This window comes from Nesterenkonia sp. DZ6, from assembly GCF_022565835.1.
Taxonomy (GTDB): domain Bacteria; phylum Actinomycetota; class Actinomycetes; order Actinomycetales; family Micrococcaceae; genus Nesterenkonia.
The window spans coordinates 1-51,657 of the sequence record NZ_JAJOYW010000007.1 but is presented as its reverse complement, the minus strand read 5'-3'; the positions used below and the strand labels follow the sequence as shown (position 1 = coordinate 51,657).

The 51,657-nt window shown below is 67.5% G+C and carries 45 protein-coding genes, 1 tRNA gene and 2 pseudogenes; 28 read left to right on the top strand and 20 right to left on the bottom strand.

Annotated elements, in window-relative coordinates; translation table 11 throughout:
* Positions 1-230, top strand: a pseudogene (locus LTH93_RS13110) (DUF3618 domain-containing protein); the annotation flags it as partial.
* A 142-nt stretch (positions 231-372) separates the two neighbouring features.
* On the opposite strand, the gene LTH93_RS13105 reads toward LTH93_RS13110, so the two are convergent.
* A complete protein-coding gene (locus tag LTH93_RS13105) occupies positions 373-1,017 on the bottom strand; it encodes a VOC family protein (RefSeq protein WP_241466057.1) in 645 nt (214 codons plus the stop codon).
* Positions 1,018-1,154: 137 nt separating this feature from the next.
* On the opposite strand from LTH93_RS13105, the gene LTH93_RS13100 reads away from it, so the two are divergent.
* Entirely contained in the window at positions 1,155-2,000 is an 846-nt protein-coding gene (locus tag LTH93_RS13100) for an SURF1 family protein (protein WP_241471223.1), read from the top strand.
* 6 nt (positions 2,001-2,006) lie between these two features.
* The gene (locus tag LTH93_RS13095; protein ID WP_241471222.1) at positions 2,007-2,528 is read left to right on the top strand and encodes a DUF3817 domain-containing protein; all 522 of its coding nucleotides are present in this window, start codon (positions 2,007-2,009) and stop codon (positions 2,526-2,528) included.
* Positions 2,529-2,573: 45 nt separating this feature from the next.
* Here the strand turns inward: LTH93_RS13095 and LTH93_RS13090 are convergent, their stop codons facing one another.
* Positions 2,574-3,899, bottom strand: coding sequence for an MFS transporter (locus LTH93_RS13090; protein WP_241471221.1), 1,326 nt, complete (start codon positions 3,897-3,899; stop codon positions 2,574-2,576).
* A 274-nt stretch (positions 3,900-4,173) separates the two neighbouring features.
* On the opposite strand from LTH93_RS13090, the gene LTH93_RS13085 reads away from it, so the two are divergent.
* The 5 genes from LTH93_RS13085 to LTH93_RS13065 all read left to right on the top strand — a co-directional run bounded on the left by LTH93_RS13085 (position 4,174) and on the right by LTH93_RS13065 (position 8,903).
* Positions 4,174-4,806 carry an AmiS/UreI family transporter gene (locus LTH93_RS13085; protein ID WP_241471220.1) on the top strand — a complete coding sequence of 211 codons (633 nt, stop codon included), beginning with the start codon at positions 4,174-4,176 and terminating at the stop codon, positions 4,804-4,806.
* A gap of 52 nt (positions 4,807-4,858) precedes the next feature.
* Positions 4,859-5,143 (top strand): FmdB family zinc ribbon protein, encoded by a 285-nt coding sequence (locus tag LTH93_RS13080; RefSeq protein WP_255727631.1) that lies wholly within the window; start codon positions 4,859-4,861, stop codon positions 5,141-5,143.
* A 68-nt stretch (positions 5,144-5,211) separates the two neighbouring features.
* Positions 5,212-6,471, top strand: a complete 1,260-nt coding sequence (fmdA, locus tag LTH93_RS13075; protein WP_241466067.1) for a formamidase — start codon at positions 5,212-5,214, stop codon at positions 6,469-6,471.
* A 356-nt stretch (positions 6,472-6,827) separates the two neighbouring features.
* Entirely contained in the window at positions 6,828-8,378 is a 1,551-nt protein-coding gene (gene guaA, locus LTH93_RS13070) for a glutamine-hydrolyzing GMP synthase (RefSeq protein WP_241471224.1), read from the top strand.
* Positions 8,379-8,390: 12 nt separating this feature from the next.
* Positions 8,391-8,903 carry a DUF456 domain-containing protein gene (locus LTH93_RS13065; RefSeq protein ID WP_241471219.1) on the top strand — a complete coding sequence of 171 codons (513 nt, stop codon included), beginning with the start codon at positions 8,391-8,393 and terminating at the stop codon, positions 8,901-8,903.
* Between the two features lie 247 nt (positions 8,904-9,150).
* On the opposite strand, the gene LTH93_RS13060 is transcribed toward LTH93_RS13065, so the two are convergent.
* Complete coding sequence (locus LTH93_RS13060; protein ID WP_241471218.1) at positions 9,151-9,474, bottom strand: hypothetical protein; 324 nt, start codon at positions 9,472-9,474, stop codon at positions 9,151-9,153.
* Between the two features lies 1 nt (position 9,475).
* On the opposite strand from LTH93_RS13060, the gene LTH93_RS13055 reads away from it, so the two are divergent.
* The 3 genes from LTH93_RS13055 (at position 9,476) to cpaB (ending at position 14,685) form a co-directional block, all read left to right on the top strand.
* On the top strand, positions 9,476-13,255 hold the full coding sequence (locus tag LTH93_RS13055; protein WP_241471217.1) for a DUF4011 domain-containing protein: 3,780 nt from the start codon (positions 9,476-9,478) through the stop codon (positions 13,253-13,255).
* Between the two features lie 65 nt (positions 13,256-13,320).
* The gene (locus tag LTH93_RS13050; RefSeq protein ID WP_241466074.1) at positions 13,321-13,572 is read left to right on the top strand and encodes a hypothetical protein; all 252 of its coding nucleotides are present in this window, start codon (positions 13,321-13,323) and stop codon (positions 13,570-13,572) included.
* A 369-nt stretch (positions 13,573-13,941) separates the two neighbouring features.
* On the top strand, positions 13,942-14,685 hold the full coding sequence (gene cpaB / locus LTH93_RS13045; protein ID WP_241471216.1) for a Flp pilus assembly protein CpaB: 744 nt from the start codon (positions 13,942-13,944) through the stop codon (positions 14,683-14,685).
* Here the strand turns inward: cpaB and LTH93_RS13040 are convergent.
* From LTH93_RS13040 to LTH93_RS13025, 4 genes are all read right to left on the bottom strand, one after another.
* Positions 14,665-15,015: an FmdB family zinc ribbon protein gene (locus tag LTH93_RS13040; RefSeq protein WP_241466078.1), complete on the bottom strand. Its 351-nt coding sequence runs from the start codon at positions 15,013-15,015 to the stop codon at positions 14,665-14,667. The two genes, cpaB and LTH93_RS13040, sit on opposite strands and share 21 nt — an antisense overlap.
* A 73-nt stretch (positions 15,016-15,088) precedes the next feature.
* A complete protein-coding gene (locus LTH93_RS13035) occupies positions 15,089-15,790 on the bottom strand; it encodes a 5-formyltetrahydrofolate cyclo-ligase (protein ID WP_241471215.1) in 702 nt (233 codons plus the stop codon).
* Between the two features lie 5 nt (positions 15,791-15,795).
* Entirely contained in the window at positions 15,796-16,950 is a 1,155-nt protein-coding gene (locus LTH93_RS13030; RefSeq protein WP_241471214.1) for a hypothetical protein, read from the bottom strand.
* Positions 16,951-17,043: 93 nt separating this feature from the next.
* Complete coding sequence (locus LTH93_RS13025) at positions 17,044-18,717, bottom strand: dolichyl-phosphate-mannose--protein mannosyltransferase (RefSeq protein WP_241471213.1); 1,674 nt, start codon at positions 18,715-18,717, stop codon at positions 17,044-17,046.
* A gap of 52 nt (positions 18,718-18,769) precedes the next feature.
* On the opposite strand from LTH93_RS13025, the gene rsmI reads away from it, so the two are divergent.
* The 5 genes from rsmI (at position 18,770) to LTH93_RS13000 (ending at position 24,707) form a co-directional block, all read left to right on the top strand.
* The gene (gene rsmI, locus LTH93_RS13020) at positions 18,770-19,693 is read left to right on the top strand and encodes a 16S rRNA (cytidine(1402)-2'-O)-methyltransferase (RefSeq protein WP_241471212.1); all 924 of its coding nucleotides are present in this window, start codon (positions 18,770-18,772) and stop codon (positions 19,691-19,693) included.
* Positions 19,694-19,759: 66 nt separating this feature from the next.
* Positions 19,760-21,634, top strand: a complete 1,875-nt coding sequence (locus LTH93_RS13015; protein ID WP_241471211.1) for an AMP-dependent synthetase/ligase — start codon at positions 19,760-19,762, stop codon at positions 21,632-21,634.
* Between the two features lie 131 nt (positions 21,635-21,765).
* Positions 21,766-22,758, top strand: coding sequence for a TatD family hydrolase (locus tag LTH93_RS13010; protein WP_241466089.1), 993 nt, complete (start codon positions 21,766-21,768; stop codon positions 22,756-22,758).
* Positions 22,755-23,711, top strand: coding sequence for a 16S rRNA (adenine(1518)-N(6)/adenine(1519)-N(6))-dimethyltransferase RsmA (gene rsmA, locus LTH93_RS13005; protein WP_241471210.1), 957 nt, complete (start codon positions 22,755-22,757; stop codon positions 23,709-23,711). Before LTH93_RS13010 ends, rsmA begins: the two co-directional genes overlap by 4 nt.
* Positions 23,712-23,720: 9 nt before the next feature.
* Positions 23,721-24,707, top strand: coding sequence for a 4-(cytidine 5'-diphospho)-2-C-methyl-D-erythritol kinase (locus tag LTH93_RS13000; RefSeq protein ID WP_241471209.1), 987 nt, complete (start codon positions 23,721-23,723; stop codon positions 24,705-24,707).
* A 97-nt stretch (positions 24,708-24,804) separates the two neighbouring features.
* Here the strand turns inward: LTH93_RS13000 and LTH93_RS12995 are convergent, their stop codons facing one another.
* Positions 24,805-26,685, bottom strand: coding sequence for an ABC-F family ATP-binding cassette domain-containing protein (locus LTH93_RS12995; RefSeq protein WP_241471208.1), 1,881 nt, complete (start codon positions 26,683-26,685; stop codon positions 24,805-24,807).
* 128 nt (positions 26,686-26,813) lie between these two features.
* Between LTH93_RS12995 and LTH93_RS12990 the strand changes: the two genes are divergently transcribed.
* The 3 genes from LTH93_RS12990 (at position 26,814) to LTH93_RS12980 (ending at position 29,453) form a co-directional block, all read left to right on the top strand.
* Positions 26,814-26,885 (top strand) — tRNA-Gln (locus LTH93_RS12990).
* A gap of 69 nt (positions 26,886-26,954) precedes the next feature.
* Complete coding sequence (gene glmU / locus LTH93_RS12985) at positions 26,955-28,418, top strand: bifunctional UDP-N-acetylglucosamine diphosphorylase/glucosamine-1-phosphate N-acetyltransferase GlmU (protein ID WP_241471207.1); 1,464 nt, start codon at positions 26,955-26,957, stop codon at positions 28,416-28,418.
* 54 nt (positions 28,419-28,472) lie between these two features.
* Positions 28,473-29,453 (top strand): ribose-phosphate diphosphokinase, encoded by a 981-nt coding sequence (locus LTH93_RS12980; RefSeq protein ID WP_241466099.1) that lies wholly within the window; start codon positions 28,473-28,475, stop codon positions 29,451-29,453.
* Between the two features lie 110 nt (positions 29,454-29,563).
* On the opposite strand, the gene LTH93_RS12975 is transcribed toward LTH93_RS12980, so the two are convergent.
* From LTH93_RS12975 to LTH93_RS12945, 7 genes are all read right to left on the bottom strand, one after another.
* Positions 29,564-30,205: a TetR family transcriptional regulator gene (locus LTH93_RS12975; protein ID WP_241471206.1), complete on the bottom strand. Its 642-nt coding sequence runs from the start codon at positions 30,203-30,205 to the stop codon at positions 29,564-29,566.
* 62 nt (positions 30,206-30,267) lie between these two features.
* On the bottom strand, positions 30,268-31,239 hold the full coding sequence (locus LTH93_RS12970; RefSeq protein WP_241471205.1) for a phosphotriesterase family protein: 972 nt from the start codon (positions 31,237-31,239) through the stop codon (positions 30,268-30,270).
* Between the two features lie 10 nt (positions 31,240-31,249).
* On the bottom strand, positions 31,250-32,275 hold the full coding sequence (locus tag LTH93_RS12965) for a DctP family TRAP transporter solute-binding subunit (RefSeq protein ID WP_241471204.1): 1,026 nt from the start codon (positions 32,273-32,275) through the stop codon (positions 31,250-31,252).
* A 14-nt stretch (positions 32,276-32,289) separates the two neighbouring features.
* A complete protein-coding gene (locus LTH93_RS12960; RefSeq protein WP_241471203.1) occupies positions 32,290-33,195 on the bottom strand; it encodes a shikimate dehydrogenase in 906 nt (301 codons plus the stop codon).
* Positions 33,192-34,466, bottom strand: a complete 1,275-nt coding sequence (locus LTH93_RS12955; RefSeq protein ID WP_241471202.1) for a TRAP transporter large permease — start codon at positions 34,464-34,466, stop codon at positions 33,192-33,194. The genes LTH93_RS12960 and LTH93_RS12955 overlap by 4 nt, the downstream gene beginning before the upstream one ends.
* Positions 34,463-35,002 (bottom strand): TRAP transporter small permease, encoded by a 540-nt coding sequence (locus LTH93_RS12950; RefSeq protein ID WP_241471201.1) that lies wholly within the window; start codon positions 35,000-35,002, stop codon positions 34,463-34,465. The genes LTH93_RS12955 and LTH93_RS12950 overlap by 4 nt, the downstream gene beginning before the upstream one ends.
* A gap of 66 nt (positions 35,003-35,068) precedes the next feature.
* Positions 35,069-35,254 (bottom strand): hypothetical protein, encoded by a 186-nt coding sequence (locus tag LTH93_RS12945; protein ID WP_241471200.1) that lies wholly within the window; start codon positions 35,252-35,254, stop codon positions 35,069-35,071.
* Between LTH93_RS12945 and LTH93_RS12940 the strand changes: the two genes are divergently transcribed.
* Positions 35,253-36,713, top strand: a complete 1,461-nt coding sequence (locus tag LTH93_RS12940) for a dihydrolipoyl dehydrogenase family protein (RefSeq protein ID WP_241471199.1) — start codon at positions 35,253-35,255, stop codon at positions 36,711-36,713. The two genes, LTH93_RS12945 and LTH93_RS12940, sit on opposite strands and share 2 nt — an antisense overlap.
* A 44-nt stretch (positions 36,714-36,757) precedes the next feature.
* Here the strand turns inward: LTH93_RS12940 and LTH93_RS12935 are convergent, their stop codons facing one another.
* Entirely contained in the window at positions 36,758-38,233 is a 1,476-nt protein-coding gene (locus LTH93_RS12935; protein WP_241471198.1) for a sodium/glutamate symporter, read from the bottom strand.
* A gap of 154 nt (positions 38,234-38,387) precedes the next feature.
* Entirely contained in the window at positions 38,388-40,175 is a 1,788-nt protein-coding gene (locus tag LTH93_RS12930; RefSeq protein WP_241471197.1) for a bifunctional sugar phosphate isomerase/epimerase/4-hydroxyphenylpyruvate dioxygenase family protein, read from the bottom strand.
* 160 nt (positions 40,176-40,335) lie between these two features.
* Here LTH93_RS12930 and LTH93_RS12925 point away from each other — a divergent pair, with 160 nt between their 5' ends.
* The 7 genes from LTH93_RS12925 to pth all read left to right on the top strand — a co-directional run bounded on the left by LTH93_RS12925 (position 40,336) and on the right by pth (position 47,227).
* Entirely contained in the window at positions 40,336-41,166 is an 831-nt protein-coding gene (locus LTH93_RS12925; RefSeq protein WP_241471196.1) for an IclR family transcriptional regulator domain-containing protein, read from the top strand.
* A gap of 121 nt (positions 41,167-41,287) precedes the next feature.
* Positions 41,288-42,493 (top strand): thiolase family protein, encoded by a 1,206-nt coding sequence (locus LTH93_RS12920; RefSeq protein ID WP_241466105.1) that lies wholly within the window; start codon positions 41,288-41,290, stop codon positions 42,491-42,493.
* A gap of 11 nt (positions 42,494-42,504) precedes the next feature.
* Positions 42,505-43,266 (top strand): 3-oxoacid CoA-transferase subunit A, encoded by a 762-nt coding sequence (locus tag LTH93_RS12915; RefSeq protein WP_241466107.1) that lies wholly within the window; start codon positions 42,505-42,507, stop codon positions 43,264-43,266.
* 8 nt (positions 43,267-43,274) lie between these two features.
* Entirely contained in the window at positions 43,275-43,943 is a 669-nt protein-coding gene (locus LTH93_RS12910; protein ID WP_241471195.1) for a 3-oxoacid CoA-transferase subunit B, read from the top strand.
* Between the two features lie 293 nt (positions 43,944-44,236).
* Positions 44,237-45,661, top strand: coding sequence for an NAD(P)-binding domain-containing protein (locus LTH93_RS12905; RefSeq protein ID WP_241471194.1), 1,425 nt, complete (start codon positions 44,237-44,239; stop codon positions 45,659-45,661).
* Positions 45,662-45,974: 313 nt separating this feature from the next.
* A complete protein-coding gene (locus LTH93_RS12900) occupies positions 45,975-46,613 on the top strand; it encodes a 50S ribosomal protein L25/general stress protein Ctc (RefSeq protein ID WP_241466112.1) in 639 nt (212 codons plus the stop codon).
* A 35-nt stretch (positions 46,614-46,648) separates the two neighbouring features.
* On the top strand, positions 46,649-47,227 hold the full coding sequence (gene pth / locus LTH93_RS12895) for an aminoacyl-tRNA hydrolase (RefSeq protein WP_241471193.1): 579 nt from the start codon (positions 46,649-46,651) through the stop codon (positions 47,225-47,227).
* Between the two features lie 95 nt (positions 47,228-47,322).
* On the opposite strand, the gene ppsA is transcribed toward pth, so the two are convergent.
* The 3 genes from ppsA to LTH93_RS12880 form a co-directional block, all read right to left on the bottom strand.
* Positions 47,323-49,704, bottom strand: a complete 2,382-nt coding sequence (gene ppsA / locus LTH93_RS12890) for a phosphoenolpyruvate synthase (protein ID WP_241471192.1) — start codon at positions 49,702-49,704, stop codon at positions 47,323-47,325.
* 10 nt (positions 49,705-49,714) lie between these two features.
* Positions 49,715-50,551, bottom strand: coding sequence for a pyruvate, water dikinase regulatory protein (locus LTH93_RS12885; protein WP_241471191.1), 837 nt, complete (start codon positions 50,549-50,551; stop codon positions 49,715-49,717).
* Positions 50,552-50,618: 67 nt separating this feature from the next.
* Positions 50,619-51,089, bottom strand: coding sequence for a pyridoxamine 5'-phosphate oxidase family protein (locus LTH93_RS12880; RefSeq protein ID WP_241466120.1), 471 nt, complete (start codon positions 51,087-51,089; stop codon positions 50,619-50,621).
* 188 nt (positions 51,090-51,277) lie between these two features.
* On the opposite strand from LTH93_RS12880, the pseudogene LTH93_RS12875 reads away from it, so the two are divergent.
* Positions 51,278-51,657, top strand: a pseudogene (locus LTH93_RS12875) (histidine kinase); the annotation flags it as partial.

Genomic DNA, 51,657 nt, shown 5'->3' with positions numbered 1-51,657 from the left:
AGAAGGCGGCGGCGAAGCTTGAGGATCAGGCTCAGCCGCTGGTCGATGACGCGAAGGGTCAGGTCCAGTCGATGGCTGAGGAGCTCAAGGAGCCTGCGCAGGAATCTGTGCAGCGGGTTCGTGATTCTGCGGCGGAGAGCGCTCAGAACGTGAGGTCTGAGGGTCAGGAGCAGAAGAGCACCGTCACGGATTCGGCCAGGTCCTCGGCAGAGGAGGTCCGCGGCAGCTGAGACCGAGATCCCCGAGGGTCTCCGTATGGTCGAGCTGAAGACCGAGTGATCGGACGCTCACATGCGAAGGCGGGGCTCCACCGATGGTGGGCCCCGCCTTCGCATGTGGTGAGAGGGAGTATACGGACCCGCCGGAGGCGGCTCAGATGGTGACGTCGCCCTTGGGGCTGCGGAAGGTCACCGACATGATGCCCGGCGTTCCGGAGGGTGCGATCCACTCCACGTCCACGTCCTCGAAGGGGTCTACGTTCGGGCAGGCCAGCCACTGGGTGACCCGGTCTGGGGAGCCTGCGATGCTCAGCTTCGTCAGCGCCGCCTCAGGCGGATAGGCCTGGGAGGGGTGCAGTCCGTAGGTGCCTTCGTTCCAGCGCAGCAGGTAGGGCACCTGAGGATCTGCGATGAGTCCCTTGATCCCGATCTGCTGCCACGTCAGCTCCTGACCGTCGGGGAACTTGCGGTTGCCCGGGACGGCCTTGCGTCCCAGCCGCTCCTCGAAGGGGGAGAGGTCATCGACGCTCACGCACCAGCCCATCCAGCCGCCGCCCACCAGGGAACGGTTGCGCACGGCCTGGCCGAAGGGGGCCTTGTCGGCGCTGGGGTGGTCCAGCACCTCGACGATCTCGAGGTACTGCCGGTTCTCCAGCGGAATGATCGCATTGCGAGTGCCGAAACGTGGGTGAATGCCGCCGCGGACGCGTTCCACGCCCAGCGCATCGGTGATTCGTTCCACCGTGGCTTTCATTCCATCGGGACCGACTGCATACGAGACGTGATCGAGGCGCATCATGTTGCCATCATGACACCACTGGGCGCAGAGATATAAATCGGGTTGAATATTCATACTTATCCGGCGTTTTTCTACTGATTGTAGAAACATCACGACGACGGCGCCCCCAGCCCCCGCATGGCGCGTATCCTTGATAAGTGCTCAAGACCGCTCTGCAGCCCAAATGGATCGGGACCCTCGCCCTGGCGCTGGTCCTGGCCACAGTCTTCGTGGTGCTGAGCGCCTGGCAGTTCAGCGAATCGAGCTCTGAACCGCCCCCGACCGAAGAGGTCACCGAGACCCCGGTCCCGCTCACCGAGGCCCACCAGCCGCAGCAGCCGATGACGGTGGCCGAAGCCGACCGGATCGTGGACGTCAGCGGTGAGTTCCTCGAAGACACCCAGGTGATCATCGATGAACGCCTGCAGAACGGAACATCCGGTTATTGGGTGGTCGCGGCCTTCCGACCCGACGATGCGCCGGATGACAACATCATCCCGGTGGTGCGCGGCTGGGTCACGGATCCGGCTGACGCCGATGAGCTTCCCTCCGGCGAGCCGCTCGAGATCCAAGGGCGGCTTCTTCCTCCCGAGGCTCCCGGACCGGGTCAGCGCGGGATGTCCGCCGATGGGACGCAGATCTTCCCCACCCTCTCCCCGGCAGAGCTCATCAACGTGTGGGACGAGCCGGGCTACTCCGGCTTCGTCGTAGCCTTCGAGAGCTCAGACGCCAGCGGCGCGGAGGTGGGTGCGGCGTCGTCGTCCTCCGGCATGGAACCGGTGCAGGTCGACCCGCAGCCCGAGACGTCGGACATCAACTGGCTGAACCTCTTCTACGGGGTGGAATGGACGGTCTTCGCCGGGTTCGCCTTCTATCTCTGGTGGCGGCTGGTCAAGGACGCCCACGAGAAGCAGCTGGAGGAAGAGCGGCTGGACCGCGAATGGCAGGAGCAGTGGCGCGCCGAGCAGCTCGCCCTGCGGCAGCAGACCCAAGCGAAAGACTAGAGACTCATGAGTGATTCCCGTACGGGCGATTCCCCCGTGACCGATCCCCAGATCGCCGATGACATCCCTCCGGCGCCGCCGCGGCCCAAGCAGCGCCGTTTCGGCGGCACCGCCGCGCAGATCCAGGGTTCGCTGACCTTCTACAAGGTCTTCGCCTTCATCACCGGCATCATGCTGCTGATCCTGGTCGCCAAGATGATCATGGACTACGGATTCGGCTACGAGCTCTACGCCGGCGGCACCACCGCCGAAGGGGCGGAGAACACGTTGGGCTTCCACCCGAAGGACTCGGTGATGGACGGCACCGGAATCTCCTACTGGATCGCAGTGATCCACGGTTGGATCTACGTCATCTACATCATCGCGGGATTCCGGCTCTGGTACCTGATGAACTGGAAGGTCGGCCGGCTGGTCACCATCGTGCTGGGCGGCGTCGTGCCGTTCCTGAGCTTCGTGGTGGAGCGCAAGATCGCCCGCGAGGTCAGGGTGGACATGGAGTCCAACCCGGAGGCCGTGCGCCGCTACTGAGCGCGGTCTCGGGCCGCTGGCACGAGGTGGCTCTCGGCACCGGATCTAGCGGTGAGCTGGTATCGGCCGGGCGCGCGTCCGGCGGGCCCAGAAGAGCACCGGGATCAGCAGCAGTGCGAGCAGGCCGCCGCCGAGCGAGAGATGCTCGAAGCTCGTCGCGGACATCACCATCCCCGACATCGCCCCGCCGCCGGCTCCGGCGAGGGCGATCAGCACATCTATGCCGCCCTGGGTGCGCGGGCGATTCTCCGGGATGGTCGCATCCACGACCAGCGCCGTGCCCGCGATCAGACCCACGTTCCAGCCCACCCCCAGCAGGATCAGCGCCAGAACCAGCAGCTCCAGCGAATCCCCGGGGGCGACCGCCCCCACCAGGCCTGCGCTGAGCAGGATCACCGCCGCCACGACGCTCATCGGGATCCGACCGAAACGGTCCACCAGGATCCCGGTGACGAGCGAGGGCAGCCACATGGCGCCCACATGCAGCCCGATCACCAGCCCCACCGAGCTCAGACCGTGGCCATGGGTGAGCATATGGATCGGGGTCATGGTCATGATCGCGACCATCGCGACCTGGGTGAGCACCATCACCGTGGCGCCGATATACGCCCCGGTCTCAGGCTTCGGGGCAGGGGAGGGCCCTGTGGCGGCGGCAGGTTCTGCGGCGGCCTGCTCCGCGGACTGCTCTGCGGACTGCTCTGCGGCGGCGTCGGCCGCTTCGATCTCCGCAAGTTCACGCGCCAGCAAGAACGGATCCGGCCGCAGAAAGATGAACAGGATCGCTCCGGCGGCGAGGTATGCCGCTGCGGCGAGGAGGAAGGGGCCCGCCAGTGGTGGGATTCCTAGGCTCCTCGCCAGATCCCCGAGTGGTTCCACCAGGTTCGGTCCGGCCACCGCACCGAGGGTTGTGGAGACCATCGCGATGCTGATCGCGGTGCCGCGGCGTGATTCAGGTGCGAGGTCTGTCCCGGCGTAGCGGGCCTGCAGGTTCGTCGCGGTCCCGGCGCCGTAGATGAACAGCGCGAAGAAGAGCAGCGGGACATGATCCTCCACCGCGGCAGCCACCACCCCGATCGCTCCGAGCCCGCCGGCGGTGAAGCCGATGCCCAGTCCGACCCTGCGGCCCCAGCGCTGACTGACCCGCCCCACGGAGAACGCCGCCAGCGCGGAGCCCAGCGTGAACAGGGCGATGGGCAGCCCGGCCAGACTCGCAGAGTCGAGCATCTCCTGGGCCAACAGGGCGCCCACGGTGACCCCGGCGGCCAGGCCGGCGCCGCCGAGGATCTGGCTGAAGACGACGACGGTGAGCGTGCGCCGCTGGACGTCGATTCGTCGCACCTTGTCCCGCTGCTGGTCGCCCCCTGAATACATGGTCGATAACCTACACCGGGCGCAGGGCAGGCAAGCCCTCGTAGTCGTCCTGGTCCCGACCAGCCCCCGGACGTTGATCACCGACGCCCGGCAGGGCGGGGTCCGCTTGGTCCACACCGAGACACCAGGTCGAGACGGCGGCAATCAGAGCATGCGTCCGCACATCGCTGACCCTCGATTTCCGTCTGGGCCTGAAAAGTCCTGGACATTTGCTCACTCAGGGGAGAGACTGATATTCTTCGCGACCTTTACTCGGCATCGCAAGGAGGCGGTCATGGGTAGTGTGGGTTTGCTCTATGTTGGTGCGGTTCTGATCATCAATGGCTTGATGTTGTTGGATGTGGTTCCCGGTAAAGCCGCCGCCGCAATGAACTTGTTCGTCGGAGCCATGCAGGTGGTTTTCCCGACCATTATTCTTGCCCAGTCTGAAGGTGATCCCGAGATCATACTCGGTGCGTCAGGACTCTTTCTCTTCGGCTTCACTTACCTGTATGTCGCATGGAATGTCCTGACCGATGCTCCAGGTGAGGGTCTGGGTTGGTTTTCTCTCTTTGTTGCGGCCTGCGCCGTTGTCTACGGAACGCTGAATTTCACGCTGGTAGACGACCCATTGTTCGGTGTCATCTGGTTCTCCTGGGCAGTGCTCTGGTTCATGTTCTTCGTGCTGCTGGGACTCGGCAAGGTCAGCATCCAGCGGCGTACTGGCTGGTTCACGCTGTTCCTCGGGATCTTCACCGGAGCCGTCACCTCGTTCCTGCTGCTCACCCAGAACTACCCGACCGGAGATGGAGCAGCGCTGATCGGGGCGGCGCTTGCAGTGGGGCTGTTTCTCCTGGCCTGGCTTCTCGGAGCTCCAAACAGGGTGAGCGTCTCTCGCGACAAAGACCCGTTGAATGCGTCGGCCTGAGAGTCGAAAGGTTCCGCTTGGGTGTCCGATATCAACAGGATGGTGAGGTCATATGCCGCTCTACAGCTTCCGGTGCGATGAAGGTTGCAGTTTCGATGCCTCCTACACAATGGATGAAGTGCCGCGAAAGCGGGCGTGCCAGCAATGCGATGCATCAGCGGTGCGGATTATCACCTCAGTGAACCTGTCTCGAGCAGGTACTGCGGCGTTCCGAGCCGTGGAGAGTTCCCTGCGAAGCGCTCACGAGCCCGACGTTGTCTCCAAGTTGCCGCACCAGGCAGGGCGGTCGACTCCGATTACCACTAATCCTCTTCACGCGACTCTCCCGCGGACCTGAACGGAGGTTTTCCTGCCAGATATTTGACATGACCACAGGCGATGTTGAATTCATAAGGAGAAACCAAAATGCCGAAGACAATATTCAAGTTAGATTCCTCGAAAAAGTTCGGTGACCAGGAAAAGCTGGGACACAATCGCTGGCATCCTGAGATTCCATCCGTAGCGACCGTGAAGCCGGGAGAAAGTTTCCGCGTCGACTGCCGAGAATGGTTCGACGGGGCCATCGAGAACAATGATTCCGCAGAGGACATCCTCAATGCGCCGTTGCTCACGGTCCACGCGTTGAGCGGCCCGTTCCACGTGGAGGGGGTCAAACCCGGAGACCTGCTCATCGTGGACATTCTGGACGTCGGCCCTATTCCACAGGAAGACGACGGCCCGCTCGCCGGACAGGGCTGGGGATATACAGGCATCTTCTCGAGGAACAATGGTGGTGGTTTCCTCACCGAGCAGTTCCCAGACGCCTACAAGGCGGTGTGGGATTTCTCGGGGCAGACTGCCACCTCACGCCATGTACCTGGAGTCTCTTTCACCGGCATCGTCCATCCGGGCCTTATGGGTACCGCGCCCTCGGCGGAGCTGCTGGCGAAATGGAATGCCCGTGAGGGTGCCCTGATCGCGACGGATCCAGACCGTGTGCCTCCGCTCGCGCTCCCTCCTGAGTCGGAGCATGCCGTGCTCGGGGGGCTTGATCAGGCGGAATGGAACAGAGTCGGATCCGAGGCGGCCCGCACTGCTCCGCCGCGCGAGAACGGGGGAAACCAGGACATCAAGAACTTCACCAAGGGGAGTCGTGTCTTCTATCCCGTGTTCGTCGACGGCGCCAACCTCTCTCTCGGCGACCTGCACTTCTCACAGGGAGACGGCGAGATCACGTTCTGCGGTGCCATTGAGATGGGCGGGTTCATCGATCTCCGGGTCGATGTCATCAAGGGTGGCATGGAGACCTACGGCGTCTCGGAGAACGCGATCTTCATGCCGGGCAACGTCGATCCGCAGTACAGCGAGTGGCTCGCGTTCTCAGGTACCTCGGTGACTCTCGATGGCGAGCAGCGATACCTTGACTCCCATCTGTCATATCAGCGGGCATGCCTGCATGCCATCGACTACCTCACGAAGTTCGGCTACAGCCCCGAACAGGCGTATCTGCTGCTCGGCGCAGCGCCGATCGAAGGGCGGTTGTCGGGCGTCGTAGACATTCCGAACTCGTGTTCCACGGTCTACCTGCCGACCGCGATCTTCGACTTTGACGTTCGCCCCTCCGCGTCGGGTCCCGTGCAGATCGATCCAGGGATCGGTGCGCCCCGCGCAGCCAATCAGAAATAGCCCGCGCGCAGAGTGAAGTGGTGAGCGCCCTCATCCAGGACAAGGAGCTCTTCGATGAGCAAGTGGGGGCGCTCACCCATTGCAGGCGCGCGGCAGACCTATCTGCTCATTGTCAGCGCAGACCTGGTGCGGCGCGCCAGAATCTTTGGCGGGGCTCCCATCGCTGGGGCACGAACGGGCGTCATGAGCGCCGGACGACTCGATATCCCGCCCGGCTGCGTCCCAGGGAGGTGGGTGGAGGGCCCGGGGACAGGCGACAACACCCGGACCGCTAGGATGGAGCGGTGACTTCTCAGCCCGATTCCGCAGACTCTGCTGTCCCCGCCGTGGAGCGTTCCAACTCCGCGGCCCAGACCGTGCTGGTGGTGGACTACGGCGCGCAGTACGCCCAGCTCATCGCCCGCCGCGTCCGCGAGGCCCGGGTCTACTCCGAGGTCGTCCCGCACACCCTCGCCGCTGCCGAGATCATCTCGCGCAACCCCTCCGCTGTGATCCTCTCGGGCGGACCCTCCTCGGTCTACGCCGAGGGTGCCCCAGAGGTGGAGACCGAGCTGTTCGAGGCCGGCATCCCGGTGATGGGCATCTGCTACGGCTTCCAGGCCATGGCGCACAGCCTCGGCGGCGAGGTGGCCCGCACCGGCGACCGCGAATACGGCAAGACCGCGGTGCGCAGCGTCAACGCCCCGCACTCGCTGCTCACCGGCACCGACGCGGTCCAGTCCACCTGGATGTCGCACAGCGACTCCGTGCAGAAGGCCCCCGAGGGCTTCGAAGTCCTCGCCTCCTCAGAAGGCGCCCCCGTCGCAGCCTTCGCCGATGAGCAGCGCAGGCTCTACGGCGTGCAGTGGCACCCCGAGGTGCGCCACTCGCCCCAGGGCCAGCAGGTCATCGAGAACTTCCTCTACATCGGGGCCGGCCTGACCCCGGAGTGGACCACCGGCAACATCGTCGAAGAACAGGTCACCGCGATCCGCGCCCAGGTCGGAGACTCCCGTGTGATCTGCGGACTCTCCGGCGGTGTGGACTCCGCTGTGGCCGCCGCCCTCGTGCAGAAGGCCATCGGAGACCAGCTGACCTGCGTGTTCGTCGACCACGGGCTGCTGCGCGAAGGTGAGGCCGAACAGGTGGAGCGCGATTTCGTCGCGGCCACCGGCGCCAGGCTCTATGTGGCCGACGAGCGCGAACGCTTCCTCGCCGCGCTCGAGGGCATCACCGACCCAGAGACCAAGCGCAAGATCATCGGCCGCGAGTTCATCCGGGCCTTCGAGGGCGCCGAGAAGGCCGTGCTCGCCGAGGCGGCCGCTGACGGTGCCAAGGTCGAGTTCCTGGTCCAGGGCACCCTCTACCCCGATGTGGTGGAATCCGGCGGCGGTGAGGGCGCGGCGAACATCAAGTCCCATCACAACGTCGGCGGCCTGCCCGAGGACATGGTCTTCAAGCTCGTCGAGCCGCTGCGCGCGCTGTTCAAGGACGAGGTCCGCGCCGTCGGGGCCGAGCTCGGCCTGCCCGCCGAGATCGTCCAGCGCCAGCCCTTCCCGGGCCCCGGCCTGGGCATCCGGATCATCGGCTCGGTCTCCGAGGACCGGCTGCGGATCCTGCGCAAGGCCGACGCCATCGCCCGCGAGGAGCTCACCGCCTCGGGGCTGGACCAGGAGGTCTGGCAGATGCCGGTCGTGCTGCTCGCCGACGTCCGCTCGGTCGGCGTCCAGGGCGACGGCCGCACCTACGGTCACCCGATCGTGCTGCGCCCGGTCTCCTCCGAGGACGCGATGACCGCCGACTGGTCCCGGCTGCCCTATGAGCTGCTCGCCAAGATCTCCAACCGGATCACCAACGAGGTCGAAGAGGTCAACCGGGTCACCCTGGACGTCACCTCCAAACCGCCAGGCACCATCGAATGGGAGTGAGTCGGAAGACTCATGCTCGACTCCTCCGCCGCTGAGGCGATCACCACCGTCATCGCCGGGCTGCTGCTGGTCGTCGGCGCGCTCGGCGTCGTGCTCCCGATCCTGCCCGGCTCGCTGCTGATCATCATCACCCTGATCGTCTGGGCGCTGCTGCTCGGCGGACCGGTCGTCTGGACCACGGCGATCATCGGCGTCGTTCTGGCCGTGATCGGCTGGGGAAGCTCCACGTTGCTCACCGGTCGATCGCTGCACCGGCAACAGATCCCGCGCGGACCGATCATGATCGCCGTCGTCACGGCGCTCGTCGGGCTGATCGTATTCCCGCCGCTGGGGCTCTTCATCGGTTTCGCCGCGGGGCTCTTCGGCGCGGAGTTCGTCCGTCGAGAGCGCGATTGGCTCGCCGCCGGGACAGCGAGCCTGCACGCGCTGCGCGCCGTCGGACTTGGGATCCTGCTCGAATTCCTGCTCGCCGGACTGGCGATCTCGGCGTTCCTGATCGGCTCGCTGATCAACTTCGTCTCCTGATCCGGGACGGGCCAGCGGCTTCAAGGTCAGGCTGAGACCGATTGCAGGTTGTGCCGTCGGGATCATTAGACTTCAATGCATGTAATTATCGGCGATCCTCGTCATTCCTGACGGAGACGGGGGTGCCGGAGTGGGCGTGAGCCCACCCCGGTGGGGATTGTGGAAGGTCGTCTGTGAGCAAAGAACCAGCCGCTGAGGAGTGGGACCTGTCGTCCGAGAATGGGCCGGCAGAACCTGTGACGGAGCATCAGCGCCGTGACACCTCCGACGACGCCGCCCGCGCCACCGCGAGCTCGGCGGCATCGGCGTCGACCGCGGAGTCTGCAGGTTCGGCAGGCTCCGCTGATTCGGCTGCCTCGGCAGGGTCTCCCGGCTCGCCGAGCTCCCCGAACTCGCCCCAGTCCCCAGACTCGCCTGCTTCGCCCGGGTCCCCGGCTTCGCCGCAGTCCCCAGCCTCACCCGACTCCGCAGCCTCCGCGGACTCCCCAGCCTCCGTCGGCTCCCGCCCCGATGGTCGAGACCCGGTGGCCGCCTGGCTGGAATCAATGGGGTCCGGCACCGAGAACGACACGATGCTTCGCTTCTCCCCGAACCAGCACAACGCCATCGACCTCACCGACGCCAACTCCTCGGGCATGATGCAGCTCATGGCGGGTCGCAAGACCCGGCTCTCCACGCTGCTCAACGATCAGAACGCGTTCACCATCGGCAAGCACGCCGCCCAGGGCATCCGGGCCAAGACCCGGGAGATGTCCGAGGAGCGCGGGATCGACGTCGGGTTCCTCGCCGCCGGGGTGGTCAGCTGGACCGAGGACGCTGGCCAGGCCTCCTCCGGCGAGCAGTTCACCGAAGACTTCACAGCTCCGATCATGCTGGTGCCGATCACCCTGCGCCCGCGTGAGGACGGCAGCGGTGACTTCGAGATCCAGTTCAGCGCAGCCGCCCGGCTCAACCCCGCGCTGATCCGTCACCTGGCCGCCCGGCACGGCACCCGACTGGACCCGGTGGAGTTCCACAACACCGGCTATGTGACAGCCCGCTTCGACCCGAACCGTCCCGCGGACACGCTCGCGCGCATCGCCGCCGGCGTGGACACCCTGCACTCGGTGCAGGTGTGGCGCCAGCTCCACGTCTCGACCTTTGCGGACCTGACCTTCCTGGGCGATCCCACGGGGCTGGAGCTCGATCACCCCGTCATCCACGCCATGGCCACCGGTGAGCCGCTGGGGCAGACCCGGGCCGATCGCACGCTGAAAGACCTGCCCTCGGTGGATGATCGGGAACCCCGCGACGAGCGCCTGGTCGCCGACGCCGATCCGCACCAGCAGGCCGCCCTGGACGCGGTGCTCGCCGGGCAGTCCGTCGTGGTCTCCGCGCCCGCCGGCACCGGTCAGACCCAGACCGCGATCAACGCCGCGGCCGGCCTCGCCTGGCAGGGCAGGCGGGTGCTGGTCCTCGCCGAGCGCACCGCCACCCTGGAACAGTTCAAGGACCGGCTCGCGCAGGTCCACCTGGGCACGCTGGCGGGCAACATCTCCGCCGCCGCGACCTCCGAAGACATCCGCGACCAGCTCATCCGCGCCATCCGGCGCAATGAGCGGGCCGAGCCGCCCCGACTGGGAACCGTGCATTCGAGGCTGAAGAAGTCGCGCCACCAGCTGGTGGACCACGTGAAGTCGCTTCACAATGTGCGCCGCCGCTGGGACTGCTCGCCCTACCAGGCCATGCAGGCCCTGGCCGCGCTGACCAGCCTGACGCCCGCGCCGTCGACCTCTGTCCGGCTCAAACGCTCGGTGCTGGACCACACCGTGGACCGAAGCCAGATCACCGTGAAGCTCAAGCGCGCCGCCGAGCTGGGCGCCTTCTCCGCCGAGACCCGCGACAGCCCCTGGTTCAACGCGCGCCTGTCCAACCGGCAGGAGACCCGGGACGCTATGGCCCTGGTCGTCCAGCTGCGTGAGGAGCTGCCGGAGCTGCAGCAGATGATGGTCTCGGCATGCCAGGCCGCCGGGATCACCGCGGGTGCGACCTTCAGCCAGTGGAACAGCCAGGTGCTGCTCTTCCAGCGGGTGCAGGAATCGCTGGGCAGGTTCAGCCACGACGTCTATGCCCGCGCGGTGGACGACCTCATCGCCGCCACGGCCCCGGGCTGGTGGCGCCGACAGAACAACGTGGAGATGACCTCCGTGACCCGCTCGCGGCTGCGCCGGGTCGCCAAGGAATACGTGCGCCCCGGCGTCGCCATCGGAGACCTGCACTCCTCGCTGATCGATGTGCAGTCCGAGCGGGAGGAGTGGAACCAGTGGTCCATCTCCGACTCCGCGCCGAAGGTCCCACCCCGGCTGGACACGCTCTGTGACAGCTTCGGGAAGGTCCAGGCCCGGCTGCAGCGTCTCGATGAGGTCCTGGAGACGGGATCACTGACCGAGATGCCCATTGAAGAGCTGCTGCAGACGGTGGAGACCCTGGCCGCGGATGAGAAGCCGCTGGAGACCCTGCCCGAGCGCACGCTGCTCGGCGAACAGCTGCGCGAGCAGGGCTTCCGGGACCTGATGGAGGACTTCTCCGAGCGTGGGATCAGCGCGAACGTCGTCGGCGAGGAGCTGGAGCTCGCCTGGTGGCAGTCCGCGCTGGAGGCGATGATCTCCGGTGACGACTACCTGGCGATGACCACCGGCGAGAACCTGCGCAGCATCGAGGAGACCTTCCGCGAGTCCGACGCCGGGCACATCGAGTCCAGCGCCCAGCGACTGGGCCACGCCCTTGCGGTGCGCTGGAAGTCCGCCGTGGAGGCCCACCCGCAGGCCGCCGCGAACCTGCGCGCCCTGCTGCGCGATTCCACCCCCACCATCGAGGCCCTGGAGGCGATCAACTCCAAGGTGACCCAGCCGCTGGTCCCGATCTGGACCACCTCGCCGCTGGGGCTGGGAGAGCAGTTCCCGCCTGAATACCGCGCCGACGTCGTCATCCTGCTCGATGCCGAATCGCTCGCCGTGCCCACGGCGCTGAACGCGGTGACCCGTGCCGCCCAGGTGGTGGCGTTCGGTGACCCGGTGGCCGGTTCGCCCACCCCCTTCCACGTCTCCGCCGATCCGGTCGCGCGCGAGGCCGAGCAGCCCCGCCCCGCCTCGATCTACACCGAGCTGGCCGCCGTGCTCCCGCACTATGCGCTGCGTCAGGTCCACCGCGGGGTCGATCAGGAGCTCACCGGGCTGCTCTCGTCCGCGCTCTACGACGGCGAGCTCACGCGACTCCCCGACGCCGCCCAGCTGACCGGCCAGGATCGTCGCTTCACCGTGGAGCTGGTCGCGGGCATCCAGGCCGGATACCGCGACGCCGTGGAGTCACCCACCGGGGAGGTCAACCGGGTGGTGGACATGGTCTTCGAGCATGTGCGCTCACGACGCGGGCACTCGCTGGCCGTGATCACCGGCTCGGCTTGGCACGCCCGCCGGCTGGCCGACGCGATCCGGCTGAACCTCGCCAACCATGGCTGGGCCAAGGAGTTCTTCACCGATGGCGCCCACGGCGAGGGCTTCGTGGTGACCCCGGTGGAGCGTGCCGCCGGCCTGGTCCGCGACGACGTGATCTTCAGCCTCGGATTCGGCCGCTCGGTGAAGGGAGATGCCGCGACCCGCTTCGGGGAGCTCTCCGAGGCGCGCGGCCGCGAACACTTCGCGATCGCGCTGACCCGAGCTCGTGACCACCTGCGCGTGGTCACCTCGCTCTCCAACGCCGACATGAACCCCGCCTCGCTGACCAACGGCGCTCGGGAGATCTACGACCTGATCAGGCTGGGTCTCGAAGGGTCGGACAACCCCACCGCGTCGGCGCAGCTGACCGATCCGCTGGTGCTGGACCTGGTGGACCGGATCCGGGCCCGCGGCGGGCGGGTGGAGGACGGGTTCCGCGGGACCCTGGACCTCGCCGCCTGCTCGCGCAGGTTCACTCCGGACCAGCCGATGGTGCCGGTGGCGATGGTCTCCGACGGGACCAGGAGCTATGGCGCGATGTCTGTGCGCGAACGCTCGAGGCAGCGCCCCGCCGCGTTTGAGGCGCTGGGCTGGACCTACATGGCGCTCTGGACCATCGAGGTCTTCTCCAACCCGGTGCGCTGCACCGAAGTCGTCGCCGAACAGGTCGGGCTGGCCTCGGGACCGGAGTTCGCAGAGTCAGGCCGGATCACCGTGCACACTGCGGGGGCGGCCCCCCGCAGTCGCAAGGGCCGGGAGCAGGTTGCCCGCAGCGAGGGCATCCGCTTCGGCGGCGCGGCGGACCTCGAGGACGAGGATTCACACCGGAAGTCCAAGAAGTGGCTGCCGCCGCGGGAGCGCGGGGCATGGAAGCAGTAGGGCCTGGGCCCGGTGGCGCGGGGTCTGGTGGCGCCGGACGCGCCGGGCGGAGAGGACGACGGCGCGTGGTGGCCCCACCGACCTCGGGCCAGTCCCATGAGGTGGAGTCTGACTTCACCGACCCATTCAGCACCGAGCCCTTCGGCGCTGCAGACTCCGTCCCCGGCCGCGGGGCGGGGGCTGCCGCACAGAATCCCAGCGCCGCAGAAGAGGAGACCCCCGGCAGGACGCAGAAGACCGAGGGCTCCGCGCCCAGTGTGCCACTGACCGCCCATGAGCAGTGGATTCTGAGTCAGCGTCCCCCGCACTGGGGTTAGCCCGGGACCCCACGCTGGTCCGGGGTCATCTTCCCCAGGCCGCGGGGAGAGGGCCGTCAGTCGCCCGACTCCACAGCGCAAGGAGCTGCGGCACCTGCGCCGCGCTCCTCGTGGACGCTGGTGGCCATGCAGAGCATCAGTTCCGATCAACGCACCCGTCCAGGCACCCGCGGCGCTGACGAGGCCCGCCCCCGCGCCCGCCGTGGTGAACCGGCCACCGAATCGACGGGTCCGTTCATTCCGCAGCGACCGCGTCGGCGCCGCTCTCAGCCGCCGGCGCCGACCCGGGAACGATCTCCGCGGAGACGCGCCCGGCGGATACCGGCTGCTCACCCATCGGCGCCGCGGATGCCAACCGATCGGAGCAGCGTGGCCCAGGGGCAGAGGGTCAGGCCGCCGCGGATCAGCCGCCGACTGCGCGGTGCCGGGCTGCCCCGGCTGATCCAGCGGTTCCGCATCCCCCTCGCCCTGTTGCTGGGACTGGGCGCCGCCGGCGCAGCGGTGCTCACCGGAGTTCAAGGGCAGGTGGAGACCACGCCGGCGCTGCGGGCAAGCGCCGATATCGGCGCGGGGGAGCGGCTGAGCGCCGCCGTGATGGAAGAGGTCCAGGTGGATGTCGCGGCGGTTCCACGGGACTACGCCGTGGAGGCGGAGCAGGTGCTCGGACGACAGGTCGCCGTGCCGCTCCCGGCAGGGGCGCTGATCCACCCGGATCAGCTGGTGGGGCCCGGGCTGCTCGCCGGACAGGACCCCGGCACGGTGGCTGTGCCGGTGCGCCCGGCCGATCCGGCGATGGTCGCACTGCTCACGCCGGGGCAGCGAGTGGATGTGCTGGCCTCGAGCGACATCCCCGAGCGTGGCACGTCCGCACAGCTGGTGGCGACCGCCGCGCCGGTGCTGTGGTCCCCGCAGGATGATTCGGAGAACTGGCTGCCCAGCGGGACTGAGGCGGGCGGCGTCGTGATCCTTGCGGTGGATCCCGCCACTGCGGAGTCCATCGCCCAGGCCACCCAGGAGGGACGGCTGCATCTGAGTCTGCGCGGTACGGGGCCGCCGCCATCTTCGGACCAGCCGGAGACCTCCTCCGAGGGGTCAGTCGGAGGAGCTCGATGAACCCGATCCCGCGGACCCTGCGCTCGAGGACCCCGCGCCGGAGGCAGCCTTGGCCGGACTCGAGGAGGAGTCGGAGGAGCCGTTCCCGCTGGCGCTCGAAGGTGCCCCGTCGGAACCGGAGCGCTTTGAGGCGTCGGTGCCTGAGCTGGCCGCAGCGCGGGAGTCCGTCCGGTAGAAGCCGGAGCCCTTGAAAGAGACTCCGACCGAGCCGAACTTCTTGCGCAGTGTGCCCTGACATTCGGGGCAGACGGTCAGCGAGTCATCGCTGAACTTCTGTGCGATGTCGAAGGCATGGCTGCAATCCTTGCAGGCATAGGCGTAAGTGGGCATCGGATTCCTCAGAGGTGAAGGGCGCTGGGAGGTCAGGTGCAACCGGCCAGCCTGCGGCAATACTGCCAACCGATTATACGGGCCTCAGCGTCGTGGCTTCGCGTTCGGTCACGATGATGTGCACCCGCAGGTCATGGGGCTCCACTGGGAAGGCGCCGGGGCTGAGGACCTCCGCGGCATGGACCACCGCGATGAAGCGCAGCGGCGCGAGGTCGGTCGGACTGTCCGCGGCGGACTCCACGGGCGTGGAGGACTGGTGGTCGGCGTCGTTTCCGAAGGCGGCGTCGTTTCCGAAGGCGGTGTCGTAGAAGCCGCCGCCCTGACCCATGCGCGCTCCGTGCTGGTCCACGGCCAGGCCGGGCACCAGGACGGTGAGCCCCTCCGGGTGGCGTTCACGCAGCGCGACGGTGCCGAGGCGGTCTCCCAGCGGCTCGTCGACGGCCGCGAACGCGCTGCGCCGCAGCTCCGCCTCAGGCGCCCAGGACACCCACTCGAGGACCCGGTCCCGGGTGCTGGCGATCACGGGAACGTACACGGCACCCCCGCCCGCGGCGTGACCGCTGAGGAACGGCCGCACGTCCGGCTCGCCGGGCATCGGCACATACCCCGCCACCGCTGAGCCTGCGGGCACCACGGACGGCAGGACCCGGGCCAGGGCCTGGCCGCGGATCGCGATCTGGTCAGCTGTCAGCTCCCGGCGCGCCGACCGGAGCCGGGATCGCGCGGCCGCCTTCGCTGCCGCGGCGGACGCGGGCTCGTCTGCGTGTGTCGGCATGCGGCTCAGCGCCAGGATTCGGACTGGATGAGGCTGGCGCGCAGGGCCTCTGCGGCGTCGGCCAGGCCGGGCGAGAAGGTGAACTGAGCGCTCAGGCGCAGCAGCGCGGCCCTCTCATAGGCCTCCAATGCGTCGCCGGCGACCCCGTTCCGGTAGGCGGCGTCGTTGATCAGTCCGAAGACCACTGCGCGACGCGGCGCGTCCCACAGGCCGCGCAGCTCGTTCCACTTGGCGCAGGCGAGCAGCCCGCCCAGGTCGAGCGCGGGGTGGGCCCACCCCGCGTTGGAGACCTTCACCAGCGCCGGTCCCAGCTCGGGGGAGTACAGCAGGTCTTCATCCCGGAGCTGCCGGTGGGCAGGCACCATCCGACGCTCAGGGATCGAGGCCAACGCGTCACAGGCGGCCATGACGCTCGCGTGGAACAGCTCCGCCCCGACGAGATAGGGCCTGACCAGCGCTTCCCAGCGCTGCAGGCGCCGGATCTCCGTGGCGGCCCCGTGCACCGGGGCGCTCGCGGGCAGCTCCCCCGGATGCTGGATCGCGGTGGACCACGCATCCAGGGACTGGTCCCAGGCGGTCTCCCATGCCTGCGCGCCGATCCGCTGGGGCCTGTGCAGAGAGGCGCCGGTCAGCGCCTGGAACGTCGCGGTGGAGTCATCATGGCTGATCAATCGAGGGAGCCTGAAGGGCCCGGAGAAGGCCTGTGCGCGTCTCATGCCGTCGAGCAGCTCGGTCGCGCGGCCTGCCGGCAGCACCACGGTGTAGGTCTCGTCCGAACCGTCTCGATGCCGCACCACTGCCCGCAGCCCTGGTTCATGGGCGATCACGAGGCCGCCCTGGGCGGCCTGCCGCAGGGCGGGCAGCTCGGGATCCGTATCGGGCGGGAACAGGTCGAGGTGCTCGCTGGGTCGGGCGGCACCGCGGTGGTGCTCGACGCGGAAGCAGCCTGCTCTTCGGGCGCGCCGCGACGCGGCGGCACGGGGCGCAGCGCCAGCGGCAGAGGAGGTCGACGTGCCGGCGTCCTCGGGAGCCTCGAAGGCGGTGACCTCCACCGCCAGCATCGTCGGCTTCCCCGGCACCGGCCAGGCGCGTTCCACTGACCAGCGGGTCTCTTCGGCGGAGAGGATGCGCGAAGGCAGTGATGCGGCGGGGTCAAGCATGTTCGAGACGTTCCTTTCGACCGGTTCGGCTCCCTCCAGCTTAGGCCCGGGACTCTGAGGTGATCGCGGGGTGCGCAGGGTGCGCGCGCAGTTTCAGAGCCAGGAATCGATCCAGATCCTCATCCGCCATTGCTCGTAGGGAATCATCTCCGCAGTCCAGAGCGGGAGGAAGAACACCGAGACGGCCACGCACAGCATCACGAAGCACAGCACGATCACGGTGTTTCGCTGGCGCGCCGCCAGGATCGTCTCCTCCCCGCGGGCCGTTCCGTCGGGGCGGTGACCAGCGGTCCCGATGCGCAGCACCAGGGCGGCGATCGCGGTGAGCGCCAGAATCAGGAAGGGGTGATAGCTGATCGTGTAGAAGAAGAAGGTGGTCCGGTCCGGGAAGAGCAGCCAGACCAGATGCCCGGCCACGAAGCCGGAGAGGATCGCGCCGCAGCGCCAGTCCCGGCGACCGGCCCAGAGCAGCCCCACCAGTACCAGGGCGATCATCCCGCTCCACCAGATCAGCGGATTCGCCAGGTCCAGGACCGCGGAGGAACAGGTCTCCGCGGCGCAGGTCTCACCGGTCTGTGCATAGATCTCGCCGGCGGAGACCGAATCGTAGTGCATCGAGACCGGTCGGCCCATGAACGGCCAGGTCCACGGCGAGGACGCGTAGTCGTGTCCGCTGCTGAGCCCCTGATGGAAGTCAGCGGCGGAGACATGGTAGTTCCACAGCGAGCGGAGCGGATCCGGCACCAGTCGGGCCAGCCCCTCGGCAGGATGCTCGAGGTGCCACTGCCGACCCCAGCCGGCCTGCGTGCTCAGCCAGCCGGTCCAGCTGGCCAGATAGGTGCCGGCGGCAACGGGCAGCACCGTGACCAGCGCCGGAAGCGCATCCTTCAGCAGCCCGGACCGCGCCCATCGCTCGACGCCGGCCAGTCGCCTGGCCTGCAGGTCCCAGAGGATGACCATGATGCCGAAGACCGCGAGGAAGGCCAGCGCCGAGAGCTTGACCGCCACCGCCGCTCCGAGCAGCACCCCGGCGAGCAGCCGCCACGGGCGGACCCCCAGCCACGGTCCGCTGGCCTGCCGGTCACCAGACCTGCGGCGCACCGCCCAGGCGGCCAGCCGCCGTCGTCCGCTGTATCGATCAGCCAGCAGGGCGCCGAAGGCGGCGAGGACGAAGAACATCATGAAGATGTCCAGCAGGCCCACGCGGCTCATCACCAGGTGGTGGCCTTCGATCGCGGTGAGCATCCCGGCGAACGCCCCGAGGAAGACCGAGCGGAACATCCGCTGCGCGATGAGCGCGATCAGCAGCACGGCCAGGGTGCCTGCCAGCGCCGCCGAGATCCTCCAGCCGAAGGCGCTGTCCTGGCCGAAGCCCCGCAGCCCCAGCGCGATCAGCCACTTTCCCAGCGGCGGGTGCACCACGTAGGCGCCGTCGCCGGTGGGCTGTGCCTCACCAGCCAGCCAGGAGTCATCGGCATCCTCCGGCCAGACCAGCTCATAGCCGGTGAGCAGCAGCGCGTAGGCGTCCTTGACGTAGTAGGTCTCGTCGAACATCAACAGGTGCGGGGTGCCGAGATCTCTCACCCGCAGGATTCCGGCTAAGAGCGTGATCAGCCCGGGCAGAATCCATCCCCAGCGACCTGGACGGTACGGTTCTGCGTGGAGCCGGCGCTCCATCCGGGACAGCCTTGCGGCTTCCGGCTCGGCGACGCTCCCGGGCGCCCCGGCAGGGGCCGGAGTGCTGCGGGCGGGCTCGGCAGGGTTCACTATGGGTATGCTACTTGGCGCAAGCCGGTCACCGATCAGAAGCGGGCGTGTCATGGAGTCAGGCGAGGCAGAACAGGTCGAGAACCCCTTGGAGCCAGCTGATACCAGCCTCTGGGACACCCCGATCGTGCTCGCCGCGACCCCCATCGGCAATCTCGGTGACGCGACCGACCGGCTCAAGCGGCTCCTGGCCACCGCCGAGGTCATCGCCGCCGAGGACACCCGCACCGCGCGCCACCTGGCCCGAGCGCTGCAGGTCACCTTCCATGCCCGCCTTCTCAGCCTGCACGAGCACAACGAGGCGTCCCGCTCCGAGGAGCTCGTGGAACAGGCCCGGAAGGGAACCCGGATCCTGGTGATCTCCGACGCCGGCATGCCCGCGGTCTCCGATCCGGGGTTCCGACTCGTCGAGACCGCCATCGCTGCCGGCGTCGGGGTCACCGTGGCGCCGGGCGCCTCGGCGGTCACCACCGCGCTGGCACTCTCCGGGCTGCCCACCGACCGATTCACCTTCGCCGGGTTCGTCCCGCGCAAGGCGGGGGAGCGCAAGAAGCTGCTCGACCGGCTGGCCACCGAGGAGTGGACCACGGTGCTCTTCGAATCCCCGCACCGGGTCGCCGCCACGCTCCGCGAGTTCGCCGCGGCGCTGGGGGAGGACCGACCTGCCGCGCTGGCCCGGGAGTTGACGAAACGCTACGAAGAGGTGCTGCGCGGAGGCCTGGGCGAGCTCGCCGCCGTGGCTGCTGAACGTCACCTGCGCGGGGAGATGGTCCTGGTGCTCGGCGGGGGGTCACCCGCCGGAGCGGGGGGCGAGCCGATGAGCTTGGAGGAGCTGGCCGGCGTCGTGCTGACGCGGGTTGCTGAGGGGACCAAGCTCAAGACGGCGGCCAAGGAGATCGGGGCCGCACACTCTGTCCCGGCCAGCGAGATCTATGATGCCGCCCTGGCCCTGAGGCGCGCCGAAAAGTCCGGTTGAACAGTAGAATGGCGTCCAGAGCGGAGAGGCACTCCACCGCAGGGTAATCGATGAGCAGGCGGGGCCATGACCGAGGAGCATACGGGCAGCGAACACGTTGCCCAGACGAGCAGCAATCAGATCCGCGAAGCCGCCACCGCGCAGGTGGCGTGGCTGGAACCGCACACCAACGCCACTGACGGGGTCCTCGACCTCTGGGCCGCTCGCCCGCATCAGCCGGTCTACGCCGTGCCCAACGGGACCGGCGGGTGGGTGGACGTCTCCATCACCAGTTTCCTGGACCAGGTTCGTGGCGTCTCCAAGGGGCTGATCGCACTCGGCGTCGAGCCGGAGGACCGGGTCGCGGTGATGGCGCCGACCAGCTACAGCTGGGCCGTGGTGGATCAGGCCATCTGGTTCGCCGGCGCGATCTCGGTGCCGATCTACGAGACCAGCTCCGTGCACCAGGTCAGCGCCGTGCTCGAGGATTCCGGGGCGACGCTTGCGCTCGCCGGAAGCGTCGAGCTCCAGGACTGCCTGCGCGCCGCCGTGGTGAAGTTCAACGGGAACCGCCCTGCGGTGCTGCCCATCGAAGAGGTGCGCCAGCTCGATGACCTGGCCGCCTCCGGGGAGCACATCTCGGATGAGCAGCTCGAGGCGGCCCGCTCACGGGCCAACCTGGACGACGTCGCCACGCTGGTCTACACCTCCGGCACCACCGGCCGCGCCAAGGGGGTGCGCATCACCCACCGCAACCTGGCCGAGGGTGCGGCGAACATTCTGCCCTTCGCCGATCAGATCCTCGGCGAGAACGAATCCCGCACGCTGATCTTCCTGCCGCTGGCCCACGTCCTGGCCCGCGCGGTGCAGCTGATGTGTCTGTACCGCGGAGTGCAGGTGGCCCATTCGGCCAGCTCCGCGAAGCTGCTCGAAGATCTCGCCAGCTTCCGCCCCACCTGGCTGCTCGCCGTGCCACGGGTCTTCGAGAAGGTCTACCACGGTGCTTCCGCCAAGGCCCGCGCCGAGGGCAGGGGAAAGATCTTCGAGACCGCCAAAGATACCGCGATCCTGTACTCGAAGGCCCTGCAGGCCGAGGCGATGGGCGAGGGTCCCGGGCCCTCTGTGCGGCTGCGCGCACGCCGAGCGATGTTCGCCAAGCTGGTCTACTCCAAGCTCCACGCCCGCCTCGGTGGCAGCGTCCGCTACATGATCTCCGGCGCCTCCGCGCTGAACCCCGAGATCGCCCACTTCTTCACCGGCATCGGACTGCCGGTCCAGGAGGGCTACGGCCTCACCGAGTCCACCGCTCCGATCACGCTGAACATCCCCGGAGCCACCCGCATCGGGACGGTGGGCATCCCGGTCCCCGGCAACACCGTGAGGATCGCCGCCGATTCAGAGGTGCTGCTCAAGGGCCCGGTGATCTTCGACGGCTACCACGAGAAGCCCGAGGCCTCGGCAGAGGCCTTTGACGCGGAGGGCTTCTTCCGCACCGGTGACCTCGGCTCCCTGGACGAGGACGGCTTCCTCACGCTGACGGGGCGCAAGAAGGACCTCATCGTGACCGCCGGCGGCAAGAACGTCTACCCCATGCCGATGGAAGAGGTCATCCGCGCACACCCGCTGGTGGCCGAGGTCATCGTGGTCGGAGACGACAGGCCCTACGTCGCGGCGCTGATCACGCTGGACGCCGACGCCGTGGCGGACTGGTGCCGGGCCAACGGGTACCGGTCGCTGTCGTTGATCGACGCCGCCAAGCACCCCAGGGTGCGCCAGGAGATCGGCCTCTCGGTGGAGGCGGCGAACCGAAGGGTCTCGCGCGCGGAGTCCATCCGGAAGTTCGAGCTGCTCGACGTCGAACTCTCCGAAGAGTCTGGGCACATGACCGCCTCGATGAAGCTGATGCGCCACCGGGTCCTGGTCGACTTCGAGGGCGTCATCGATTCGGTCTACGCGAACTGACGCCGCCGCCTTCACGTCCGCCTGCATCGCGGCTCGTCTCTGCAGCACTTCTCACGCCCAGTCTGCGCAGGAGCCAGCGGAGGGCGGGGTGTGGAAGGCCGCGCGGGGGGTGGGCGATAGAGTTGATCACCGTGAGCCAACAGCAGCGAATCCTTCCAGACGCCGAGTCGAGCCCCGCCGTGGTGCCGGGCGAGACCCCTGCCGCCTACCGTCCTGAACAGCCCGACGACGACGGCGCGGCCGCCGGTCCCGTGCGAGATCAGGCGGAGGAGCAGTCCGGGAAGAAGCGTCGCCTGCGATACCCCCCGGCACCCCAACCGCTGACGGTGCCGGTGATCGACAATCACGCGCACCTGGACTTCCGCGACGGTGCGATCTCCGTCTCGGTCCAGCAGGCCCTGGAGGTCGCCAAGGCCGTCGGCGTGGTCGGCGCGCTGTGCGTGGGCTATGACGTGGCCTCCTCGGAGTTCTCCGTGAAGGCCGCCGCAGAGCACCCCCAGCTCAAGGCCGCCGTCGCGCTGCACCCCAACGATGCGCCGGTGCTGGCAGCGAAGGGCGACTACGAGACTGCGTTCGCCAGGATCACCGAACTTGCCCGCCACGAACAGGTGGTGGCGATCGGGGAGACCGGTCTGGACTTCTACCGCACCGGCGAAGAAGGGGTCGCTGCGCAGAGACGCAGCTTCGAAGATCACATCGCGCTCGCCGTCGAGCGTGGACTCGCGATGCAGATCCACGACCGTGACGCCCATGTGGAGGTGGTCAGCGTGCTCAACGCCGCGCCCACCCTGCCCAGCGCCGTGGTCTTCCACTGCTTCTCCGGCGATGCGGACCTGGCCCGCCTCTGCAACGCCAACGGCTGGTACATGTCCTTCGCCGGCACGGTCACCTTCAAGAACGCCCACGCCCTGCGTGAGGCGCTGGCGGTCGCTGATCCGCAGCTGATCCTGGTGGAGACCGACACGCCTTTCCTGACCCCACATCCTTACCGGGGGCAGCCCAACGCGCCTTATCTGATCCCGCAGACCATGCGGCTGATGGCCCAGGTGCGCAACACCAACGTGGAAGCGATGTGTCAGCAGGTCATGTTCAACACCACCCAGGCCTACGGGAGCTGGACATGAGCGATCAGCACTCACCGCAGGGACGACCGCAGCAGAGCCCTCCGCAGCTGCTCTCCGCCGCGCATGTCAGGGCGCTGGCCGACCAGCTCGGGGTGCGCCCCACTAAACAGTGGGGACAGAACTTCGTCATCGACCCGAATACGATCCGCCGGATCGTCAGCCTCGCAGATCTCGACGGCAGCGAGCATGTGCTCGAGGTCGGCCCTGGGCTCGGGTCCCTGACCCTGGGCCTGTTAGATGAATCAGCGCTGGTCAGCGCCGTCGAGATCGATCCCAAGCTGGCCGGTCAGCTGGCCGAGACGGTGCAGAGGTTCCGTCCCGAGCGCGCGGCGAACCTGCGCGTGATGGAGCAGGACGCGCTGAAGCTCACCCCGGAGTCCTTCGCCGAGTTCGGAGACGGCGCGGGCCCGGAGGTGCTGGTCGCGAACCTGCCCTACAACGTGGCGGTCCCGGTGGTGCTGCACCTGCTCCAGATCCTGCCTTCGCTGCGCAAGGGCCTGGTCATGGTCCAGGACGAGGTCGCCGACCGGCTCTGCGCCGGGCCCGGCTCCAAGATCTACGGCGTCCCCAGTGTGAAGGCGGCCTGGGACACGAACATGCGCAAGGCCGGCGTGGTCGGCAAGCGAGTCTTCTGGCCCGAGCCGCGGATCTCCTCGGGGCTGGTTCGCTTCGACCGGCGCGCCGAGGCCTCGGCCGAGCTCAGCCGCGAAGAGGTCTTCGCGGTGATCGACGCCGCCTTCGCCACCCGACGCAAGACCCTGCGCGCCTGCCTGGCCGGGATCGCGGGATCCCCGACCCGTGCCGAGGCGGTGCTGCGGGCCGCCGGGGTGGATCCGTCCGCCCGCGGCGAGACCCTGGGCATCAGTGGGTTCACCGCGATCGCCGCCGCCCTGCGCGACGCGGCCAGCTCGGGTCCAGCCGGCGCGGTCCCGCATGTCAGTGACGAGAAGTAGGGTCGAAGCATGCGCGATAGTGAATTCTTCGGACATGTCACCGCCGTGGCTCCGGGCAAGATCAATGTGAGCCTGCGCGTCGGTCCGCTGCGCGAGGACGGCTATCACGAGGTCGCCACGCTCTACCTGGCGGTCTCCCTCTACGAAGAGGTCAGCGCGGCCCGGCGCGAGGACGGGGCGATCACCGTGAGCCTCTCCGAACGTTCTACCTTCACCGAGGTCCAGACCCGGGATCCGGAGACCCGAGAGATGGTGGCTGCGGCGATCCCGCTCGATGAGCGCAACCTGGTGCATCAGGCCGCCTCGAAGCTGCGCGACCGACTCGGCATCACCGACGGAGTGGACCTGACCATCACCAAGAACGTCCCGGTGGCCGGCGGGATGGGAGGAGGCTCTGCCGACGCCGCCGCCGCACTGGTGGCCTGTTCGGCCCTCTGGGAAGCGGGGCTCTCCAAGGAACAGCTGGCGGAGATCGGCGCCGAGCTCGGGGCCGACGTGCCGTTTGCGATCCTCGGCGGAGCAGCCGTGGGTCAGGGTGTGGGCGATGAGCTCTCTCCGCTGCTGACCCGCGGGGAGCTGCATCTGGTCATCGTCCCGGCCAACACGGGCCTGTCCACGCCCAGCGTCTATGCCAAGCTCGACGAGATGCGCGCCGAAGCCGGAGTGGAGGCTGAGGCGCCGGGCCTGGATCCGGACCTGGTCCGGGCGGTCTGCACCGCCGACGCCGAGCTCGTGGCCTCGCTGATGGCCAATGACCTGCAGGCCCCCGCCGTGGCCAGTCTGCCCTCCCTGGAGGACATGATGGACATCGGCATGATCGAAGGAGCGCTGCAGGGAATGGTCTCCGGCTCAGGCCCCACCCTGGTGTTCCTCGCCCGGGATGCTGAGTCAGCCCATCAGCTCTGCACCAGCCTGGAGGAGCGGACCGAGGTCTGGGCCATCCCGGTCACCGGTCCGGCCGCCGGGGCACGACTGATCAACGGCCGCGAGATCTGACCCGAGAGTCATCAGGGGCACGATTCGCCCCAGCTGACGGGGCGCACCGCAGTCCTGCGCTGCCCGCAGAGCGCGGACAGCGGAACACCGCGGCGCCTCAGCCCACCTTTTCGGAGAGCTCCAGCCAGCGTTCCTCGAGCTTCTCATTCTCGCCCTGCAGCCGGCTCACATCGGCGGTGAGCTTGCCCAGACCTTCGAAGTCGCTCGGATCGTGATCGGCCATCTGGCGCTGCTTCTTCTCCATCTGGGTGATCAGCTTCTGCATCTTCCGCTCGAGCGCGCCGACCTCCTTGCGCACTTCGCGCTCCTCTGCGCTGCTCAGCGCCGGGGCACCTGCCGATGAGGCCGAGGAGGTCTTCATCGCCTCCCGACGGGCCGCAGCCGCGGCCTTCCCGGAACCGACCCCGGCGCCAGCAGCTCCACCGCCTGAACCAGGCGTGCCAGATCCCGCCGACTCCGCGGAGGCGCCATTGGCCCTGGCGGCCTTGAGCCGCAGGTATTCCTCCACGCCTCCCGGCACGTGGCGCATCCGGCCGTCGAAGATCGCGTACTGCTGATCGGTCACCCGCTCGAGCAGGTACCGGTCGTGGGAGACCACGATCAGCGTGCCGGGCCAAGAGTCCAGCAGGTCCTCCATGGCGGCGAGCATGTCGATGTCGAGATCGTTGGTGGGCTCGTCGAGGATCATCACGTTGGGCTCAGACAGGAGCACGAGCAGCAGCTGCAGGCGTCGTCGTTGCCCGCCGGAGAGCTCGCCGACTCGTGCGGAGAGATGTGCGGTGGAGAAGCCGAGGCGTTCCAACAGCTGCGCCGGGGTGTGTTCCTTGCCGTCGATGACCACCTGGGTCTTCTCGCGGGCCAGCACCTCGCGGACCCGATCGCCCTCGATGTCGGCCAGCTGGGAGAACTGCTGATCCAGGGTGGCCAGGCGCACGGTCTTGCCGCGCTTGACCCGGCCCGTGTCGGGCTCGAGCTTGCCGGCGATCAGGTTGAGCAGCGTGGACTTGCCGGCGCCGTTGGCTCCGAGGATGCCGGTGCGCTCACCCGGACCGATCCGCCAGGTGACCTCGTTGAGGATCGGCTTGTCGCCGAAGCCGATGGAGACGTCGAGGACGTCGACCACGTCCTTGCCCAGCCGGGCGGTGGCCATCTTCTTCAGCTCCAGCGGGTTGCGCGGGGGAGGCACGTCGGCGATGAGCTCGTTGGCCGCCTCGATGCGGAACTTCGGCTTGGTGCTGCGCGCCGGGGCGCCGCGGCGCAGCCAGGCGAGCTCCTTCTTCATCAAGTTCTGCCGCTTGGCCTCCACGGTGGCCGCCTGCCGGTCACGTTCCACGCGCTGGAGCACATACGCCGCGTAGCCGCCGTCGAACGGCTCGACCATGCCGTCGTGGACCTCCCAAGTGGTGGTGCTGATCTCATCGAGGAACCAGCGATCGTGAGTGACCACCAGCAGCCCGCCCGAGCTGCGCGGCCAGCGCCGGTTCAAGTGGTTCGCCAGCCAGGAGATCCCCTCCACGTCGAGGTGGTTCGTGGGCTCATCCAGAGCGATGATGTCCCATTCGCCCACCAGCAGCTTCGCCAGCGCCACGCGGCGGCGCTGCCCGCCGGAGAGCTCGGAGATCTTCGACTCCCAGGGGATGTCGGTCACCAGCCCGGCGATCACGTCGCGGATCTTCGCATCCGAGGCCCACTCGTGGTCATCGGCGTCCCCGACGACCGAATAGCCCACGGTGTGCTCGTCATCGAGGTCGTCCGACTGATCCAGCACGCCGAACTGCACGCCCTTGCGCCGGGTGACCTGCCCCGAGTCGGGTTCAAGCCGACCGGTGAGCATGGCCAGCAGCGAAGACTTGCCGTCGCCGTTGCGACCGACGACGCCGACGCGGTCGCCCTCGTTGATGCCGATCGTCACCGAGTCGAACACGGTGCGAGTAGGGAATTCCAGGTGTAGGGCTTCGGCCCCGAGAAGATGTGCCACCTATCCAGGGTAATGCCACCGTCAGTCCGCGGTTTCATCTCGCGAGTCCGCGCATGCGAAGATGGACCAGCGCTTGGCCGGAGATGAGGGTGTTCGCAGCGCCGAGCACCGTCGGACCGCCGTCGCACTCCGCCTTGGTGTAATGGCAGCACGCCAGCCTTTGGAGCTGTGCAGTCTAGGTTCGAATCCTAGAGGCGGAACGGCAATCTAGATCGCCGGACCTCTCTACACTGAGGAGTCCCATCGAAACGCGCCGAGGAGCAGCCTTCGTGACCAACGCCCAGTCCACCCAGCCCACCGCAGTGATCGTGCTCGCGGCAGGAGCCGGGACCCGGATGAAGTCCAGCACCCCGAAGATCATGCACCCGATCGGCGGCGTCTCGATGATCGGTCACGCGCTGACCGCGGCGATGGGTCTGGCCCCGCACCAGCTGGTCGCTGTGGTGCGGCACCAGCGCGAGAAGGTGGCCGAGCACATCGCTCACCTCGAGCCGCGCGCCGTCATCGCCGACCAGGACGAGGTCCCCGGCACCGGACGCGCCGTGGCCTGCGGCCTGGACGCGCTCACCGCCGCAGGAGCGCCTGCCGAGACCGGCACCGTGGTGGTCACCTACGGCGATGTGCCGCTGCTGCAGACGCAGATGCTCGCCGAGCTCGTCGAGACCCATGAGCGCGACGGCAATGCCGTCACCGTGCTCTCTGCCGTGCTCGACGACGCCGCGGGCTACGGCCGGATCCTGCGCAGCCAGGAAGACCCGCAGGACGTGCTCGGGATCGTGGAGCACAAGGACGCCACCGCAGAGCAGCGCAGCATCACCGAGATCAACTCCGGGATCTACGCCTTCGACGCCGCCGTGCTGACCCGCGCGCTGGCCCAGGTCACCACCGACAACGCCCAGGGTGAGATGTACCTCACCGACGTGCTCTCCATTGCCCGCGCCGAGGGCGGCAGAGTCTCCGCCGTGGTCACCGAGGACCGTTGGCAGGTCGAGGGTGCCAATGATCGGGTCCAGCTGCAGGCCCTCGGCGCCGAGATGAACCGGCGCATCGTGGAGCGCGCCATGCGCGCCGGGACCACGGTGGTCGACCCGGCCAGCACCTGGATCGACGCCACCGTCACCTTGGAGCAGGACACCACGATCCTCCCCGGCACCCAGCTCCACGGCGCCACGCACATCGGCCGCCACGCCGTCGTCGGCCCGGACACCACGCTCACCGATGTGATCGTCGGAGAGGCCGCGACGCTGACCCGAGTCCACGGCTCCGGAGCCCAGATCGGGGCCGGCGCCAGCGTCGGGCCGTTCACCTATCTGCGGCCGGGCACCGTGCTGGGCCAGGACGGCAAGATCGGCGCCTTCTACGAGACCAAGAACGTGAGCATCGGGCGCGGCAGCAAGCTGTCCCACCTGGGCTACGCCGGAGACGCCACCATCGGCGAGTTCACCAACATCGGCTGCGGCAACATCACCGCGAACTACGACGGCGAGAACAAGCACCGCACGCAGATCGGCTCCCACGTGCGCACCAGTTCCAACACCGTCTTCGTCGCCCCGGTCTCGGTGGGCGACGGCGCCTACACCGGCGCTGGCGCCGTGGTGCGCAAGGACGTCCCCGCCGGAGCGCTGGCGCTCTCCATCGCCCCGCAGCGCAACGCCGAGGGCTGGGTCCAGGCCAAGCGGCCCGGATCCGCGGCGGCCGACGCCGCCCAGGCCGTCCGGCCTGACGCCGTCTGACGACCACCTGAACCAACCACCCACCAGCAACGCCGGCGAGAGGCAACAACACTCATGGACGAAATCAGGCTGAACGGGGAGAAGACCCTTGTGCTGGCTTCCGGGCGCGCACATCCGGAGCTTGCCGAAGAGATCGCGAAGGAGCTCGGCACCGAGCTGCTGCCGATCAGCGCCTATGACTTCGCCAATGGAGAGATCTATGTCCGGTCCTCCGAGTCGGTGCGCGGCAAGGACATCTTCCTGCTGCAGTCCCACCCGGCTCCGATGAACAACTGGCTGATGGAACAGCTCATCATGGTCGACTCCATGAAGCGGGCTTCGGCCAAGCGGATCACCGTGGTCTCGCCCTTCTACCCCTATGCCCGTCAGGACAAGAAGGGGCGCGGCCGCGAGCCGATCTCGGCGCGCCTGGTCGCGGACCTCTATAAGGCCGCCGGCGCCGACCGGATCATGAGCGTGGACCTGCACACCGCCCAGATCCAGGGCTTCTTCAACGGCCCGGTGGACCACCTCTTCGCGGTCCCGCTGCTGGCCGAGCACATCCGTGGCCGGGTCGCCGATGACGATGTCACCGTGGTCTCCCCGGACACCGGCCGGGTCCGCGTGGCTGAGCAGTGGGCCGAGCGCCTCGGCGGAGCACCGCTGGCCTTCGTGCACAAGACCCGCGACGTCACCCAGCCGAACAAGGCAGTGTCGAAGCAGGTCGTGGGTCAGGTCGAGGGCCGCACCTGCGTGCTCATCGACGACATGATCGACACCGGCGGCACCATCTCCGGTGCCGTGCAGGTCCTCAAGGACGCCGGCGCCAAGGATGTCATCATCGCGGCGACCCACGCGGTGTTCTCGGATCCGGCCGCCGAGCGGCTGGCCAACTGCGGGGCCCGTGAGATCGTGGTGACCAACACCCTGCCGATCCCCGAGGACAAGCGCTTCGAGACGCTCACCGTGCTCTCCATCGCGCCGATCCTGGCCCGGGCGATCAAGGAGGTCTTCACCGACGGTTCGGTGACCTCCCTCTTCGACGGCCACGCATAAGCACCAGCTGCACCCCACCATCCCGTTGAGGGGCGGATTCTCCGACTGTCTGAGGCCCTGGAAGGGGTCAGATGCCCGGAGAATCCGCCCCTCAAGGCGTGTGGGGGAGTTCAGCCCTGCGGCTGTGTGGCCCAGGCGACGACGACGTCGCCGATGAACCGCCGCATGTGCTCCTGCCGGGCCTCGGTGGTGAAGTCTGCGTCGAAGAGATAGCTGAAGGTGTAGCGGTTCGCGACCTGGAACACGCAGTAGGAGCTGATCAAGAGATGCAGGTCGAGCGCGTTGACCTCCTCGCGGAAGGCATCCTGCTTCTTGCCCTCGGCGATGATGCGATCGAGGATCGTCACGGCAGGCTGCCCGATGTCGCCGAGGGACTCCAGCTTTCGGATGTACTTGCCACGGTGGATGTTCTCGATCGAGACCAGCCTGATGAAGGCGGTGTTGCGCAGGTGATGCTCGTAGGTCAGCTCTGCGAGCTGGCGCAGCGCATCGATCGGCTGCATCTCATCGACATGCAGGGATTGTTCGGCCTCGCGGATCCCGCGGTAGGCGTTCTCCAGCACGGCAAGGTACAGCTGCTCCTTGCCGCCGAAGTAGTAGTAGATCATCCTCTTGGTGGTGCGGGTTCGGCGGGCGATCTCGTCTATCCGGGCGCCGGAATATCCATCATCGGCGAAGGCCTCGGTGGCCACCGCGAGGACCTCGGCGCGAGTGCGCACGGCGTCTCGCTGTCGGGCGGGCGTCTGCGTCACAGTATTCTCCTCTGGCTCAGCCGTGACAGTATCAGATGCCTCGCGGTCAGGACCGTGATCTTTCATGCTCCTGTCAGCATCCGGCGCGGGTTGTCCACCATCAGCCGACGCTCAAGTGCAGGGTCGAGGCCCTCGGTGCGCAGGCGCGGCAGAATGCGTCGGTGCAGGTGGTCCATCCGCCAGTGCGGCGCGTGCGCCGCGCGCCAGGACGGCGGGGTGATCCGGCTGAAGATCGCCGCGTCGTGGGAGAGCAGAAGCTGGTCCTGAAGGCCGAGATCCAGCAGTGCCAGCAGCATCCGGATCCGATTCTCATCGGACCCGGCATGGATCATCCCGAAGCGGTCGAAGCCCAGGAAGGACCCGGCCGCGGCGAGCTCCCGCAGATATCCGAGGTCAGTGGAATCGCCGCTGTGCCCGATGACGACTCGCGCAAGGTCCACGCCCAGGCGCCCCAGCAGCTTCTGCTGATCGAAGCCTCCCCGGGAAGAGGGATCCGAGTGGGTGGTGATCGGCGCGCCGGTGATCCGATGTGCCTGCGCCGCCGCCGTGAAGACCTGAGCCACGTCGTCGGTGATCCCGGCACGGTCGGAGCAGACCTTGATGATCGCGGCGCGCAGATCGGTGCCCGCGATGCCTTCTTGGATGTCCCCCAGGAACAGCTGCAGCAGCGGGTCAGGGCCCTCGACCAGCCGGCCCGGACCATTGAGCTTGAAGAAGTGCGGCAGCACATCGCTGGTGTACCAGCCTGTGGCCGCCAGAATGCGGACCGAGGTGCGGCGGGCCAGTTCAGCGACCCGCCGCACGTCTCGTCCAAGACCGGGGACCGTCAGGTCCACGATCGTCTCTACGCCCAGCTCCGCCAGCGCCTGCAGCTGCCGCTCGGCCTCGGTCATCACGGCGGCCTCGTCCCATTCGGCATGCGGCAGGTCCCGGTCCAACTGGGGATCGCTGACGATCAGGTGCTCGTGCACCAGAGTGGTGCCCAGCTCAGCGCCGGGCACCTCTCCGGTCAGCGTCGGGATCATGCTGGACATAGAGGTGGTGTCACTCGCTGGTGGAGCGGATCGACTCGAAGGCCTCCAGGGACTCGCCCTCGAGGGTCTCCTCGAGGTTGCTCACGGTCTGCTCCTGGAACGCGTCCACGTCCACGTCCTCGATGATCTCCCAGTCGTCACCGGAGCGCCATTCCTCCAGCGTGGCCTCTTCATCCTCGACCACGCAGTCGGTCACCTGGGTGACCGCCGACCCCACGGCGGAGCTCAGCGCGTCCTGCTGTTCCTCGTCGAGGTTGTTCCACTCGTCGGACATGATGACCAGGTTGGTGTTCAGCTGGTGGGAGGAGAGGTTCAGGTAGTCCTGGACCTCGGCGAGGTTCTCCGACTGAATGTTGGTGATCGGGTTCTCCTGGCCGTCCACTGCGCCCTGCTGCAGCGAGAGGTAGAGCTCCTCATAGGCGACCTCCACCGCATTGGCGCCCATCGCCTGGGCGTTCATCAGGAACTGCGGTGAACCGGGGAAACGGATCTGCATGCCGGAGAGGTCCTCGGGGGAGCGGATCGGCTCATTCGAGGTGAAGTGGCGTGCGCCGGCTGACCAGGCGCCCAGGGTCTGGATGCCGGCTTCCTCGGCGAAGGAATCGGTGAGCGCCGTGCCCTCCTCGCTCTCCATGAAGCGGGCAAGGTGATCGGCGTCGTCGAAGGCGTAGGCGGCGTCGAGCACGCTGATCGGCTCATAGACGGCGCCCAGAGCTGAGGCGCCCTGGATGTCGATGTCCACGTCACCCGAGGCCACCGAGGCGATGCGGTCGGCGTCGCCGCCGAGCTGGCTGGAGCCGTAGATCTCGATGGTGAGTCCGACGTCGGCAGCCTCGACCTCTTCCTTGATCACGTCCGCGCCGCAGCGGGCCTGGGGCTGGTCATCATTGTAGCTGTGCGCGAGGGTCAGCTCGGTGGCCTCTCCGTCGCCGCCAGCGTCTCCGCCGTCGCCGTTGCCGCCGCAGGCCGTGAGGGCCAGGATCGGGACGGCGGCGAGCACGGCTGCCTTGCTGAGGGTGTTCTGTCGCTTGAACATGTTGGGTGTTCCTTTCATCGGTGCAGCGCTGCACGAGGGGGGAGTGATTCAGCTTCGATCAGGGCATTGAGGTCTTGAAGCATCGCGGGGCGATCCGCGGTCTCGCCGGTGAAGATCTCGAAGGCGTCGGCGGCCTGATGCATGGCCATGCCGAGCCCTGAGATGGTGAGGCAGCCGCGCGTCTGTGCCGCGAGGAGCAGCGCGGTGTTCACCGGCCGGTAGACGACGTCGGCGACCCAGTGACGGGGCTGCAGCAGGTCGGGGTTGAAGGGTGCGCCCGGGTGGTGGGCCATGCCGAAGGGGGTCGCATTGACCACCCCGTCGGCCTGGGCCAGCAGGTCGGGCAGCTGCTCCGGTGTGGCCTGGCTGACGCTGAATCCGTGGGCGGCATGCACGCTGGCCGCGAGCGTGGCGCACTTCTGCGCATCCACGTCCACCACATGCAAGCTCTCGACCCCGCGCATGACAAGGGCGTGGGCGACGGCGGATCCGGCGCCTCCGGCCCCGACGAGCACCACCTGGCCGCACGGGGTCTGCGCGAGCGCACCATCGATGGAGGCCTTGAAGCCGGTGACGTCGGTGTTGTGGCCGGTGGCGGCGCCGTCGTCGTCGAAGACCACGGTGTTCACTGCGCCGATCATGGCAGCCGAGGGACCCAGATCGTCGAGCAGCGGCATGATGTTCTGCTTCGCCGGGAAGGTGATGTTGAGCCCGTTGAAGCCCAGCCGCTGCGCCATCTCGAGCAGCTGTTCCAGCTCTGCAAGAGAGTGCTCTCCGCCGGCGAACTCGATGGTGCGGTAGATGTAGCGCATCCCGTGCCGGGAGCCTTCCAGCTCGTGCATCGGCGGGGTCATCGAGGGGCCCACGCCGTGGCCGATCAGCCCGGCCAGGATGCTGCGTCCGGTGTCTGGCGCGCTCACAGTCCAAGCACCTCCGGGAAGAACATCAGCGCGTCGGGGAAGATGATCACCAGCAGCAGCACGATCACCGCCGGCATAGCGAAGGGCAGCGCGCCCTTGAAGACCTCACCGACCCGGGTGTCGGAGACCGAGGCGGTCACGAACAGCGCGGTGCCCACCGGTGGGGTGAGCAGGCCTATCATCAGCGAGAGGATCAGCACGACGCCGAGCACGATCGGATCGATCTGGTACTGCAGGGCGATGGGCAGCAGGATCGGCACCACGAGCACCAGGATGGCGGTGGCATCGATGACCGTGCCCAGGATCAGCATCAGCAGCGCGACCAGCAGCAGGAACACCATCGGGCTCTCGGTGATGCCGAGCAGCGTCTCGGTCAGCAGCTGCGGCAGCCGTTCCAGCGCCATGATGTGGCCCAGCAGGGCGGCCGAGGCCACGATCAGCATGATCGCACCGGTGGTGATCGCGGTCTCGCGGACCGCGGCGATGAAGCCCTTCCAGGAGAGCGAGCGCTGGATCAATGAGATCAGCAGCACCCAGAAGACCGCGACGGCAGCCGCCTCGGTGGGGGTGAACACGCCGCCGAGGATGCCGCCCAGGATGATCACCGGCGTCACGGCCGGCAGCAGGACGCCCCTGGTGGAGGCGAGCAGCTCCTGCCCGTCGAAACGGCCGGCGGTGAGATTCGGGTTGCGGCGGACCAGGATCCAGACCACCACGCAGAGCCCGAGGGCCATCACCAGCGCGGGGACCACCGAGGCGGCGAAGAGCGCGCCGGTGGAGGCTGCGGCCAGGCCGGCGTAGATGACCGCGGGGATGCTGGGCGGCATCACCGGGGCGATCAGCGAGGAGGCGGCGGAGAGCCCGGTGGCGAAGCGGCGGGTGTAGCCGTTGCGCAGCATGGCTGGGATCTGAACCTTGCCCAGCGCTGCGGCGTCGGCCACGGCCGAGCCGCTCATCCAGGAGAAGCCGACGCTGGCGCCCACGGTCACGTAGCCGAGGTTGCCTCGAATCTTGGCCAGGGCCGCCATGGCGAATCGGAAGAGCCGGTCAGCCAGTCCGGCATGGTTTGCAAGGGTGCCCAGGAAGACGAAGAGCGGAACGGCCAGCAGCGGGAAGCTCTGCACGGCGTTGGTGACCTGTCGCAGGCTGGTGCCTGAGGACTGCCCATCCATCAGCATGTAGACCAGAGAAGGACCGAGGAAGGCGAAGGCAACAGGTACGCGGATGAGCAACAGCACGGCGATGGCCACGCCCAGCAGAAGAAGTGTCACGAGGGGTCCTTCACGATGGCGGGCGTCTGGTCGACGGTGGGCATGATCGGGCCGTGCTTGGCGATCATCCACGCGGCGACCAGGGATCGGATGACGGTGCTGACCATCCCGGAGAGAACCGGGAGATAGACCAGCGCCATAGACATGCCCAGCACGGGGGAGCGCAGCGCCCCCTGGGTCTGGACCAGGCCCCAGGCCTCCATCGTCAGACCGATGGCGATGACCGCGACGATGAGCAGCGAGAGGACCTGGACGGTGCGGATCAGCCGCGGTGCCGGCAAGGTGTCCACTACTTCGAGGGCGATGTGCCCGCGCAGGGTGATCAGGACTCCGGCGACGGAGAACGTCATCCAGGCGAGGCCGAAGCGGGAGATCTCACCGGTCCAGGCGATGCCCTCGAAGGGGGTGTAGCGCTGGGCGGCCTGGGTGAAGACGAGCACGAGGATCACGAGGAGCATCACGCCCGCGAAGCCGAGCTCGATGCGCGTGAGCGTGTCCACAACTCGGCGGCTCAGGGGTTTCCTGGTGTCGGTCACGGGGTTCCTTTGATCAAGACTAGTGGCGTGTGTCACATGCCTGGAATAAACGTACCGGTTCGTACATTAGGTGTCAAAGATCACCATCTGGCCTGGGGAGCGGCCACTCACAGCTGGCTGCAGGGAAACATCTGTGCGGGCGCCCATGTTGTACCGGTCACGCATCATCGACTCGACCAGCTCGACCAGCTCGACCACCTCGACCAGCTCGACCAGCTCGACCAGCTCGACCGACTCACAAGGAGCAGCCATGGAATCTCAGACCGAAACACGCGATCGCGGGGGCCCAGCGATCGCAGAGTTCGACGTCATCGTGATCGGTGGGGGAGCCGTGGGTGAGAACGCCGCGGACCGCGCCAGACAGGGCGGTCTCAACGTCGTCGTCGTGGAGGCGGAACTTGTGGGCGGCGAATGCTCCTACTGGGCCTGCATCCCTTCGAAGGTGCTGCTGCGGTCACCGCAGGCGCTGCGCTCCGCTCGACAGGTGCCCGGAGCGGCCCAGGCCGCGACCGGAGCACTCGACGTCGATGCCGTCCTGGCCCGCAGGGATTCCTTCACGAGCGGATGGAGGGACGACGGTCAGGCCGACTGGCTCGACGGCGCCGGGATCGCCCTGATCCGCGGCCATGGCCGGATCGCCGGCCCCAGGCAGGTCACCGTCACCTCCGCGGAGGGGGAGCAGACCACGCTGACTGCTCGTCATGCGGTGACCATCGCCACCGGCTCCGCCGCCTCGATCGCTCCTATCGAGGGACTGCGCGAGGCCCAGCCCTGGACAAGCCGTGAAGCCACCAGCGCGCGCGCTGTTCCGAAGAGCCTTGCGATCATCGGTGGTGGGGTTGTGGCCACGGAGATGGCGAGCGCATACGCCGCGCTTGGCGCCGAGGTGACGCTGCTGGCACGCAGCGGTCTGCTGGGTGGAATGGAGCCCTTCGCCGGCGAACTGGTCGGGAAGGCGCTGCGTGCCCAGGGCGTCACCCTGCGGCTGAACACTGCTCCGGAACGGGTCTCGCGCACGGCTGAGGGCGTGCGAATCGAAACCTCAACCGGTGATGTGACCCGCACACAGGAGGTGCTGGCGGCGACTGGTCGTTCACCACGCACCGAGGACCTGGGCCTGGAGAGCATCGGGCTGAACGCCGGGGCCTGGATCGACACCGATGACACGATGCAGGTTCCCGGCTTCGACTGGCTCTACGCGGTCGGTGATGTGACGCATCGCGCCCTGCTTACCCATCAGGGCAAGTACCAGGCTCGCGCGGCGGGGGACGTGATCGTCGCCCGCGCCAAGGGTGCTCCGGCGCAGGATCAGCCATGGGGTGCGCATGTCGCCACTGCTGACCACGCTGCCGTCCCGCAGGTCACGTTCACCGACCCGGAGGTCGCCTCAGTCGGGCTCACGGCAGCGGCGGCTCGTGAGGCCGGGCACAGGGTCCGGGTGGTGGACTATCAGCTGGGCGACGTCGCGGGGTCGGCCCTGCATGCCGAGGGATACTCGGGCACCGCGCGGATGGTGGTCGATGAGCAGCGGCGGGTGATTCTGGGCATGACCTTCGTCGGCCCCGATGTCAGTGAGCTGCTGCACGCGGCGACGATCGCGGTCACCGCAGAGGTGCCCATCGAGCGGCTATGGCACGCAGTCCCGGCCTTTCCCACGATCAGCGAGATCTGGCTGCGCCTTCTCGAGACCTACGGCCGCCCCGGCGCCTGATCATCTGGGCTGGGGGATTCTCCGCCCGTCATACAGACGCCCTCCTATGGATCCTCGCCGACCTTCGCTGGGGGACCGGCCCAGCGTCCGGAGCGCACCCCTTTGTAATAGACCCTGCCCAGAACCAGGGATCCCACGAACAGCACGATCATCGGTATCAGGACGATGTAGACATTGCCGGTAGCGATCATGATCGGGATAGACAGAGCGGTGATCAGACCGCCCCCGAAGAACGGCTCGAAGAACAGCTGCTTATAGCCGAAGGCCTCCAGGGCCGGGGATTCGTCATTCGGGTCTGCCACCCGCAGCAGGACCAGGCCGGTGGCCGTCACGCCCATCGACTGGCCGAAGTCAGCGATGCCGCGTTCCAGCCAGAACTCCGGGATGATGCGCGGCGTGAACACAAGCAGGACTGTGGTGCAGAACAGGATCCCGGCGACCGAGAGGATCAGGAAGGTCTCCCAGTAGGTCGCGATGGCCTGCAGCGAAATCGTCGCCAGTGCGGCCACGATCAGGATGTCCAGGGAGAGGCCCTGGATGCGCTTCATGGTCTCGTGGTCCAAGAGGCTGGTGTTGCCAGTGCGGTCAAGGACGACCTGGATGATCACTCCGCCGATCATCGCCAGCGGGAAGAGCGGCACGTAGCCCAGCAGGGTGAGCCCTTCCTCGGACCAGGGCGAGCCGGGCTGCCCCCACAGTTGATCCTCGACCCAGACGAGGCCCTCCAGGATGAGCCAGCCGAGGATGATGGCCAGCCCGACGACGGCGACGTGCAGGGTCAGCGGTTCGATCGAGCTTGGGCGGGATGTCATCCGGCCGGTGGAGACCCTCTCGTTGTCGCTGTAGAGCCCGCGCAGCTCGGCCTTCGACTGCTGGGAGACGTTCTTGATCACGCGGGTCCGTCCGGTGCGCACTCCCCAGTTGATGACGGAGATGCCGATCAGGATGCCGAAGACCAGACCCACGGTGGCAATGGCCAGGGCAAGGTCGGTGGCCTCGGGGATGCCCATGTCCTCAAAGGCCGGTCGCATGCCGGCCGCCGTGCCGTGGCCGCCCTCGAAGGCGATCTCAAGCAGCGCCCCGAAGACGGGATCGACCCCGAGCAGCGGGGACAGCACCAGAAGGCCCAGCAGAATGCCGACCACGTACTGGCCGGAGCCGTAGGCGACCCCCATCGCGAGTTGAGGGCCGACCAGCTTGGCCACTCTGACCGGGGACGGGATCCGTGATCCCAGGAACAGGGTGGCGAAGACCACCGAGATCAGCAGGCCCGGCAGCGTCGCCCAGACGTCGAATATCCCGGAGGTGAGCAGTCCGCCGTCCTCCAACCACGCCCAGCCGAGTGGTTCGGCGAGTCGGCCGATGACCTGTGGTCCGATGATGAGTCCGATGAACCCGGCAATGATGGCGCTGGGCAGCAGAAGCTTCTGGATGAACGGCACCTTGACTCGGACGTACTTGCCGAGCAGCATCACTGATGCCAACAGCACGATCGCGAAACCCACTACATCTGGACTCATCGGATGCCCGCTTTCCGAAAAGGGCCGCCCTCGGCAGCCGTGCGTGTGAGGAGAATCACATCACACTTCAGGTGATTGTTGCGAGGGTTGAGTCACCCTATCTGCCCACGTGGATCCGCCCCTCGGCGCGGAGTGGGGTTCGGGGACGGGCGCCTCAGCGGGAAGCCTGGGGCTGGCGCCGCTGGGCCGCCAGGCGGACCGGTGCGTTCGCGGCGCCGTAGCCGTCGTATGTCCCCACACGCTGGACCATCTCCAGGAACAGTCCGCCGATGGTCGGGGTGTAGAAGTGGATGAACTCGCCGTCGTCATCGCGGTCGTAGAGCAGGTTCAGCGTCTTCAGCTGAGCCAGATACTCCGGAGCCAGTCCGAAACGCGCCTCAAGATCCGCGTAGTAGTTGTCCGGAATGGACAAGAAGCACAGTCCGCGCTCCTGCGCCCGGCTGGCCAGTTCTACGATGTTCGAGCACGTCACTGCGATATGGCGCGGGGGCAGCGGGGCAGTGGGTGGAGCCAGGTTCAGCGGCAGCCGCACGGTGGCGTCCTCGGTGCGCATCACCTGGCTGCGCACCAGGCCCTGCGGGCTGGGTACGTTCTCCGGGATCTGGGCCTCGAGGCCGAGCACGCTGTGGAAGAACAGCACCGTCTCCTCAAACTCGTGCCAGCGGTAGGAGAGGTTGATGTGATCCACCGCGTGGGTGGACTTCTGCGCCGGCTGCCCGCCCTCGAACTCGGTGACCCAGGTTTCCTCGGCGGGAGCGTCGTTCCAGTAGATGACCGTGCCATCGGGGGCACCCAGCGCGCGCAGCTCGTGGTCTCCGGCGTAGGTGCGGCGGAAGACCACCGGGGCGCCCAGCGCGGATCCCCGGGAGAGGGCCTGCCCGGCGTCGTCGACCAGCAGGCCGATCGCGGAGAGGTGGGGCGCCGGCTGCTGGCTCTGCTCGTTGAGGATGATCCGGGTGGAGCCCAGGGTCCACAGCCGCACCTGCTTGGTCCGGTGCTTGCCTCTGAAGGTGAACCCGAGCTGATTCAGCGTCTCATCCGCCGCTCCGAGATCGGAGCCGGTGATCTCCACGAAGTCCACGCTGCGCGGGCTCTGTGCGGCCGGAAGCCGGTCGGCGCTCCACCCGTTCGACGCCGAGACGCGGTCGGCCAGCCAGGTCAGCGAGCGGCGCGCATGCGCTGCGGTGCTGGTGGCATCGGTCTGCCGGAAGGTGTCGTTGAAGACCTCCAGCGAGAGCGGACCGGTGTACCCGGCCTTGAGCACGTGGGTCAGGAAGCGGCTCAGGTCGAAGGAGCCCTCGCCGGGAAACAGTCGGTGATGCCGGCTCCAGGAGAGCACGTCCATGTCCAGCTGCGGAGCATCCGCGAGCTGGATGAAGAAGATCTTCTCCCCGTCGATGGCCTCGATCCCAGCGGGATCATGCCCGCGGGCGAGGATGTGGAAGCTGTCCAGGCAGGTGCCCAGATTGGGGCGGTCTGCGAGCTTCACCAGCCGCCAGGCATGGCGGTAATCGTTGACGTACCGACCCCAGGCCAGCGCCTCATAGGCGATCCGGATGCCGTAGCCGGCCGCGAGATCGGCCAGCGCTGCCAGCTGAGCGGCGACCACGTCGTCGTCATCGACGGTGGCCGTGCCGGCGTTGCTGCAGACCAGGATGGTCTCGGCCCCCAGGCGGCTCATCAGTTGGAACTTCGCCTCGGCACGGTGCAGATTATCCGCCAGGAGCTCCTCGGAGACCCCTTCGAAGTCTCGGAAGGGCTGGAAGAGATCGATGCTCAGGCCCAGGCGCTGGCACAGCGCGCGGATCTCTTCGGGGGATTCATAGGAGACCGTGAGGTCCGTGTCCATGATCTCGACGCCGTCGAACCCGGCATCGGCACATGCCTGCAGTTTGTCGGTGAGGCTCCCGGAGAGGCAGACGGTGGCGATTGAGGTGCGCATATCGGCAATGTACCAAACATTACATTAATTGGTCAGTGTTGGAGCGAAGGGAATCCCTGTGGCAGCTGGACCCGAGAGTCGCCTCAGATGGTCGGGGAATCGTCTCCGCATCGCGTGGGGGTGCAGGAGGAGAGGCTCGGCGGGTGGATAGGATCACTGCATGGATCAGGAGAGCCCATCTCAGCCCGCCGTCAATCGCAATGAGTTCGTCCGTTCGCTCTCCACCGGCCTGCGGGTCCTCGAGTCCTTCTCCGCCGTGGAGCCGAAGCTGACGCTCTCCGACGTTGCGCGGCGCGCCGATGTCAGCCGCGCGACCGCCCGCCGGATGCTGCTCACGCTGGTCCATGAGGGTTACGCCTATACCGACGGTCGGTTCTTCGAGCTGACCCCGAGGGTGCTCGGCCTTGGACAGGGCTACTGGTCAGGCCGCGGCTGGCATGAGCTGCTGCAGCCATCACTGGGTGAGCTCTCCGGGCAGCTGGCCGAATCCTGTTCGGCCGCACTGCTGGTCGGAGACGAGGTGATGTACGTCTGCCGTGTGCACACCCGCCGCATCATGCGGATCGACCTCGCGCTGGGCACCAAGCTGCCCGCCTTCGCCACGTCGATGGGGCGGGTGCTGCTCTCCGGCCTCGACGACGAGACGCTCGAGGAGCGTCTGCGCACCACTGAGCGGCGGGCCTTCACCGCACGCACCGTCACCGACCCCCACCGGCTGCTCGAGATCATCACTGCGGTCCGCACGGACGGTTACGCATTGGTGGACGAAGAGCTCGAAGAAGGGCTGCGCTCGGTGGCCGTCCCGGCCCGGGACGGCAGCGGAAGGATCGTGCTCTCGCTGAACACCTCGATCTCCGCCGGCAAGGAGTCTGCGCAGGAGTCCCTGGATCGCACACTGCCACATCTGCTGCACAGCGCGGCCGCGGTGGAGGATCTGATCCGGTCCCTGGGTGAGGATGTCGGTCGGCTCACCGTGCCCCAGGGCCTGTAGAGAACTCTCGTCACCTCTGGCGAAACCCTGCCGGCAAGACTATGATCGTCACACATAGCGCACGCTTGTTTGCATAGCGAACATTTGGTGGTGCTCACGCGATCACAGGCAGGGAGCTCATATGCAGGACGTCTTCGTCTACCAGGGTCTGCGCACCCCCTTCGGCAAGATCGGCGGCGCCCTCTCCGGTCAGCGACCCGATGACCTCGCCGAACTGGTCATCTCAGCCCTCGTGGAGCAGGCCCCCGGGCTGAACCCGGAGAATGCCGGTGAGATCGTCGGAGAGGTGATCTTCGGCAACGCCAACGGCGCTGGCGAGGAGAACCGCAATGTCGCCCGGATGGCCTGGCTGCTGGCGAAGCTGCCCGTCACCGTTCCCGCCACCACGATCAACCGGCTCTGCGGATCCTCGCTGGATGCCGCGATCTCCGGCGCGCGGCAGATCGCGCTGGGGGAGACCGATGTGATCCTCGCCGGCGGCGTGGAATCCATGTCGCGGGCTCCCTGGGTGCTTCCCAAGACCGAGCGGCCCTTCCCGATGGCCAACCTCGAACTGGCCAACTCCACGCTGGGCTGGCGACTGATCAACGAGCGCATGCCCGAGGAATGGACCGTCTCGCTCGGTGAGGCCACCGAGCAGCTGCGCGAGAAGCACGGCATCGGCCGCGAACGGCAGGACGAATTCGCCGCCCGCTCCCATGAGCTCGCCGCCCGCGCCTGGAACGAGGGGCGATTCGCCGACCTCATCGTCAGCGTTCCGGGAGTGGATCTTCAGACCGACGAGACTATCCGCGCAGGTGTCACCACGGAGAAGCTCGCCGGGCTGCGCACCGTCTTCCGCTCCGAGAACGGCACTGTCACTGCGGGCAACGCCTCTCCGATGAACGACGGCGCCTCCGCCGTCTGGCTCGGCTCCGCCGCGGGTGGGGAGCAGCTGGGTCTTGCCCCGCAGGTGAGGATCGCTGGCTGGGCCGCTGCGGCGAATGAGCCGCAGTACTTCGGCTACGCCCCGGTGGAAGCCAGCAACAAGGCGCTCAAGCGTGCCGGAATCGGCTGGGGCGACGTCGGTGCGGTGGAGCTCAATGAGGCCTTCGCCGCCCAGTCCCTGGCCTGCCTGGACGCCTGGGACATCGACCCGGAGATCCTCAACGCGTGGGGCGGGGCGATCGCCATCGGCCATCCGCTGGGCGCCTCCGGCACCCGGGTGCTGGCCACGCTGGCCAAGCGCATGGAGCTCAGCGGCGAACGCTGGGGCGTGGCCACGCTGTGCATCGGCGTCGGGCAGGGCATCGCCGTCGTCCTGGAAAACGCAACCACACAGAACTGAGAGAAGAACCGATGACTGAATTTGTAGACACCGCCGCGGAGGCGGTGGCCAGTGTGAGCAACGGCGCCACGGTGCTGCTGGGAGGCTTCGGCAATGCCGGCCAGCCCATGGAACTGATCGACGCGCTGATGGAGTCCGGTGCGACCGACCTGACCGTGGTCAACAACAACGCCGGACAGGCTGATGCCGGGTTGGCCCTGCTCATCAAGGAACGCCGGGTGGCCAAGATCATCTGCTCGTTCCCGCGCCAGTCCGACTCCTGGCATTTCGACGAGGCCTATCGCGCCGGGGAGATCGAGCTGGAACTGGTCCCACAGGGCAACCTCGCCGAGCGCCTGCGCGCCGGGGGTGCGGGCATCGGCGGGTTCTTCACCCCCACCGGCTACGGCACCGAACTGGCCGCAGGCAAGGAGACCCGGGAGATCGAGGGCCGGCACTACGTGCTGGAGGCGCCGATCCGCGGCGACTTCGCCCTGATCAAGGCGTACGCCGCCGATCCGTACGGCAACCTGGTGTATCGCAAGACCGCCCGGAACTTCGGCCCGGTCATGGCCACGGCGGCCACGCACACCATCGTGCAGGTCGACGAGGTCCTCGAAGAGGCCCTGGATCCGGAGGCGATCATCACTCCGAGCATCTACACGGACACCATCGTCGGGATCCCCACCGGCTCCGGCACGAAGCAGCGCGAGGAGCGCGAGGCTCTCGCCGCCGGACGTCGCAAGCCCTGCCTGGCCACCAAGACCGCGGCCGAGCTGGCCGCCGAGAAGTGAGGACGAGCATGAGCACCGAGACGTTCCGCACCACCGAGACCCCGCTGACCCAGGACGAGCTCGCCCACGCCATCGCCGAGGACATCGCCCCCGGGTCCTTCGTGAACCTGGGCATCGGCCAGCCGACGACGGTGTCCAACTACCTCTCCCCGGAGAAGCAGGTCACCCTGCACACCGAGAACGGCATGCTGGGCTTCGGCCCGAAGGCCCTCGGCGAGCAGGTCGATGAGGACCTCATCAACGCCGGCAAGATCCCGGTCACCGAGCTGCCCGGGGCGGCATACTTCCACCACGCCGATTCCTTCGCCATGATGCGCGGCGGCCACCTGGACGTCTGCGTGCTCGGCGCCTACCAGGTCTCCGCCTCCGGCGACCTGGCGAACTGGTCCACCGGCAAGCCGGGAGCCATCCCCGCCGTGGGCGGCGCGATGGACCTGGCCATCGGAGCCAAGGACACCTACGTGATGATGGACCTGTTCACCAAGAAGGGTGATCGGAAGCTGCTGCCCGAATGCACATTCCCGCTCACCGGGGTCGGCTGCGTCTCCCGCATCTACGCAGACATGGGCGTGTTCCTGCTGGACGGTTCGGGCATCGTCAAGGTCCGCGAGCTGCACGGCATCTCCTTCGAGGACCTGCGGGACAGGCACCCGGGCGTGGAGTTCGAGACGCTCTGACCCCGCCCCGTCGCGGAGAGGGCCCCCGGAACCGTCAGGTTCCGGGGGCCCTTGCGTTCTCGGGTACGACGCCGGCCCGGGCCGGCGTCTGCGCTAGACTGAGGGTATATCAGGCGCCCCGCCGGGGTGCCGCACCCAGGGACACGCGCAGAACGATGGAGCGCGGGTTTTCTATCCCGGGTGGACGTGAACTTCCTGTGTTGAGGCCGTGGCGCTGAGCGCCTGACAGTCGCGCCTCCACGGAACCCGTCGACGACTGACCATGAGGCCGTAGCGGGCCGGATGAGGTAACTATGTCCAAACAGCGAATTGCAATCATCGGAGCGGGACCTAGCGGCATGGCCGCCCTTCGGGCCTTCGACACGGCACAGCGGTCCGGTGCCCAGATCCCCGAGGTGATCTGCTACGAGAAGCAGGACGACTGGGGCGGGCAGTGGAACTACAACTGGCGCAGCGGGATCGACAAGTACGGGGAGCCGGTCCATTCCTCGATGTATCGCAACCTGTGGTCGAACGCGCCCAAGGAGGCGCTCGAGTTCGCTGAATACACCTTCGACGAGCACTTCGGCCGACCGGTCTCCTCCTACCCGCCGCGGGCGGCTCTGTGGGACTACATCGACGGGCGGGCTCGCATGTCCGACGTCAAGGACAAGGTCCAGCTCTCCACCGCCGTTCGCTGGGTGGAATACCACCGCGAGGAGGACACCTTCACGGTCACCGTGGAGAACCTGAAGTCCGGCACCACCTCGTCCTCCGAATTCGACCGGGTCATCGTGTCCACCGGGCACTTCTCCTTCCCCAACGTCCCGGACTTCAAGGGGATCGAGACCTTCACCGGCACCCTGCACCACGCGCATGACTTCCGCGGGGCAGAGAAGCTGGCCGACAAGCGCGTGCTGCTCATCGGGGCCTCCTACTCCGCCGAGGACATCGGCGTGCAGGCCTTCAAGATGGGTGCCCGTTCGGTCACCATGAGCTACCGCACCCGGGCCATGGGCCATGACTGGCCCGAAGGCATGGAGGAACTTCCGCTCATCGACCGGTTCGAGGGGGAGACTGCCTACTTCTCCAACGGCGAGTCCCGCGAATTTGATGCCGTGATCCTGTGCACCGGCTACCTGCACAAGTACCCCTTCCTGTCCACCGAACTGGCCCTGCGGTCCCAGAACAACGTCTACCCGGGCGGGCTGTACCGCGGAGTCGTGTGGCAGCGGAACCCGAAGATGTACTACCTGGGCGCCCAGGACCAATGGTTCACCTTCAACATGTTCGACGCGCAGGCCTGGTATGTCCGCGACCTCATCATGGGCCGGACGAAGCTGCCCCCGGCGGAGGAGCGGGCCGCCCACCTGAAGCAGTGGCGCCACCGCTTCCAGTCCCTGGAGGGGGACGCCGACGAGGTGCAGTTCCAGGCCGACTACATCCGCGACCTCATCGGGGCCACCGACTACCCGATGTTCGCGCTGGACGAGGTGGTCCAGGTCTTCCTGGACTGGAAGACCGACAAGAAGGCCAACATCCTGACCTACCGGGACAAGAACTACCGCTCGGTGATGACCGGAACCAAGGGGTCACAGCACCACACCACATGGTTGCAGGAGCTCGACGACTCCCTGGAGCGCTACCTGTCCACCCCGGCGCCCACCGAGGTGCCGAGCCTGGTCATCGCGGAACGCGATGCTGACACGGGGGCGGCAGCGGCCGCTCCCGTCGCCTGAGCTCCGTCGGCTTGAGCTCCATGGTCTGAGAGCTGGTCCTGTCCGCTCAAGGCTGGGCTGGGTGCGCGGCGGCGGTCGGATGAGTCGCCGCGCGCCCGGGACCGTGAGACCGGTGGTGACAGCTGGTATAGTTCTCAGCTGTGCCCAGGCGAGGGGGCGACATCTCCGGATCCGATCCGTGAGACGTCAGCCCCGTGATCGACGAGGCGAACTTGCAGGAGAACATCACCGCCGCTCACAGCGCGGAGAGCCTGGAATTCACTTGTCGTTGGTGCCTGGATCAATTCGAATCCAACCAACGAAGGACAACACCATGGCTGACAAGATCGTCATTCCCGCTACCAAGCGCACCGAGTTCGGCAAGGGCGCAGCCCGCAAGGCCCGCCGCGACGACCAGATCCCGGCAGTGGTCTACGGCCACGGCGAAGACCCCATCCACGTGGTGCTTCCCGGTCACCAGACCCACCTGGCAGTGCGTAACCCCAACGCACTGATCACACTGGACATCGAAGGCACCGAGCAGCTGGTGATCCCCAAGGCCATCCAGCGCGACATCATCAAGCGCTCGATCGACCACATGGATCTGCTGACCGTGCGTCGCGGCGAGAAGGTCGTCGTCGACGTCTACGTCGAGGTCACCGGCGAGCCCGCCGTCGGCTTCGAATGGATCCTGGACCAGGCCACCGTGTCCATCGAGGCCGAGGCCACCCACCTCCCCGAGCACGTGACCATCGACATCACCGACCGCAACGAGAACGCCCTGCCGGAGCACATCCAGCTGCCCAAGGGCGTGACGCTGGCGCTCTCCGACATGGAGTCCCCGATCGTCTCCATCCACGAGCCCACCGAGCAGGACCTGGGCGACGAGGCAGAGACCACCGAGGGTGAAGCTGCCGAGGGCGAGACCGCCGAGGGTGAGTCCGAGGGGAACGCAGAGGGCGAAGAGAGCTGAACGCTCTGACGCTGCGACTCCACTAGGCTCGAGGCATGGCTTCAGAGACGTGGTTGATAGCGGGACTCGGCAACCCCGGGTCCCGCTATCGTCATACCCGGCACAACATCGGGCACATGGTGCTCGACGAGCTCCTCGACCGCATGGATGCGAAGTACACGCGCACCAAGGTCGGGGCCAAGGCCGTCGCGGCCCGGCTGGGCCCGAGAGGGCCGAAGGTGGTCTTCGCGATCTCGGAGGGCTACATGAACCTCTCCGGCAAGCCCGTGCGAGGGCTGATGGACTATTTCTCGGTCCCCGCCGAAAACCTGATCGTGGTCCACGATGAGCTCGACCTGGACTTCGGTCGTGCCAAGCTCAAGCGCGGGGGGTCCGAAGGCGGGCACAACGGGCTGAAATCCATCACCACCCACCTGGGCGGGAATCGTGACTATCTGCGTGTGCGCGCCGGCGTGGGCAGGCCCCCCGGCCGCATGGACAGCGCGGACTACGTGTTGCAGAAGTTCAGCGCCGCCGAGCAGAAGGAGCTGGGCATCTTCATCTCCCGGCTGGCCGATGCGGTGGAGCTGCTGATCTCCGACGGGCTGCCAGCTGCCCAGAATGCTGTGCACTGAACCCCGTGCACTGAACCCTGTGTACTGAACGCTGTGCCCTGAACGCAGACACCGTCCGTCGCCGACGACGGCGGCCCGCCCGTGCTCGGGCAGCGCTACCGAGACTCTGCCGCACCCGCCAAGCTGAGCCAGGTCTGCACCACGGTGTCAGGTGTCAGAGAAATCGATTCGATGCCCTGATCAACCAGCCAGCGGGCGAGCTCCGGATGATCTGAGGGTCCCTGACCGCAGATCCCGATGTACTTGTTCTGCGTCCGGCACCTGTCGATGACCGTGGCCAGCATCGAGAGCACGGCGGGGTCTCGCTCGTCGAAGAGATGAGCCACCAGGTCCGAGTCCCGATCAACACCGAGCACCAGCTGGGTCAGATCATTGGACCCGATGGAGAACCCGTCGAAATGTTCCAGGAACGCATCGGCGAGAAGGACATTGCTGGGCAGTTCGCACATCATCATCACCTTCAGGCCTCGTGCCCCGCGGCGGAGCCCATGACTCGCCATGAGGTCGACGACGGTCTGGGCCTCCTCCACCGTCCTCACGAAGGGCACCATGATCGCCAGGTTCTCCAGACCCATCTCTTCGCGAACGAACCGCAGGGCCTCACACTCCATGGCGAAGCACTCCCGGAAGTCCGCGGAGATGTACCGCGAGGCACCTCGATAGCCCAGCATCGGATTCTCCTCCTGCGGCTCGAAGAGCTCCCCGCCCAGGAGGTTGGCGTATTCATTAGTCTTGAAATCGCTGAACCGCACAATGACCTGCTCCGGGGCGAAGCTGGCCGCGATGGTCGACACGCCCTCGGCCACCCGCCGCACGAAGTACTCCCTGGGCGACCCGTAGGCGCTGATCCGCTGGTCCACTGCGCTCCGCACTTCGTGCGGCAGGCTGTCACGCTCCAGGAGCGCACGCGGATGGATGCCGACCTGGTGGTTGATGATGAACTCCAGGCGGGCGAGCCCCACCCCGTGGTGCGGCAGCTGGGAGAACGAGAATGCCTGATCCGGGGAGGCCACATTCATCATGATCTTCACCGGGACGTCCGGCATCTCATCCAGATCGGTCACCTCCTCCTCGAACCTCAGCGTGCCGGCATAGACCATCCCGTTGTCGCCCTCGGCGCAGGAGATCGTCACCGCCTCGCCGTCGGCCAGGGCCTCTGTGGCGTCCCCCGTTCCCACCACGGCGGGCACACCCAGCTCCCTGGCGAGGATCGCCGCGTGACAGGTGCGACCCCCACGTTCGGTGACGATCGCCGAGGCACGCTTCATGATCGGCTCCCAGTCCGGGTCCGTGATCTCAGCCACCAGCACGTCGCCGGGCTGCAGCCGATCCATGTCCGCCGGCGAGCGAAGGACCCTCACCGGGCCGGTCCCGATCCGCTGCCCGATCGCTCTTCCCACAGTCAGCACGTCACCGCGCTCGCGGAGCACGAAGCGTCTCACCTGTCGCAGCTCCCGGTGGGACACCACCGTCTCCGGGCGGGCCTGCAGGATGTAGAGCCGTCCGTCGATTCCATCGAGCGCCCACTCGATGTCCATCGGTCGGCCGTAGTGGTCCTCGATCGCTACAGCACAGCGGCCCAGCTCGGTGACCTGCGCATCGGTGATCGAGAATCGTGCCCGCTCGGCAGGTGATACGTCCTCGAAGATGGTGCTGCTGTGAAGTCCGCGGCCCGCGGCGTACCGCATCGCGGTGGCCTTCTCGCCGAGCGCCCTGCTCAAGATGGCTTCATGTCCCTGCTGCAGCGCGGGCTTATGGACGTAGAACTCATCAGGGTTCACCGCCCCCTGGACCACGGCTTCACCCAGACCGTAGGCGCTCGTGATGAACACCGCCCGATCGAAGCCCGTCTCCGTGTCCACCGTGAACATCACGCCGGATGCTCCGATGTCGGAACGGACCATGCGCTGCACGCCCGCCGAGAGCGCGACCTTGTGGTGGGCGAAACCATGGTGCACGCGGTAGGCGATCGCCCGGTCGTTGTAGAGCGAGGCAAAGACGCTGTGCACTGCAGCGAGCACGTTCTCGACCCCGCCGATGTTCAGGAACGTCTCCTGCTGGCCTGCGAACGAGGCGTCCGGCAGGTCCTCGGCCGTTGCGCTGGAACGGATCGCCCACGTCACCGCCTCAGGGTCTGGGTCCTCTGCGATCAGCCTCGCGTGCGCTTCGCGCAGGTCTCGTGTGAGCTCCTCGGCCAGGGGCTGATCCTGGATCCATGAACGGATCTGCGCGCCGACCCGGGAGAGCTCCACGACATCGTCGATGTCCAGTGGCTCGAGGGCCGCCCGGATCCTGTGGTCGAGTCCGTTCGCAGCGAGGAACACGCGGTAGGCATCCGCAGTCGTCGCGAAACCGCCCGGTACACGCACTCCTGCCTCGGAGAGGCGGGCCACCATCTCGCCCAGCGAGGCGTTCTTCCCGCCCACGGCTGCGATATCGGCAAGTGAGATGTCGTCGAACCACAAGATGTTGCTCATCAGTGTCTCCTCAGGGACTGCTTGGCGCTGCGGCGGGACGAAGATGCATCGTCTGCAGGATCGCTGCCGCAATCTCTTCCACGCTTCTGGCCGCCGTGTTCAGGCTCGGGATCGAGTGCCGTCGGTACAGGGATTCCGCCCAACGCAGCTCTTGGCGGCAGCGGAACAGGCTTGCATAGGCCCCGCCTGGAAGGCGTTCCTGGCGTATCTGGCTCAGCCGCTGCGCAGTGCTGGTCAGCCCGAAACACCGAACCCGATACGGCTCCACCGCCCGGGGCAGCTCCAGTGCCGGGTAGTCCTCCTCCGTCAAGGGGTAGTTGGCGACCCGCAGACCGTGCTGGAGGGCCAGGTACAGCGCGGTGGGAGTCTTCCCGCAGCGAGATGGAGCGATGATGATGAGATCGGCGCCGACCAGAGAGCTCGCGCCCGCTGCATCGTCGTGCGTCAATGTGTACTCCACCGCGCGCATGCGGGAGCTGTACTGGTCCAGGTTCCCGATGCTGTGATGCGGGGCCACCTCAGCAGCGCCCTTGACGCCCAGGAGCTTCTCGAGCGCGGTGAGATGTCCCTTGATGAGATCCACCACGGCGAACGGGCCTGCGCTCAGTTCGGCGCTGACCTCCGCGGCGCGAACGGTCACGAGCAGCAGGGTGGCAGGTCCCGCGGTGCGCGCCGCACTCAGCACCTGTTGTGCGATCGGCGGGGAATCGACGAAGGGGAAGGTTCTGCGGACGAATCGGATGCCGGGGAAGTGCGCCAGGAGCGCGTTGCCGAGGGTCTCGGCGGTGACGCCGGTGTTGTCAGAGATGAAGAACACCGGCACGGGTGCTCCGACGGCGCCGGTCATGGGTTGGCCGCCCTACCGTGCACCTGAGCGAACCGGTGCCTGGTCCACGATCGTCATAGCCGGTCCTTCAGTCGAGGCCTGATCGGGTGGCGTCGTTCAAGGAGATGTCCCAGGCCTGGGGGTGGGCGACGATGAAGCGTCGACCCGTGACGACCTCCGGCGTGATCCGGACGAAATGGTCTTTCTCCCCCGATTCCCAGGGGAACAGTCGGCGCGAAGAGCTGCTGAGAGAGTCGTCCGTCTGCTCGACCTCCGCCGCCGTGCCCTTGACGATCACACTCCAGGCGACATTGGTGCGCGGATCCACACCGTCCGTCTCGAAGGCCACGGGACTGGAGCCCAGCGCGGCCGTCCGTTTCGTGCCGGGCCCGGTGCGGAAGACTATGGTCCGCTGATCCACCAGGTAGGTGACCGGGAACAGCTCTGGATGATCACCGGTCCAGACGGCGAGTCTGCCGAGCGAGACGCTGCGCAGCAGCTCCCAGCACTCGCGGCTCTCGAGGACCTCTGTCCTGGGTGTCGAGGGTGTCTTCTGCATGGCGGCGAGCCTACTCCGGCTCCACCGCGGAAGCCAGAGTCTGAAGCGAAGGCGATGCCGCTCACGTCCGCCGCCTCGGCGACTGCTGGCCGCGCCGGTCCACCGTCGCAGCGCTGCGGAGCTGAACGGGGTTCTCTTTCCCGAGGAAAGACATAGAATGGAATTTAGTTCTTGATGTAAGGAGGGTTATGGATGCCGATGAACTTCGGGTGACCTACCTTCCGAAGCTTGAAGTCAATGGTGCGGTGGGGGATTCCATCGCGCGCACTATCCGGGTCCTCAGCTCCCAGCGCAGACTGCAGACCCTGCTCGACGCCAGCAACGTCGTGGCCAGCGATCTGGACCTGGAACATGTTCTGCGGCGCATCGCCGAGGAGGCCAGGACCGTCGCGGACGCCGAGTACGCCGCACTGGGCGTCATCGCCGCTGATGGCTCCCTCGAGCGGTTCATCCACGTCGGAATGGCGCAGCACGTGGCCGAGAAGATCGGAGACCTGCCCGCCGGGCACGGGGTCCTGGGCGCGGTGAACCAGAGCAGCAACCCGATCCGACTCACCGACCTCACCAC

What these genes read in the sequence shown, in the direction of transcription:
- LTH93_RS13105 (WP_241466057.1), bottom strand. Translation starts at nt 1,017, where the DNA reads ATGATGCGCCTCGATCACGTCTCGTATGCAGTCGGTCCCGATGGAATG.
- LTH93_RS13095 (WP_241471222.1), top strand. Translation starts at nt 2,007, where the DNA reads ATGAGTGATTCCCGTACGGGCGATTCCCCCGTGACCGATCCCCAGATC.
- LTH93_RS13090 (WP_241471221.1), bottom strand. Translation starts at nt 3,899, where the DNA reads ATGTATTCAGGGGGCGACCAGCAGCGGGACAAGGTGCGACGAATCGAC.
- LTH93_RS13085 (WP_241471220.1), top strand. Translation starts at nt 4,174, where the DNA reads ATGGGTAGTGTGGGTTTGCTCTATGTTGGTGCGGTTCTGATCATCAAT.
- LTH93_RS13080 (WP_255727631.1), top strand. Translation starts at nt 4,859, where the DNA reads ATGCCGCTCTACAGCTTCCGGTGCGATGAAGGTTGCAGTTTCGATGCC.
- fmdA (WP_241466067.1), top strand. Translation starts at nt 5,212, where the DNA reads ATGCCGAAGACAATATTCAAGTTAGATTCCTCGAAAAAGTTCGGTGAC.
- LTH93_RS13065 (WP_241471219.1), top strand. Translation starts at nt 8,391, where the DNA reads ATGCTCGACTCCTCCGCCGCTGAGGCGATCACCACCGTCATCGCCGGG.
- LTH93_RS13055 (WP_241471217.1), top strand. Translation starts at nt 9,476, where the DNA reads ATGCTTCGCTTCTCCCCGAACCAGCACAACGCCATCGACCTCACCGAC.
- LTH93_RS13040 (WP_241466078.1), bottom strand. Translation starts at nt 15,015, where the DNA reads ATGCCCACTTACGCCTATGCCTGCAAGGATTGCAGCCATGCCTTCGAC.
- LTH93_RS13035 (WP_241471215.1), bottom strand. Translation starts at nt 15,790, where the DNA reads ATGCCGACACACGCAGACGAGCCCGCGTCCGCCGCGGCAGCGAAGGCG.
- LTH93_RS13030 (WP_241471214.1), bottom strand. Translation starts at nt 16,950, where the DNA reads ATGCTTGACCCCGCCGCATCACTGCCTTCGCGCATCCTCTCCGCCGAA.
- rsmI (WP_241471212.1), top strand. Translation starts at nt 18,770, where the DNA reads ATGGAGTCAGGCGAGGCAGAACAGGTCGAGAACCCCTTGGAGCCAGCT.
- LTH93_RS13015 (WP_241471211.1), top strand. Translation starts at nt 19,760, where the DNA reads ATGACCGAGGAGCATACGGGCAGCGAACACGTTGCCCAGACGAGCAGC.
- rsmA (WP_241471210.1), top strand. Translation starts at nt 22,755, where the DNA reads ATGAGCGATCAGCACTCACCGCAGGGACGACCGCAGCAGAGCCCTCCG.
- LTH93_RS13000 (WP_241471209.1), top strand. Translation starts at nt 23,721, where the DNA reads ATGCGCGATAGTGAATTCTTCGGACATGTCACCGCCGTGGCTCCGGGC.
- LTH93_RS12980 (WP_241466099.1), top strand. Translation starts at nt 28,473, where the DNA reads ATGGACGAAATCAGGCTGAACGGGGAGAAGACCCTTGTGCTGGCTTCC.
- LTH93_RS12970 (WP_241471205.1), bottom strand. Translation starts at nt 31,239, where the DNA reads ATGTCCAGCATGATCCCGACGCTGACCGGAGAGGTGCCCGGCGCTGAG.
- LTH93_RS12965 (WP_241471204.1), bottom strand. Translation starts at nt 32,275, where the DNA reads ATGTTCAAGCGACAGAACACCCTCAGCAAGGCAGCCGTGCTCGCCGCC.
- LTH93_RS12940 (WP_241471199.1), top strand. Translation starts at nt 35,253, where the DNA reads ATGGAATCTCAGACCGAAACACGCGATCGCGGGGGCCCAGCGATCGCA.
- LTH93_RS12945 (WP_241471200.1), bottom strand. Translation starts at nt 35,254, where the DNA reads ATGGCTGCTCCTTGTGAGTCGGTCGAGCTGGTCGAGCTGGTCGAGCTG.
- LTH93_RS12935 (WP_241471198.1), bottom strand. Translation starts at nt 38,233, where the DNA reads ATGAGTCCAGATGTAGTGGGTTTCGCGATCGTGCTGTTGGCATCAGTG.
- LTH93_RS12930 (WP_241471197.1), bottom strand. Translation starts at nt 40,175, where the DNA reads ATGCGCACCTCAATCGCCACCGTCTGCCTCTCCGGGAGCCTCACCGAC.
- LTH93_RS12925 (WP_241471196.1), top strand. Translation starts at nt 40,336, where the DNA reads ATGGATCAGGAGAGCCCATCTCAGCCCGCCGTCAATCGCAATGAGTTC.
- LTH93_RS12920 (WP_241466105.1), top strand. Translation starts at nt 41,288, where the DNA reads ATGCAGGACGTCTTCGTCTACCAGGGTCTGCGCACCCCCTTCGGCAAG.
- LTH93_RS12915 (WP_241466107.1), top strand. Translation starts at nt 42,505, where the DNA reads ATGACTGAATTTGTAGACACCGCCGCGGAGGCGGTGGCCAGTGTGAGC.
- LTH93_RS12910 (WP_241471195.1), top strand. Translation starts at nt 43,275, where the DNA reads ATGAGCACCGAGACGTTCCGCACCACCGAGACCCCGCTGACCCAGGAC.
- LTH93_RS12905 (WP_241471194.1), top strand. Translation starts at nt 44,237, where the DNA reads ATGTCCAAACAGCGAATTGCAATCATCGGAGCGGGACCTAGCGGCATG.
- LTH93_RS12900 (WP_241466112.1), top strand. Translation starts at nt 45,975, where the DNA reads ATGGCTGACAAGATCGTCATTCCCGCTACCAAGCGCACCGAGTTCGGC.
- pth (WP_241471193.1), top strand. Translation starts at nt 46,649, where the DNA reads ATGGCTTCAGAGACGTGGTTGATAGCGGGACTCGGCAACCCCGGGTCC.
- ppsA (WP_241471192.1), bottom strand. Translation starts at nt 49,704, where the DNA reads ATGAGCAACATCTTGTGGTTCGACGACATCTCACTTGCCGATATCGCA.
- LTH93_RS12885 (WP_241471191.1), bottom strand. Translation starts at nt 50,551, where the DNA reads ATGACCGGCGCCGTCGGAGCACCCGTGCCGGTGTTCTTCATCTCTGAC.
- LTH93_RS12880 (WP_241466120.1), bottom strand. Translation starts at nt 51,089, where the DNA reads ATGCAGAAGACACCCTCGACACCCAGGACAGAGGTCCTCGAGAGCCGC.